Genomic DNA, 54,971 nt, shown 5'->3' with positions numbered 1-54,971 from the left:
CGGAGACCTCGGTCACCGTGGCCGTCTACGACAGCAGCGCCACCCTGCCCCGTGTGTTCCCCCGGGACCCCGGGCGCGTGGGCCGGCACGGTCTGGAGATCGTCCGGGCGCTGGCCCGTGACGTCGGTGTGGAACGGGTGCCGGTCGGCAAGTGCGTGCGTGCCGTGATCGCCCTCGACGGCTGACCGGCACCGGCGTCCCCCACCCGGTCAGGCGCAGCCGAGCTCGCCCAGCATGCCCTCGCGCAGACGGGCGATGATCCGCTTGATCAGACGGGACACGTGCATCTGCGAGCAGCCGAGACGCTCACCGATCTCCGCCTGGGTGGCCTCCTCGACGAAGCGCAGGTGGATGATCTCCCGGTCGCGCTCGCTGAGCTCCGCCATGAGCGGGGCGAGCGCGTGGAAGTCCTCGACGAGCCGCAGCCCTTCCTCCTCGACCCCGATGAAGTCGGCGAGGACCGATTCGCCGTTCTCCGGGCCGTCACCGGTGAGCGCGGCGTCCAGCGACGAGGAGTTGTAGCCGTTCGCGGCGATCTGTCCCTCGACGACCTGCCGCTCGGTGATGTTCATCAGCGTGGCCAGCTCGGCGACCGTGGGGTCGCGGTCCAGCCGGCTGGCGAGTTCCTCGCGGGCCTTGGCCAGCTCGACACGCAGCTCCTGGAGCCGGCGCGGCACGTGCACGGCCCACGTGGTGTCACGGAAGAAGCGCTTGATCTCACCGACGATGTACGGCAGCGCGAAGGAGGTGAACTCGACCTCACGTGCCAGTTCGAACCGGTCGATCGCCTTGATCAGGCCGATCATGCCGGTCTGCACGATGTCGTCCATGTCGTCGCCCCGGCCACGGAACCGGCCGGCCGCGAACCGTACGAGGGACATGTTCATCTCGATGAGGGTGTTGCGCGCGTACTGGTACTCGTGCGTGCCCTCCTCGAGCTCCGCCATGCGACGGAAGAACTGGCGGGACAGCTCCCTGGCGTCGCGCGGTGCGACGGTGCGCCCGTCCACCGCGTCCCGCCGGTGCCCGTTTCCGGTCCCGGCCTCGGTCTGCCCGTCGACTACCTGTGCCTGCGACCGGATCACGGCGGTCCTCATTGCCTCTCCCCACGAACGTCACGGCTGCTGCCATGTGCCTGAGCCTCGCGAGTACCCAGCTCACAGAGACCCATGCCCACCAGTTTTCGAGCAACTCGAAAACTGGTGCGCACGGGCCGGCTCGCCTGCGTCCCAGAGTACGCCCACGTACCCCGCCGGGCAGCCCGAGGCGGGGCCCGGGCCGCCTTCACTCAGGGCGGAACGCCGCTCCCTTCCCCTCCGGCCCCGAATTCCTAGGCTGGGGAAATGACCAATCCACTGGTGAACGACGCCCGCGTCATCCCCCTGCGACCGGCCCCGGCCGCGCCGGCCCCCGCCCCCAGAGAGCCCCTGTGGCGCGACCTCGTCGGCGACGTGCTGCGCAGGGAACGGCTCGCCCAGGAGCGGACGCTGAAGGACGTCGCCGACGAGGCCCGCATCTCCATGCCCTACCTGTCGGAAGTCGAGCGGGGCCGCAAGGAGGCCTCATCGGAGGTCCTCGCGGCCGCCGCACAGGCGCTCGGCCTCGGCCTCGGCGACCTGCTCTCCCGGGCCCACGGAGAGCTCGTCCGCGTCACCGCCCGGCGGGCCTCCGCACCCCGGGGCGTGTCCGGCTCCGCGCACAACGGACTGTGCCTGGCCGCCTGACCCGGGCCCGTCGCACCGCCCGGCGCCTCACACCGCGGTCAGGCGCCGGGTCAGCACCTCGTCGGCCAGGCCGTACGCCACGGCCTCCCGCGCGGTGAACACCTTGTCGCGGTCCATGTCCGCCCGCAGCGCCGCCACGTCGTGGTGCGTGTGCCGGGCCAGCACCTCCTCGACCTGGGCGCGGATCCGCACCATCTCCTTGGCCCGCAGCGACAGGTCGGACGCCGTGCCGCGCGCCCCGCCCGCGGCCGGCTGCCCGAGCAGCACGCGCGCGTGCTCCAGGACGAACCGCCGCCCCGGGTCCCCGCCGGCCAGCAGCACGGCCGCCGTCGAGGCCGCCTGCCCGACGCAGAAGGTCGACACCGGCGCCCGGATGAACGTCATCGTGTCGTAGATCGCCATGAGCGAGGTGAACGAGCCGCCGGGGGAGTTGATGTAGACCGCGATCTCGCTCTCCGGGGCCGCCGACTCCAGGTGCAGGAGCTGGGCGATGACGACGTTGGCGACACCGTCGTCGATCTCGGTCCCGAGGAAGATGATCCGCTCGGACAGCAGCCGGCTGAACACGTCGTAGGACCGCTCGCCCCGCGGCGTGCGCTCGACGACGTTCGGAATCGTGTACGTCCCCATCACTGCAGCCCCATCCTGCGCCGTGTCGCGGCCGGGCGGATGTCGTCCAGCGACTCCACCACCCGGTCGACCATCCCGTACTCCCGGGCCTGCTCGGCCGTGAACCAGCGGTCCCGGTCGCCGTCCCGGGAGATGGTCTCCGGGGTCTGTCCGGTGTGCTCGGCGGTGATCCGCTCGATGGTCCGCTTGGTGAACTCCAGGTTCTGCGCCTGGATCTCGATGTCGGCGGTGGTGCCCCCGATGCCGCCCGACGGCTGGTGCATCATGATGCGCGCGTTGGGCAGCGCGTAGCGCTTGCCCGGCGTGCCGACGCAGAGCAGGAACTGCCCCATGCTGGCCGCGAAGCCCATCGCCAGGGTGGAGACGTCGTTGGGGATCAGCCGCATCGTGTCGTAGATGGCCAGACCCGCGTGCACCGAGCCGCCGGGGCTGTTGACGTACAGGCTGATGTCGGTGCGCGGGTCCTCCGCGGAAAGGATGAGCAACTGCGCGCAGACCCGGTTCGCGGAGACCTCGTCGACCTGCGTGCCCAGCAGCACGATCCGCTGCGCCAGCAACTGGGCAGCGAGCTGGTCGTCGAACGCGGTGGGCGGGGTGTCGCCGTCCTCGGCCCGGGGCAGCGTGGCCGGCCACGGGCCGGCGGTGAGTGGGGACATCGGCGCTCCTGGTGGTCGCTCGTCGGCACGCGGCCGGGTGACCGCGTGTCACCCACTGTCGACCGGCCGGCGTGGTGAGCGGGGAGAACTCTGCCCGCGGCAGATTCGCCACGGGCAGAGCGCCCGCCCGCGACGGCGCACGCGGCGATGAGTTCCGCGGCGCCGGGGAGTCGACACCCGTGACAGCGTTCCCCCACCCGGGAGGTACTCATGACCACCGACGGATTCACCACGTGTCTCTGGTTCGACGGCCAGGCCGAGGAGGCGGCGAACTTCTACGTGTCGGTCTTCGAGAACGCCGGCCTCGGCGACGTCGTCCGGAACACCGGTGCCGCGCCCGGCGCCGAGGGCTCCGTGCTCACCGTCGAGTTCACGGCCAACGGCCAGAAGTTCGTCGCGCTGAACGGCGGACCCGAGTTCACGTTCAACGAGGCGATCTCCTTCCAGCTCGACTGCGCCGGCCAGGCGGAGATCGACCACTACTGGGAGAAGCTCGTCGAGGGCGGCGGCGAGCACGGCCCGTGCGGCTGGCTCAAGGACCGGTTCGGCGTCTCGTGGCAGGTCAACGCGGTGCGGCTGACCGAGATGATCAGCGACCCGGACCGGCGGAAGGCCGACCGCGCCATGAAGGCCATGATGTCGATGGGCAAGATCGACCTCGCCGCCCTGGAGGAGGCGTACGCGGGCGAGTGAGGCCGGCGACCGCGCGGGACCGACGACGCGCGCTCCCGCGCCGGGGCCCGTCCCGATGAGCCGGCCGCCGTCGGTTCTCGCACCCCGTGGTCAGTCCGTGCGCGCGTGCTCCCGGGAGATCACCCGGGTGATCTCCCTCGCGAACCGCAGGATCCCCGGCGACCGGACCGGGCACGGCTTCGGAGTGGACGTCGTGGGGGCCAGGCAGAAGTGCAGGTAGTCGTCGTCGCGGTGCAGGGCCGTCCGGTCGCCGCCGGGCTGCGTGCAGTAGTCCGGGTGGGCACGCTCGTAGGCGTCGCACGGCAGGTACTGCGCCCAGGTGTACCGCGCGCCCGCCGGGCTCACCGTCCGCCCCGCGTCGGCCACGAGGTCGCCGGAGCCGGCGGCCCGCCGCTCGTAGAGCGCGTTCACCCGGCGCACCCGGTCGGGGCTGATCGGGTCGGGGCCCTGCAGCACCCAGACGATCCGCGGCCCTGCGCCCCCGCCCGCCGAGCGGATCTGCTCGGTCAGGCGTCGCGCGTCGGCCGCGTACCGCTCGAGGTACCGCTCCTTCGAGGCGTCGTGGGTGAGCCCGTCCATGCACGGTGTGTAGTCCCAGGCATTGCCCCAGAACTGCAGCACCACGTAGTCGGGGCGCAGTTTCCGCACCAGCGCCGCCGCCTTGTCCGACGCCGGCACGAGGGACCGCCCGGCGGAGCCCTCCAGGTAGTCGCAGAGCGTGGTGCCCGAGTGGGGCGCGCTCGTGTAGCGGGCGTGCAGCCGTCCGCGCAGTTCCGTCCCGAGCACCTCCTGGTTCTCCATCGCCAGGGAGTCCCCGAGGTACAGCACCGTGGGCGGGTCCACGGCCGGGGCGGTCGCGGCGGGCCGCTGGTGGGTGGTGGACGACGGCCGGGCCGACGCGGGGGCCGGCGGCCCGGCCTCGGGCCCGGACGACGGGTCGGTGCACGCCCCGAGCAGCGTGGCGGCGAGCACCACGGACACGATCCACGTCCTGCGCATACGGCGGTTCCCCCGGCCGGCGAAACGGCTCCCCAGGCAAGCACAGCCGGGACCGCCGGGGAAGACGTGCCGCGTGCCGGCGGCCAGGCCGACGCCGCCGCCGCGACCGCCGCCCAGATCCGACGACGCCGCCGCGACCGCCGCCCGGATCCGACGACGCCGGCGAACCGCTGACGAAGCAGATGCGGGTCGGCGACTTCGGCCTCCTGCGCCTCGCCTGCGACCCCGGCGGGGTCCTCCTGCCGCTCCGAGCGGTTCCAGGACGGGCCGGACGTCCGGATCCACGACCCGGGGAAGCGCAGCGTGCTCGGCCGGACGCGGACGACGGACGGCTTCCCGCCCGGGGTGCCGCCGTACATCGACGTCCGCTTCACCGTCGCGGAACCGCGACGAGGCGGTGGCCCGGGCGGCCCGGCGCGGCGGTGTGCTGCGCTTCGGCCCGGTGGACACGCCGTCGGGGCGGTTCGCCGCGATCGGCGACCCCGAGAGCGCGAACGTTCCGTGATGACGTCACGGCGACCACGGGCGGGACGCCGAAGACGAGCGACGCCGACTGAGCGGGGCGGGGCTCCCCGCCCGCGCATGACATGATCGGGCGCATGCGTGAACGTGTTGTGGCCGCGTGCGACGGGGCTTCGAAGGGAAATCCCGGGCCCGCCGGCTGGGCCTGGGTGGTCGCCGACGCGTCCGGGAGGCCGGTCCGCTGGGAGGCGGGCGCGCTCGGCACGGCCACCAACAACATCGCCGAACTCACCGCCCTGGAGCGGCTGCTGGCGGCGACCGACCCCGCCGTGCCGCTCGAGGTGCGGATGGACTCGCAGTACGCCATGAAGGCCGTCACCACCTGGCTGCCCGGCTGGAAGCGCAACGGCTGGCGCACGGCGGCCGGCAAACCGGTCGCCAACCAGGAACTCGTCGTCCGCATCGACGGCCTCCTGCAGAACCGCTCGGTGGAGTTCCGCTACGTCCCGGCCCACCAGGTCGACGGCGACCGGCTCAACGACTTCGCCGACCGCGCGGCCAGCCAGGCGGCCACCGCCCAGCAGGACGCCGGCAGCGCGCTGGGCTCGCCCGAGCCGCCGGCCGCCCCGGACCGCCCGGCGGGCGGCGCCGCGAAGCGGGGCTCCGGCGGGGCCAGGGCGCCCCGGCAGCGCGGCGGCGGCACGTCGTCCCGCACCATCAAGGCGAAGTTCCCGGGCCGCTGCCCGTGCGGACGGTCCTACGCGGCCGGCGAGCCCATCGCCAAGAACGACCAGGGCTGGGGCCACCCCGAGTGCCGGACCGCCCAGAGCGTCTGAACGGGCACCGCGACGGCGGAGCCGCCCGCCGGCCGGGCGGCTCCGGATGACAGACTGACCTGCATGGACGAGCGCACATTCGACAGGTCGGGACAGCACGCCTCCGTGGTCGGTCTCGGCACATGGCAACTCGGGGCGGACTGGGGCGACGTCGACGACAAGGAAGCCCTCGCGGTGCTCGAGACGGCCGCCGAGTCGGGGGTCACCTTCTTCGACACCGCCGACGTCTACGGCGACGGACGCAGCGAGCAGACCATCGCCTCGTTCCTCAGCGGGCGGCCCGACCTGCACGTGCTGGTCGCCACCAAGATGGGCCGCCGGGTCGACCAGATCCCCGGGAACTACGTCCTGGACAACTTCCGCGCCTGGAACGACCGCTCGCGGCGCAACCTCGGCGTCGACCGCGTCGACCTGGTGCAGCTGCACTGCCCGCCGACCCCCGTCTACTCCACCGACGAGGTCTTCGACGCCCTCGACACCCTGGTGGAGGAGGAGCGCATCGCCGCCTACGGCGTCAGCGTCGAGACCTGCGCGGAGGCGCTGACCGCCATCGCCCGGCCGAACGTGGCGAGTGTGCAGATCATCCTCAACCCGTTCCGCATGAAGCCGCTGCGCGAGGTGCTCCCGGCCGCCCGCGAGGCGGGCGTCGGCATCATCGCCCGCGTCCCGCTCGCCTCCGGACTGCTGACGGGCAAGTACACCCGGGACACCGTCTTCGCCGAGAACGACCACCGTACCTACAACCGGCAGGGCGAGGCCTTCGACCAGGGCGAGACCTTCTCCGGCGTCGACTACGCGACCGGCGTCGAGGCCGCCGCCGAGTTCGCCGCGCTCGCCCCCGAGGGATACACCCCGGCCCAGCTGGCCCTGCGCTGGATCATCCAGCAGCCCGGCGTCACCACCGTCATCCCCGGCGCCCGCTCGCCGGAGCAGGCGCGTGCCAACGCGGCCGCCGCCCGGCTGCCGGAGCTGTCCGACGCGACGCTCACGGCGATCCGGGACCTGTACGACCGGCGGATCAAGGACCAGGTCGAATCCCGCTGGTAGCGGTGCGGATCACGGCTGGAGGAGCAGTTGCCTCTCCTGCTCCTGGTCGCCGGAGACGGCGCCCTCGTCGCGCGCCGCGAAGGACCGCGTGAGGGTGTCGCTCGCCCGCCGTACCGCCTCCGGGGTGCCCTGCACGGTGACGGTCACCGGCGACGACAGCGACCCGGCGTCCGCCTCCCCGGCGTCCCCGGTCCCCTCCCCGGTGAACGTCGCCACGCGGACCGTCGCGTGCTCCTCGGAGGGACGCTGGTCCGGCGCCCCGAAGGCGCCCTCCAGGGCCCGGACGACCGCTCGGGCGTCCTCGACGTTCCCGCCGCTGAGCGTCACGGTGAGCTGGGTGTCCGACATGCGTCCCCGACCTCCTGGCCTCGGTGTCATCGCCGTCGTCCGTGTAACCGTGCCCCACGCCCCCAAACCGGACCCGGCCTGGGAGGACGGCGGCTTTCGGGGAAGGCGGGGAGGTGAATTCACCGATACGCACGTACAAGGAGGCACCGTGTCGGACACGGAGCGGGGCGAGGTCAGGCGCCGGGGTCGCAACGAGACCGAGGACGAGAGAGCGGACCGGATGTGGACGGAGCTCATCCAGGAGGTCCGGGTCGCCCAGATGGGTGTGCAGATCCTCTTCGGTTTCCTGCTGACCGTCGTGTTCACACCGAAGTACGCGGACCTGTCCGACACCGACCGGACGATCTACATCACCACCGTCGTCCTCGGCGCCTGCGCCACCGGCGCGCTCATAGGCCCGGTCTCCCTGCACCGGCTCGTCTCCGGACGCCGCATCAAACCGCAGGCCGTGCGGTGGGCCTCCCGGCTCACCCTGCTCGGCCTGCTGCTCCTGCTCGCCACCACCAGTGCCTCGCTGCTGCTCATCCTGCGCGTGGCCACCCATGACGACTTCGTTCCCTACCTGGTGGCCGGCGTGGTGGGCTGGTACCTGCTGTGCTGGTTCGGCCTGCCGATGTGGACCCGGTACCGCCACACGACGCGGTGACGGCGAGGGCGCGCGAGGCCCCCGGCCCCGCGCGCCCCGCGGCTCAGCTCCCCGCGAGAACGTCCGCGAGGAAGTCGTCCACGTGGACCTCCTCGGTCCCCGGCGCGACCACCCGGCGGGTCTCGTGCAGGAACTCGCCGACCGCCTCGGCCCACGCGAACACCACCGCGTGGTGCCGGCCGCCGTCGGCGTGCGCCTCACCGAGGAACTCCATCCGCAGCTCCCTGCCCACCCCTCGCGACTCCGGGCGCAGCCGCACGTCCCCGATCCCCACGGGGCGCGTGAGACCGTCGGTGACCATCTCGCGGTCCAGCTGCCAGCGGGCGAGCACCCGGCCGTCGTGGCTGAAGACGACGGTGACGGCGAACGGGTCGGACGGGTCGTAGCTCAGGTGGGCGAGCACGGGGAAGCGGTCCGTGACGCCCGCCTGGAGCTCCACCACCAGGGTCTTGTGCACGAACGAGTTCACGAGAAGGCCTCCGGGAAGTCACCGACGTAAAGCCCTCTAGTACCCCGCATCCGCGTAAGATGCTCGGCCCGACGGGTGAAACATCGTGCCCCGGGCCGCTGCCGATGTCAGCCGAACGCGTCCCGCAGCGCCGGCAGCAGCGTCTTCTCCGACCAGTCCAGGTACTGCGGCTGCGACTCGCCGCCGATCTGCACGAGGGCGATCTCGGTGAAGCCCGCCTCGGCGTAGGGGCGGACGGCCTCGACGAAGTCCGCCGGGTCGCTGCCGCACGGGACGGACCCGGCGACGTCCTCCGGGCGGACGAACTGTGTCGCCATGGCGAAGGAGGCCGGGTGCGGCAGCTCGGAGTTCACCTTCCAGCCGTTGCCGAACCAGCGGAACTGGTCGTGGGCGCGTGCCACGGCCGCGTCCCGGTCGGGGTCGTAGCACACCGGCAGCTGCCCCACCCGCGGCTTGCCCTGCCCGCCGTGCCGGTCGAAGGCGTCGAGCAGCTCCGCCTCCGGCTCGGTGGCGATCACCAGGTCGGCGAGCCTGCCCGCCAGGGCGCACGACCGCTTCCCGGACACCGCGATGCCGATCGGCGGCGGCTCGTCCGGCACGTCCCACAGCCGGGCCGACTCGACGTCGAAGTGGGTGCCCCGGTGGTTCACGTGCCCGCCCCCGAACAGGGCGCGGATGATCTCCACCGCCTCCTCGAGCATCTCGTGCCGCACGTCCACGGACGGCCAGCCGCCGCCCACCACGTGCTCGTTGAGGTTCTCGCCCGAACCGAGCCCCAGCCGGAACCGGCCCTCGGACAGCAGCTGCACCGTCGCCGCCTTCTGCGCCACCACCGCCGGGTGGTAGCGGAACGTCGGGCAGGTCACGTACGTCATCAGCGGAATGCGCGAGGTGGCCTGCGCGGCGGCGCCCAGCACGCTCCAGGCGTACGGCGAGTGACCCTGCGACGCCAGCCACGGGAAGTAGTGGTCCGAGGTGACCGAGAAGTCGAAGCCCGCCTCCTCCGCCCGCACCACGTGCGCGACCAGCTCACGGGGCCCGGCCTGCTCGGTCATCATCGTGTATCCGATTCGCACCATGCCGCCCGGGTCCCCGGGCACGGCAGGGGAAAACGACGGATCACCCGCATGCCACCCGGGCAGGATGGCCCCATGACTGCCCACGCCCTGCCCGCCTCCACCCCCGCCGCCCAGGGAGTCGACGCGTCCGGCGTCCACGCCTTCCTCGACGCCCTCGAGGCGGCCCCCGGCATCGAGCCGCACAGCCTGATGATCCTGCGCCACGGCCGGCTCGTCGCCTCCGGCTGGTGGGCGCCGTACACCGAGCGGCGCCCGCACCTGCTGTACTCGCTCAGCAAGAGCTTCACCGCGACCGCCGCCGCTCTCGCCGAGGGCGAGGGACTGATCGACTTCGACGCCCCGGTGCTGTCGTACTTCCCGGAGTTCGAGGCCGACATCACCGACCCGCGCAGCCGGGCGATGCTGGTCCGGCACGTGGCGTCGATGGCCAGCGGCCACGAGGGCGAGACCGTCGACGCGGCCTTCGGCGCCGACCCCGCCGAGCCGGTGCGCGGGTTCCTGCTGCAGCCGCCGCAGCGCGACCCGGGCACCGTCTTCGCGTACAACCAGCCGTGCACGTACACGCTCGGCGCGATCGTGCAGCGGGTCACCGGGCAGACGCTCACCGACTATCTGCGCCCCCGGCTGTTCGACCCGCTGGGCATCGGCGCGACGGTGTGGCAGCGGGACCGCACCGGGCGTGAGATCGGCTTCAGCGGACTGCACGCCACGACCGACGCCGTCGCGCGCCTCGGCCAGCTCTATCTGGACGACGGGGTCCGGCAGGGCGAGCGGCTGCTGCCCGAGGGCTGGGTCGCCCGCGCCTCCCGCCCGCACCTACCGACCGCCGGCGCCATGGGGGAGGGGGACCGGCGGGACTGGGACCGCGGCTACGGACACCAGTTCTGGATCTCCCGGCACGGGTACCGTGGCGACGGGGCGTACGGGCAGTTCTGCCTCGTCCTGCCCGAGCACGACGCGGTGATCGCCGCGACGACGGCCACCGAGCAGATGCAGGAGTACCTCGACCTTGTCTGGCGGCACCTCCTGCCGGCCTTCCACGCCGCGCCGCTGCCCGGCCGGGGGGACGCGGACACCGCCCTGCGCGAGCGCCTCGACGGGCTCGCCCTGCCCCCGGCCGGCGGCGGCCCCCTGCCCACGCACGGAGCCGGTGACTGGGCGGGCGCCGAGTTCACCCCGGAGGGCGGGGTCTGCGCCGACCAGCCGAAACTGACCGCGGCCGAGGTCAGGGCGGATGCCGGCGGCTGGGTCCTGCGCCTCACGGAGGACGGCGAGCCGTTCGAGGCGCGGTTCGACGGACAGGGGTGGACCGTCACCGAGCAGCCCGTCCCGGTCGCCGTGAGCGGCGGCCCGGCCGGCGGCACCCTCACCGTGGACGTGGTGTTCCTGGAGACGCCGCACCGTCTGAGGGTCGTGTGCTCCCTGGCCGACCGTACCTTCCGGGCCCGCTGGCTCACCCGCCCGCTGAACGAGTGGCCGCTGGGCAGGCTGCGTGCCCCGCGCGGCTCAGCCCGTGCCCGGACGGAACGTCCGCAGGAAGGTCCGTAACGCCTCACGGCTCGCGGGTTCCTCCCAGCCGGCGGCGGGGGTCGTCCAGCGCAGTGAGAAGCCGCGTCCGCCGCCCAGGAGGAAGCCGCGGCCGAAGGTGCGCAGCCGGGTGCCGTCGCTCTCGGTGTACCACTCCATGTCGGCGGCCTCGCGTCCCTGGTAGGTCCTCGCCACGATCGCGCCGATGCGCTCGTAGCCGCCGGACCGCTCCAGCGGCGGCTCCACGTCGTCCCGCCACACGGCGACGGCGTCCGTCCCCACGCGCTCGCTGTAGGTGACCGCGAGGGTGCGCGGATCCCCCTCGGCGCCGAAGGTCACGCGGTAGGCCGGGCCGGAGGCGCGTGAGGTGTCCAGCCGCTCCCAGCCGTCGGGCAGCGCCACGGAGAAGCCCTCCGGGGCCCGGTAGGTCCGGTAGCCGGGCGGGAGGCCACCGGTGCCCGACGGGGACGGGGCGGGCGCCGGCGGAGCGGTGGAGGGCGGGGACGCGTCCCGGCCGCCCGGGGCACGCCCGCCGCCCGGCGCCCCGGAGACCGCCGGCGCGGATGCCGGAGGCACGGAACCCGCCGGAGGGGACGCCGACACGGGCGGGGCGCCGGCGGCGGAGCCGGAGCCCGAGCCGGGCAGTCCCCGCGTCGCGGCGAGCACCGCGACCGCCACCGTGACGACGGCCAGCGAGGTGCCGAGGAGCAGGGTCCTCCCGCTCCGGCCCCGGCCCGCACGGCGCAGACCCGCGGTGTACCCGCCGCGCAGCCGGGGGCGGGGCACGGGCGCATGGACGGCGACCGGGTCCTCGCGCAGGACCCGGGTGAGGGCCTCCCGGACCACCTGGCGGGTCAGCCGCTCCCGCGCGTCCTTGCGCAGCAGCCCCTGGACGACCCGGGTGAGCGGCCCCGACCGCACCGGGCTGCGCAGCGGCAGCCGGTCCACCCCCCTCAGCGTGGCCCCGGGCCCGCCGCGGTCCCGGAACGGCGGGCGCCCCTCGAGCATCGTGTAGAGGATCGCGCCGAGCGCCCACAGGTCCGCGGCGGGACCGATCCGCTGATCGCGGGCCTGCTCCGGGGAGGCGTACGACGGGGCGGTGAGCCGCGGCGCCGACGTGCTCCCGGCCAGGCCGTACCCGGTGACGACGATGGGACCGTCCTCGCGCAGGAACACCTGGCCCGGACTGAGTTCGCCGTGCGTGACGGCCTCGGCGTGCGCGGCGTCCAGCACGTCGAGCAGCTCCAGCGCGATGCGCGCGGCCCGCACGTGGTTGAAGGTGCCCTGCTCGGCGAGGACCGCGTCCAGGGGCGTGCCGTCGATCCAGGCGGTGACGGTCCACAGGACGTCGTCCTCGCCGATCGTGTCGATCACGGTGGCGATCCGGCCCGGACACAGCCGGGCCACGGTCTCCGTGGCCCGCTGGACGCGTGAGGGGGCGCGGCGGGCGGCCTCACCGGCGTCCGGCGGCAGTTCGGTACGGGTGACCAGGCAGGGGCGGCCCGTCTGCAGGTCGTCGGCGTACCAGCTGACGAGATTGGTCTCACGACGGGTGATCTCGACCAGCCGGTACCGGCCGCCCACCGGCTGGTCTGTGGAGACGTGCGCCCTGCCCATGGCCATCCCTCGTCGAACCGCTGGATCCCGCTGTCCCCAGTGGTACGGGGGAGCGGGCGGGGTCCGTTCAACGGAGGGATCAGCGAAGTCCGAAGTGCTCCGTCCAGGCGATCATGTCGCCGGTGGTGGCGTTGCCGCCGCAGACCACCAGACCGAGCCGGGCCCCCTCGCCGACCCGGTCCAGCACCCGCCGCGCGGCGGGCAGCAGACAGCCGGCGGCCGGCTCCGCCCACACCTTGGCGTGGTCCGCGAGCTCGAGGGAACCCCGCACCGCTTCCCGGTCCGGCACCACCAGCACCTCGGTGACCAGCTCCGAGACGTGCCGGTACGTGAGCCGGGACACCGCGGGGGCGCTGAGCGTGGAGACGATCGAGGTCAGCCCCACCGGCACCGGGCCGCCGGCCGCCAGCGCCTCGGACATCGCCTGCGCACCCTCGGTCTCCACACCCCAGACGCGCACCCCGGGCCGCAGCGCCGACAGCGCCGCCGCGACACCGGCGATCAGTCCGCCGCCCCCGATGCTCACCAGTACGTCCGTGAGTTCCCCGGCGTCCGCGGCGAACTCCAGCCCCACGGTCCCCTGGCCGGCGATCACCACCGGGTCGTCGAAGGGATGCACCAGGGTCAGCCCTTCCTGCTGGAGCCGCGTCATGAGGGCGAAGGCGCCGTCCATGTCGTCGGTCACGTGCACCGAGGCGCCCGCGGACTCCGCGATCTCCACGGCCCGGACGGGCGCCGAACGCGGCATCACCACCGTGGCCTTCACGTCCAGGGCGGCGGCCATGACCGCCAGCGCGATCCCGTGGTTGCCGCCGCTCACCGCCACGACCCCGGCGGCCCGCTCGGCCTCGCTCAGCGACAGCAGCTTGGCCGCCGCGCCCCGCACCTTGAACGAACCGGTGCGCTGCAGCAGCTCCAGCTTCGCCGTGACCGGGGCGCCCAGCAGCGCCGACAGCCCGGGGCTCGGCACGGTCGGCGTCCGCACCACGTGCCCGGCGATCCGCCCGGCCGCGGTCTCGATGTCGGTGATCCCGATCACGACTGCCACCCTTCCGGCGCGGGGCGGTGATCCGCGCCGTGATCCACCCTGACGCGCGGGGCGGCCGGGGTCAACGACGTTCAGTGCTGCTGGACCCTGTGCGGTGTCGCCTCGCTGGGCCGGACCACGACGTGTCCCTCCCCCCGCAGCATCAGCTGCACGGCCTCACCCGATCCGCCGCGCAGCATCGAGCCGAGCGACTGCGAACGGTGCAGCGAGGTGTCCAGGCCCGCGGTCCAGCCGACGATCGCGTCCGTGTCCACATAGACAGGGGACCGCGGCGAAACGGGGATGACCAGCGGGTTCCCGTCGCACACCAGCCCCAGTCTGCCGTGCCCGGTGAAGACGCTGTTGAACAGGCCGCCGCCGGTGATGCCGGCGCCCTTCACGGTCGCGATGCGGTACGACAGCGAGGAGTCGAAGCACAGGACGTTGCGGCCGTTGACGGTGAACTCGTCACCGGGGTCGACCTCGACGATGAAACAGTTCTGCGCCTCGTGGGCGAACCAGGCCTCGCCCCGACCGCGCACCGCCATGAGGGGAAGCCCCTCGCCGGTCACCGCGCGCTTGAGCATGCCGCCCACGCCCTGGCCCTTGCGCTCGAACCGGAGGTCGCCGCGATGGGCGACCATCGCGCCCTGACGGGCGAGCATCTCACCGTCGACCGCGTAGCGGACGCACTTGGCGTTCTCGATCGTCATGCCGGAGGCCGTGGCCGGCTGCACCATGTGCTGACTGGAAAACAGGTCACCCTTCATGGGCGCATCCTCGCCCGGACTCCGGCCCTCCGCCAGGATCACGTACGGCCGGCACAGGCGCTCGGCCGCCGGCCGCCGAAGAGCTGGGTCCAGTCCGTGCCCGACCGGCCGCCGTCGCCGACCCGGAGCACGGGCGTGGGCAGGGCGGTGAGCGGGGTGCCGGGATCGGCGGGGCCGACCGCGACCGTGACCCGGGGTGGCGCCGGCGCGCAGCGCCGTCCGGTCCACGGTGACCGTGTCACGACACGTGGAAGGGGCCGGGCACCTGGACGGACACGGCGCCGCCCGGGAGGACCGGATCGCCGCCGGGGACCAACTCGCCCTTCACGACGCCCTGATGAAGTCGTCGTGCATGCGGACCTGGCGGGGGGTGTGTCCGGTCGGTGACGGGCGGGAGGCGCGGGTTCCCGCGTCCGGACCCGGCCGCCCAGCGGGCCGGCGACACGGTCCGCCCGCGGGCCCTCGGGCCGGAAGCCGAGGTGCGGCCACGGCGGCGTCCACCCCTGCCTGCTCCCACGTCGGAGCCGTGCGGGGGCGTAGGGAAGACTGGACCCCGCGCACTGGACACGAGCACCGGGAGGAACCGCATGACGCGCCCGATCACGGCAGGGATCGACGGAACCGAGGAGAGCCTCGCCGCGCTGACCTGGGCGGCGAGGGAGGCGGTCCGCCGGGGACTGCCGCTCAGGGTGGTGCACGCCTGGCGGTTCGAGGCCGGCGACGCGGTCGACGTGGGGGACAGAGCCACCCAGGAGCGGTGGGTGCGCGACTCGGTCGGTGGGGCGGCGCGCACCGTCCGTGAGCGTCACCCGGAGCTGGACGTGACGACGGACGTCCTGGAGGGCGACGCCGTGGAGACGCTGACCGGGGTCGCCGCCGACGCGGAGATGCTTGTCCTCGGCTCGCGCGGGCACGGCCCGATCATGGGCTTCCTGGTCGGTTCGGTCGGCCAGCAGGTGATCGTCGGGGCGGGCCGGCCGGTCGTGTTCGTCCGGGCCGGGGACCGGCCGTCCAACGAGGTGGCCGGGCACGAGATCGTGGTCGGGCAGCAGGGCGACCCGGAGGACAGTGCCGCCGCGCTCGCCTTCGCCTTCGAGACCGCCTCCCGGCGCGGGGCGACCGTGCGTGCCGTGCGGGCCTGGACCCTGCCGCCGGTGTTCGCCTACAGCCCCGCCTCGCTCCAGCTCCTCGACGAGGCCGGAGGTCTGGAGCCGTACGAGCGGAAGGCCCTGGCGGCGGCGCTCGCGCCGTGGCGGGAGCGCTACCCCGGCGTGCATGTGGTCGAGCACGTGGAGATGGGCAGCGCCGGCCAGGTGCTGCTGTCGGTGGCGGGCACCGCCCAGCTGATGGTCGTCGGCCGCCGCGCCCGCCGCACGGCCGTGGGCGCCCGGATCGGCTCGGTGGCCCACGGAGTCCTGCACCACGCGGGCTGCCCCGTGGCCGTGGTGCCGCCGGCCTGATCCGGACGGCACCGCCCGCGGGTCACTCGTCGGTCGGCTGGAGCGTCTCGCGCGCCTTCGGCAGGATGTTCCTGATGTAGTCCTCGACGGCCGTGTCGAGGCCGATGTCGTGCTGGGCCCGCTCGGACAGGTACCAGCGGTGCTCCAGCAGCTCGTGGTAGATCTCCGCGGCGTCCACCGGTCCGCGCAGCTCCGGCGGCACGGACCGCACGGTGGGCCGGAAGACCTCGCGCACCCAGCGGTGGGCGAGGACCTCCGGGCGGGCGCCCAGGGGGTCGCCCGGCGCGTAGTCGTCCTGGCTGGCCATCCAGCTCTCCAGGTCGTTCAGCAGCCGCCGGGCCTGGTTCTCCTCGGCGTCCAGGCCGGTCAGCCGCAGCAGCTGCCGCTGGTGGTGGCCGGCGTCGACGACCTTGGGCACGAAGGTGACCGTGTCGCCGTGGGAGGCGTGCTCGATCTGCATCTCGGCCACGTCGAATCCTAGGTCGTTCAGACGGCGGATGCGGCGCTCGATGTAGTGGTACTTGCCCGCAGGGTAGACGGAGGTGCGGGTCAGCTCCTGCCACAGGCCCTGGTAGCGGGCGCAGATCTCGGTGCCGAAGTCGATCGGGTCGACGGAGGGGTGCAGCGCCCCGGAGGCCTCCAGGTCGAGCAGCTCGCCGCTGATGTTGACCCGCGCGAGGTCGAGGTCGTACTCGCGCTGGCCGACGCTCAGCTCCGGGTGCAGGTCGCCGGTCTCGGCGTCCACGAGGTAGGCCGCGTAGGCGCCCGCGTCCCGCCGGAACAGCGTGTTGGACAGCGAACAGTCGCCCCAGGCGAATCCGGCCAGGTGCAGCCGCACCAGCAGCACGGCGAGCGCGTCCATCAGCCGGTGCATGGTCGCCGGGCGCAGCGTCGTCTCGAACATCGACCGGTAGGGCATCGAACCGCCGAGGTGCCGGGTGATGAGGACGCTCTCCAGCGGCTCCCCGGCGGGGTCGGTGCGGCCGGTGACCACGGCGAGCGGGTCGACCGCCGGGATGCCGATCCGGTCCAGGTCGCGCAGCAGCTCGTACTCGCGCAGCGCGGGCCGCTGGGCGAGTTCCTTCACCGCGATCACCTCCTCGCCGGCGCGCGCGTAGCGCACCACGTGCCGGGAGATGCCGCGCGGCAGCGGCACCAGGTACCTCTCGGGCCACTCCTCCAGCGGCAGATGCCACGGCAGTTCCAACAGGAGCGCCGGGTGCTCCGGGTTGGTGGCGTTGATCTGCAGTGCCATGGCTGCGGTGTCCTCGTCTCGCGGGTGATCGTCACCTCACCCTATTGCGCACGCTCCCGGGCCAGCCGGGCTGCGTCCCGCACCGGCCCCCGGTGCAGCGGGCCGTGGCCGGGCAGCAGCAGGTCGCCGTCCAGCTCCGCGAGGACGTCCAGCGAGGCCAGGGCGGTGGCGCGCTCGTGGTGGAACATGTCGGTCAGCATCTGCGGTCCCCCGGTCCGCGAGGTGGGGTGACCGCTCACCAGGGCGTCGCCGGACACCACCACCCCGAGGCCGGGGAGATGGAAGGCGCAGTGCCCGGTGGTGTGGCCGGGCGTGTGCACGGGCACGGGCCCGCCGGGCAGGTCGAGCGGGCCCGGCCCCGGGAACGGCTCCGGCGCGGTGACCGCCACGTTCGCCGTGCCGCCGGTGCGCAGCGCGTGCGCCGCCCAGGGCAGCACGCCGGGCCGCCAGCCGTTGCGCAGCACCTGCCCGACGGTCACCTGGTGCAGGAAGTCGCGCCGGGCGTGCGGGACTTCGGCCGTGTGGGCGTACACGGGCGTGCCGTACGCGGCGCGCAGGTACTCGGCGGAGCCCAGGTGGTCGTTGTGGGCGTGGGTGATCAGCACGGCCGTCACGGCCTCCGGTGAACTCCCCACCTCGGCCAGGGAGGCGAGCAGCCCTTCGCGGTCACCGGGGTATCCGGTGTCGATCAGCGTGACGGCGTCCCCCTCGGTGAGGATCACCCAGTTGGTGTTCGCGCCGTGCACCAGACAGGTGCCGTCCGTGACGTGCCGCACTGTTGCCCGCATGACCGTCCCGCGTCCGAGTCGCCTGTGTCCGAGAGAAGGAAAGCAGATCACGGCGCGGGGCGGGCGGCGGGTCCGGGCGCGCGGGAAGACGGGTTCCCGGCCGGTCAGTTCACCCCGCGCGGGCGGAACTGGACGCTGATGCGCGGCCCGGCGGCACGGGTGCTCTTGGGTACGGAGTGCTCCCACGTGCGCTGGCACGAGCCGCCCATCACGATGAGGTCACCGTGCCCGAGCGGCCGGCGTACGGTGTCGCCGCCGCCCACGGGCCGCAGCAGCAGGTCCCGCGGCGCGCCCACGGAGAGGATGGCGACCATCGTGTCCTCGCGTGCGCCCCGGCCGATCCGGTCGCCGTGCCAGGCGACGCTGTCCCGGCCGTCGCGGTAGTAGCACAGCCCGGCCGTGGCGAACGGCTCGCCCAGCTCATCGGCGTAGTGCGCGCTCAGCGCCTCGCGCGCCTCGGCCAGCACCGGGTGCGGCAGCGGGTCGCCCACGCGGTAGGAGGACAGCAGCCGGGGCACGGCGACGACCTGGTCGTACATCTGGCGCCGTTCCGCCCGCCAGGGGACCTCCGCGGCCAGCACCTCGAAGAGGGCGTCGGAACCGCCGAGCCATCCCGGCAGGACGTCGATCCAGGCGTCCCGGCCCAGCTCGGTGCGGCGCAGCCCGTCGAGCGGGCCGAGTCGCAGCTCGTCGGCCTGGTCGAACAGGGATCCCTGGAGCGCCGGGGGGTGGTGCGTGCTCATGTGTCCAGCGTAGACCCTGATTCGAAAACATGTTCTAGATCGCGGGGTGAGGTTCGCTTCTCCCGGCCCTGTTCGATACACCGCTGTATCGGATACGTTCCTGTATCGCGGAGGAGGGCGGTCATGGCGGTGGACGGCACGGCGGGGCGCGTGACCAGGCGGCGCCTTCGTACGCGCGCCAGGCTGCTGGACGCCGCGTTCACCGTGTTCGCCGCCAAGGGCTTCGGGCACGTCTCGATCGAGGAGGTCTGCGAGGCCGCCGGCTACACCAGAGGCGCCTTCTACTCCAATTTCGCCGGTCTGGACGAGCTGTTCTTCGCCCTGTACGCGCAGCGCGCGGAGCTGATCGCGGAACAGGTGTCCGGCGCCCTCGCCCAGGACGGCCCCGACCTCGACGTCGCGGCCGCCGTCGACCGCGTCACCGACGTCCTGCTGCTCGACCGCGACTGGCTGCTCGTCAAGACCGACTTCCTGGTGCACGCCGCCCGCGACCCGGACGTCGCACGCGGTCTGCTGGAGCACCGGGCGCGGCTGCGGCGGGCCGTCGCCGGTCGGCTGGCCAGGGCCCGGGGACACACCGTGCTGCCCGCCGTGTTCGGCGACGCCGAGGACGCCGCGCACGCCGTGGTCGCCGCCTACGACGGCGTCACCACCCAACTGCTGCTGGACCGGGACGCCGAGGGCGCCCGGGCCTGGCTGAGACAACTGCTCACCGCGCTGCTCACCGCATGAAGGAAGGGACGGTCGCCATGGATGCCGACGTCATCGTCGTCGGAGCGGGCCTCGCGGGCCTGGTCGCGGCCCACGAGCTGACCGCCAGGGGCCGCAGGGTCGCCCTGGTCGACCAGGAGAACGCCGCCAACCTCGGCGGCCAGGCCTTCTGGTCCTTCGGCGGGCTGTTCCTGGTGGGCTCACCGGAGCAGCGGCGCCTGGGCATCAAGGACTCCTTCGACCTCGCCTGGAACGACTGGCAGGGCAGCGCGGGGTTCGACCGGCTCGACGACGAGGACACCTGGGCCGTGCGCTGGGCGCGGGCCTACGTCGAGTGGGCGGCGGGGGAGAAGCGGTCCTGGCTCGCCGGCCACGGCATCACGTTCCTGCCGACCGTCGGCTGGGCGGAGCGCGGCGACCTGCGCGCGGACGGCCACGGCAACACCGTGCCCCGCTTCCACATCGCCTGGGGCACCGGCACCGGCGTCGTCGAGCCGTTCGTCCGCTACGCCCGGCAGGCCTCCCGCGACGGGCTGCTGACGTTCCACCACCGTCACCGGGTCGACGAACTCGTCGTCGGGAACGGGAGCGCGCACGGGGTGCGCGGCACCGTGCTGGCCGAGGACGACTCGCCGCGCGGCGTCGCCTCCAGCCGCGAGGAGACCGGCGCGTTCGAGCTCACCGCCCAGGCCGTGATCGTCACCAGCGGCGGCATCGGCGCCGACCACGACATCGTCCGCCGGTACTGGCCCGAGCGGCTGGGCACCCCGCCGCGCGAGATGGTCACCGGCGTCCCCGCCTACGTCGACGGGCGCATGCTGGACATCAGCGCCCGCGCGGGTGTGCGGCTGGTCAACCGGGACCGCATGTGGCACTACACCGAGGGCCTGCGGAACTGGGACCCGGTCTGGCCGGGGCACGGCATCCGCATCCTGCCCGGACCGTCCTCCCTGTGGTTCGACGCCCTCGGCCGCAGGCTGCCCGAGCCCTGTCTGCCCGGCTACGACACCCTCGGCACGCTGAAGCACCTGCGCACCACCGGGGACCTCGCCGGCCACGACCACTCCTGGTTCATCCTCACCCAGAAGATCATCGAGAAGGAGTTCGCACTCTCGGGCTCCGAGCAGAACCCCGACATCACGGCGAAGGACCGCGCCGGATTCCTCCGCGAACGTGTGCTCGGCAAGGGTGCCCCCGGCCCCGTGGACGCCTTCCTGCGCAACGGCGCGGACTTCGTGACCGCCCTGACCGTCGAACAGCTCGTCGAGAAGATGAACGCCCTCACCGACGAGCCCCTCCTGGACGCGGCCGTCGTGCGGCGGCAGATCGAGGCCCGCGACCTGCAACTGGCCAACGCCTACAGCAAGGACGCCCAGATCCAGGGCATCCGCAACGCGCGCCGCTACATCGGCGACCGGCTGGGCCGGGTCGCCGCCCCGCACCGCATCCTCGACCCGGCGGCGGGCCCGCTGATCGGCGTCAAGCTGCACATCCTCACCCGCAAGACCCTCGGCGGCATCCAGACCGACCTGGACTCCCGCGCGCTCGGCGCCGACGGCCGGCCCGTCGAGGGGCTGTACGCGGCCGGCGAGGTGGCGGGCTTCGGCGGTGGCGGCGTCCACGGATACAACGCCCTGGAGGGCACCTTCCTCGGCGGCTGCCTCTTCTCGGGGCGGGCGGCGGGACGGGCGGCCGCCGGGCAGACCGCGTAGGCGGGGCGGTCCGCCCCTCAGCCGGCGAGGAGGCGGGCCAGCACCGCGGCGTGGCTGTGCCCGGTGTCCTTGGACGCGGTCAGCAGCGTCACCGGGCCCTTCGCGGCCAGTTCCCGTACGTGGTCCAGGAGTTCGGCCGCCTCAGGTGCGGCCAGCTCCGCCTCGTACCGCTCACGGAACTCCTCGTACGAGCCGCCGTCCGCGTGGTACCAGCGGCGCAGCTCCGTCGACGGCGTCAGCGCCTTGGGCCACTCGTCCACCTGTGCCGCCTCCTTGGCCAGACCCCGGGGCCACAGCCGGTCGACCAGGACACGGACGCCGTCGTCCGGCTCGGGCGCCTCATGGACACGGCGCACGCGCACGCTCATGGTCTGCCCCTTCCGGTCGTGTCCCGCGAGCCTACTGCGGTGCGCGGGGCCGGGCACGGCGAGTGCGCCGGCCGGATTCCCGCCCGCCGCGCGGGTACGTGGACCGCCTGGGAACGTGGTGGTCAGGGAGGTGGCTCATGGACGCGACGGACGATCTGCCGGTCCTCGGCACGCTCGCCGGTCTCACCGCGCTGGTCGAGCGCGACCGGGGGCTGTACGTCCGCTGGTCCCGGGGCCCGGCGGCCGATCTGCGCGCCGTGTCCAGCACCGACGAACTCACGGGCGTGGCCATGCCCGGCCTCTCCGCCAACCCGCTCGACGTCGAGGAGTGGTGGCGGGACCGGCCGGTGGACCTGTGGGTGGCGCGCAGACTGTACGACTACGAGCACCTGCCACGGGAGAAGGGACCCGGCATCCGGCCCTGGGCGCTCAAGGGCCGGGAGACGGGCCGGGGTCCCGACAACGAGCCGCTGGTCACCGACGTCCGCCCGCTGTGCTGGATCGGCCCCGGCGCGATCGAGGAGGCGCAGCGCCAAGTGGCCCGCCAGGGCAATCCCTGGGGGCCACTGCGCCGGACGGGCCGCTGAGCGCGGTGCGGGGCTCGCCGCGCTATCCGGACGAACGGCGGGCGGCGATGCGCCTCTTCAGCGCCCGCCGTTCCGTCTCGTTCGTGCCGCCCCACACTCCGATGGACTGCCCCGTCTCCAGCGCCCATTGCAGGCACTGCTCCTGCACGGGGCAGCGTCGGCACACCGCCTTGGCCTGTTCCGCCTGCATGAGGGCGGGTCCTGAGGTGCCGATCGGGAAGAAGAGGTCGGGATCCTCGGTCCTGCAGGCCGCAATGTTCCGCCAGTTGTCCATCGAAAGTCACCTGCGATCGGAGTCGGTACACATCCTTTCCGGATGTCTTGCTCCTCTTCGGGTCACCTGCCGGGCCGCGGTGAAACAAGGGACCGCGTGGGTGCGGTCACTGTTCGCGCAGCCCCCACGGCGAGCCGTAAGCGGTCAGCAGGTCCAGGAACGGACCCGCGGGGAACGCCTCGGGGCCGAGGACGCCCGTGCCCGACCAGGCGCCGGTGGCGAGCAGTTCGAGGGCGACGACGGGGTTGACGGCGGTCTGCCACACCACGGCCTGACAGCCGTACTCCGTCATGGACCACTGGTTGTCGACCACGTGGTAGAGGTACACCTCGCGCGGCGCCCCGTCCTTCACGCCCCGCACCCAGGTACCGGCGCAGGTCTTGCCGTGCATCCGCTCGCCGAGTGCGGCGGGGTCGGGCAGACAGGCCGCGACGACGTCCCGGGGGGAGACCCGCACCGGCCCGCCGGGACCGGGCACGGTCACCGGTTCGGTGCGGTCCAGGCCCAGCAGGTGCAGCGTCCTGAGCGTGTCGATGAACTCGCGGCCCAGGCCGTACTTGAAGGTGACCCGGCGCGCGTCGACCCAGCGCGGGACCAGCAGCACCTCCTCGTGCTCGACGTTCACGCACTCCACCGGGCCGATGCCCTCGGGAAAGTCGAACACCTCCGGCTCGCTGAACGGGGCGGTGGTGAACCAGCCGCGGTCCGCCTCGTAGACCACGGGCGGGTTGAGGCACTCCTCGATGGTGGTCCAGATGCTGAAGGACGGGGCGAAGTCATGACCGTCCACCGTGAGGTTCGCGCCGTCGCGGACGCCGATCTCCTCGATCACGTCGAACAGTTCGTCGGCGGCGTACCGGGCGAACACGTCCGACAGGCCGGGCTCCACGCCCATGCCGACCAGGGCCAGCGCACCGGCCTTCTCCCAGGCGCCGGCCTGCGCGAACTGCTCGTCGCCGAGCTTGACCCCGCACTCCTCGTACGGCCGTTCGGCGTGCGGCCGGGACAGGGACATCGCCATGTCGACATAGGTGGCGCCGGCGTCCCGCGCGGCACGGAACAGGGGCATCACGAAGCGCGGGTCCGTGGCATTGAGCAGGACGTCGCAGCGGTGCCGTTCGAGCAGCGCGCCGACCCCGTCCTCGTCCGCGGCGTCCACGCGCTCGGCACGGAAACGGGCACCGTCCGCGCCGAGCGCGGTGACCGCCGCCTCGGCCCGGGCCGGGTCGTGGTCGGCCACGACCATGTGCTCGAAGAACGGCCGTCGCGCCGCGATCCGGGTGACGGCGGTACCCACCCCGCCGGCTCCCACGAGCAGTACACGCATGACGGAGCACTCCCTTTCGTCGTCGTCGGTCCCCGTGGACCGATCCGTGTGCGGGGCCCCTGCCGGGAGATACAACGCCGCGCGGCGACGTAAGGTCAATGGCGTTGGCATAAGGCGGCGGGAGGAGACGGCGATGCCGAAACGCGTGGTCCCCGAGGAGCGGCGGCGGCGCCGCAGGCCGACCAGGAGCGGCCGGGTGCTGTCCGGGACGCTGATCGTCGAGACCGCGCTGCGGCTGCTGCACGAGCACGGCAGCGCGGGGCTGACGGCCCGGAGGCTGGGACTCGCCCTGGACTGCGACCCCAGCACCCTGTACCGCTACTTCCGCGGCATGGACGAGCTGACCCTCGCCATCGGGGACGCGCTGATCGGCCGGGCGCTGCGCGGCTGGCGCCCGACCGGGCAGTGGCGCGAGGACCTGCGGGCCATCGGACTGCGCATCCACGCCGCCTATCTGGCGCACCCGCAGGCGGCGGTCCTCACGGCGAGCCGGGTCTCCGGACGCGCGAACGAGCTCGCCGCCGACGAAGCGGTGCTGGAGGTCCTGCGCACGGCGGGCTTCGCCCTGCCGGACACGGTGCGTGTCTACCACGCGTTCATCGACACCACCCTGGCCTTCGCCGCACTCGACGCCGCGTCCCTGGCGCTGCCCGGAGCCGCGCGGCGCGCCGACGAGGACGTGTGGCGCTCGACCTACGCCCGCCTTCCCGCCGAGACCCATCCCCGTATCGCCGAGGCCGCCGCGCTCCTGGCCACCCGCATGGTCACCAGCGCCTATCCGACGGCCCTGGACATGCTCCTGGCCAGTGCCGGGAGCGCCCTGCCGGGCGGAGTCAGCGGTGCAGCGCCTCCGCCGCCGTCCGCGTGACCGCCTCGGTCACCGCCGCCAGGGCGGGGGAGTCCAGCTTCCACTGCTGCCAGTACAGGGGCGCGTCGACCTCGCGGTCCGGGGCGAACACCGTGAGGCGGCCGGCGCGGAGCAGGGGCTCCGCCTGGACATCCGGGACCATGCCCCAGCCGAGGCCGGCGGCGACCGCCTCGGCGAAACCCTCCGAGGTCGGTACGTAGTGCCGCCGTACGCCCGCCTGGGCGCGTCCGCGCGTGAGCCGGCGCACGAAGCCGTCCTGGAAGTCGTCCCGCCGGTCGAAGACGACCACCGGCGCCTCGGGCAGCACCTCCCGCAGCGGACCGGCGAGATGCTCCGCGGCGAACCGCGGGTGTGCCACGGGGAGGTAGCGCATCCGCCCCAGGTGCCGCACGGAGCAGCCCGGCACCGGGTCCGGTGACGAGGTCACCGCGGCCATCACGGTCCCCTCCCGCAACAGGGCCGCCGTGTGGGCCTCGTCCTCCCGGCGCAGTTCGAAGCAGAGCCGTGCCCGCGGCGGCAACCGGGTGAGGGCCCCGAGGAACCACGTCGCCAGCGAGTCCGCGTTGACCGCCACCGACACCCTGGTCGGCTCGCCGGCTCCGCTCAGCCCCAGCTCGGCGTACGCGTCGCGTTCCAGCCGGGCCACCTGGCGGGCCAGCCGCACCAGCACCTCGCCCGACTCGGTCGGCCGCACCGGCTTGGTGCGCAGCAGCAGCACCCGGCCCGTGCGCTGCTCCAGCGCCTTCACCCGCTGGCTCACCGCCGAGGGCGTCACGTGCAGCGCGGCGGCCGCGGCGTCGAAGGTTCCCTCGTCCACCACCGAGAGAAGGGTGCGCACCTGGTCCAGCGGAAGGTCTGTCGTCACGACGGCTAAGGGTACGTAAGAATCCTTAGCTGTACTGCACGCAAGGGGCACCGTAGCGTCCTGGGCATGACCAGCTCGCTCGCCACCGCCGCCGCCGGTTTCGGCACCGGCCTCTCCCTCATCGTCGCCATCGGCGCCCAGAACGCCTTCGTCCTGCGTCAGGGCATCCGCAGGGAGGCCGTGCTCGCCGTCGTCGGGATCTGCGCCCTGTCCGACGCGGCGCTCATCGCCCTGGGCGTCGGCGGCGTCGGAGCGGTGGTCGTGGCGTGGCCCGGGGCGCTGACGGCCGTCGGCTGGATCGGCGGCGCGTTCCTGCTCGGGTACGGCGCCCTGGCCGCCCGCCGGGTGTTCCGTCCGGGCGCCGCCGGGCTGCGGGCGGAGGGCGGGGCGGCGGGCTCCCGCCGCCGGGCCGTGCTCACCTGCCTCGCGATGACCTGGCTCAACCCGCACGTCTACCTCGACACGGTGTTCCTGCTGGGCTCGGTCGCGGCCGACCACGGCCCGCTGCGCTGGACCTTCGGTCTCGGCGCCGTGCTGGCCAGCCTCTGCTGGTTCGCCGCGCTCGGCTTCGGCGCCCGCCTGCTGAGCCGCTTCCTGGCCCGTCCGGCGGCCTGGCGCGTGCTCGACGGACTGGTCGCCGCCACCATGATCGTCCTCGGGGCGACGCTCGTCGCGGGGGCCTGAGGCCCCGGGCCTCAGGCCGCCCGGCTACACCACCCCGCGCCGGTTCATCGCGTACTGCTCCAGCAGCTTGCCGCGTGTGGTCTCCAGCCGGTGGGCGAGGATCTCGGCGACCTTGCGCACCAGCATCAGCCCCAGCCGGGGGTCCTCCTCGCACAGCCGGTGCACGGCCGCCGCGTCGAACTCGTAGGCGCGCACGGGGCTGAAGGCGACGGCGCCGAAGTCCCACCGGTACGGCGGGAACAGCCACGACCAGCCCAGCAGGTCACCCGCGCCGAGGCCGGCGACCGTGGCCCGGCGCAGATCGTCCACCCGCTGGTCCAGCGAGACCGCGCCGGAGCGGATCACCCAGAAGCGGTCGGCTGTCCCGCCCGCCTCGGAGATTCGGGTGTCCTCCGGGAAGGACACCTCGCGCGCCAACTCCATCAGGCGCGCGCGTTGTGGAGGGGGAAGGGCGGTCAGGAGTTTGATCGCTTTGGTCATGGCGCGGGGCTCCTCGCCGGGCAATCGGATCCGGTGCTTTCCCTACGTTCATTTCAGCCGCTGCCGCCGTTCGGGGCACCTCGGCGGCCGGGGAGACGTCCGCATCCGGCCGCCCGGCCCGCACGGGCATGAAAAAGCCCTGGCTGGACGGGGGAAGCCAGCCAGGGCCGTGAGCGGTGGTGTCCGGAGGACGGGGGGTCGACTCCGTCACCACGTATGAATGAACGATAAACCATTCAGAGGGCGGTCGGGTAATCGGGGCACGTGACCTGTTTCACCGTTCCCCGCCGGCACGCTCGTCCACGACCCGGACCGTGTCCAGGGCGGGATCCGACGGATCGGGCAGGTACATGCCCGCGGTCAGCCCCGTGCGCAGATAGCGCAGCACGGGTTCGGTGAGCCGTTCGCCCGGCAGGACGGCCGGGATCCCGGGCGGATACGGAGTGATCATCTCTGCGGCGATCCGCCCGGCTGCCCGCGCCACCGGAACGTCGTCGGTGGGGCCGAAGAACGCGTCCCGCGGCAGCATCGCCTGCTCCATCCGCAGCTCGCCCGGCCGCGGCACGTCCACCCGCGGCGCGGCGGGCAGGTTCCGGGCCGCCCGGCCCAGGTCCCGCAACGCCGACAGCAGCTCGCCCGCGGTCTCCCGGTCGTCGCCGTGGGTGATCTGCGCCCCGATCCGGCGGTGGTCGACCAGATGCGCGACGATGCCGCGGTTCCGGCGGAGCCAGTCCGCCGCCTGGTAACCCGTGACGCCGAGCTCCTCGACGTCGATGACGCAGGGCAGCGGGTCGAAGTCGTCCGCCAGCTCCGGGCCGCAGAAGTCGTCCCGGTCGTTGGCGTGCATCCCGTCGATCTCCTCGACCGCGGCGCGGACGTCGGCCGCGAGCTCCAGCGCCGCCCCCATCAGCTCCTTGCCGCGCAGGGCCATCTGCCGCCGCCAGCCGTCCAGCCCCGCGAAGATCAGCACCGACGGACTGGTCGTCCCCAGCAGGTCGGCCCGCATGCCCAGCAGTGCGGGCGTCACCAGATCGCCCCGCAGATGGAACACGGAGCCCTGCTCCAGGCCGCTGCCCATCTTGTGGATGCTGGTGACGCAGATGTCGGCGCCCGCGTCCATCGCCCAGGACGGAAGATCGGGGTGGAAGGGCAGGTGCGCGCCCCACGCCTCGTCCACGATCAGCGGAAGCGACCGCCGGTGGCACACCTCGGCGATCGCCTGCAGGCCGGCGGCGGCGCCGTACGGTGTCGGGCTGGTCACCAGCGCGCCGCGGGCGTCCGGGTGGGCCTCGAAGGCCCGGTCGAAGTCCACGGCCGACGGGGGGTGCGCGACGTGGCGTTCCGCGTCCCACCGCGGCTCCACCCACACCGGCTCGATCCCGGACAGGATCAGCCCCGACACCACCGACTTGTGCGCGTCGCGCCCGATCAGCAGCTTCTCGTGCGGGCCCGCGACCGACAGCATCGCCGCCTTGACCGACAGGGAGCTGCCGCACGTGCTGAAGAACGTGTGGTCGGCGTGCACCGCGTCGGCCATCAGCTCCTGGGCCCTCTGCAGTACCCGGCCCCGGGTGAGCCGGTCGTCGAGACCGCCCGTCGCCAGCACGTCGCCCAGGAACACGGAGTCCCCGAGCACCTCGCGCACCGCGGGATCCGCTCCCCGGGCCTGCTTGTGGCCCGGCGGGGTGAAGCTCAGCCGCCCCTCGCGGTGGTAGTCCTCCAGTGCTTCCAGAACCGGCGCCCGGCTGTGATCGACCGTCATGGGCCGCCGGGTTCCCGGACCGGCCGGTGCCATGCCGCGCGCCCCGGCCGCTCACCCCTCCGCCGTGTGCCTGCCCGGCGTCAGGATCTCCTCCAGCACCCGCACGACCACCCCGTAGGCCACGCCGCGCACCTCGGCGTCGCGCGCGGCGCCCGGATCGCCGGAGTCCTCCCGTGCCCGCTCGTCACCGCGCGCCCGCCAGGCCCGCTCCTCCTGAGCGGCCCAGGCCCTGGCCCGCTGGATGCGCCGCAGCAGTTCGTCCGAGTCCACCACATCGGTCATACGGCACCGCGTACCCCCGTGCGCCGGACGAATGACAGGGGAGCGGGATGTGGCCGGGAGGTTTGCCCGTACCGGGACAGGTGAGCCGAAAAAGGAAGTACGAGGCGTTCACCAGTGACCATGCGTGACCGAAGAGGAGCCGCGGTATGCCTGAGGAGAACATCATCGAACCCGTTTTCGAGCCGCCCGGCACGCGCCGCGCGGGGCCACCGCTCCCCTCCCGTCCGGCCGAGGTGCGCGAGGCCGTGACGCGGGCGGTGTCCGAACGCTGCCGCGCCACCCACACCGCCTGCGACACCGACGCCCTGGCGGACGCCCTGCTCGTCGCCTCCGAGCTGACCACCAACGCGATCCTCCACGGCGGGGGAGTGACCGACTTCCGGGTCGACGTCAGCGGGCCCGGGGTACGGCTGTCCGTGAGCGACCGCAGCGACGAGCTGCCCGTCGTGGTGCAGCGCACCGACCAGCGGGGACGCAGCCGTCCGGGCGGCCACGGCTGGCCCATCGTGTGCCGGCTGTCCAGGGACGTCCGGGTGTCCGACCTGCCCGCCGGAGGCAAGTGCATCACCGCGGTCGTGCCCCTGGCCTGAGCCTCCGGCGAATTCCGCCGAAGAAGCGGAGTTTGTTCCGCCGGGCTGGGGGCAATCGGAGGTTCGTGCTTCGGACCGGAGGCGCGCCAGCGGGATCGGTACGTCCGCTGAGGACCCTCCGGGTGTCCCGGCGGCGCCCGTCCCGCGGTAGTCCCCCTGCAACCACCGTTCGGGAGCGAAACCGCATGCTCATTGACACGTCCGCCCCTCGTCCCGGCTCCTCCGACGCGACGGCCGCCCCGCCGCGCCGGCGGCACGACGACGCCCCCGACACCGCCGCCCTCTTCGCGCGGCTCGCCTCCCTGGAGGAGGGCCCCGAGCGGGACGCGGTCCGCGACGAGCTCGCGACCGCGTGGCTGCCCATGGCCCACCGCATCGCGGGCCGCTTCCGTGACCGCGGCGAGTCCATCGAGGACCTGCGGCAGGTCGCCGCCCTCGGCCTGGTCAAGGCCATCGACCGGTTCGACCCGAGCCGGGGCGCCTTCGAGAGCTACGCCGTCCCCACCATCACCGGCGAGGTCAAGCGGCACTTCCGCGACCGGATGTGGGCCCTGCGCGTGCCCCGCCGCGTCCAGGAGCTGCGGAACAAGGTGCGGGTGGCACGGCGAGAGCTCACCCAGAACCCCGGCACACCGGAGCCGTCCATCGAGGACATCGCGGCCCACACCGGGCTGACCGAGGAAGAGGTCGGAGCCGGGATGGAGGCGCTGGAGAGCTTCAGCACGCTGTCGCTGGACGCCGAACTGTCCTCCGACGACGACGGCTACAGCCTCGCCGACACCCTCGGCGCCGCGGACACCTCGTACGACGTCGTGGTCGACCGCGAGTCCGCCAAGGAAGGGCTGCGCCGCCTGCCGGAGCGCGAGCGCGCCATCCTCTACATGCGTTTCTTCGAGGACATGACCCAGAGCCGCATCGCCGACCGCCTGGGAATCTCCCAGATGCACGTCTCCCGCCTCATCAGCCGCAGCTGCGCCCGGGTGCGCGCCGACGTGATGGGACAGCGGAAGGGCCCGCGCGGCACCGGCGGACACTCGGCGACGGCGTGAACCGCGCCCGCCCGGACCAGACTGCGAGAAAGCGAAACTCATGCTGAAGCCCCACCCCACCGTGCTGCGCCGCCTCGTCGAGGAGTACGAGGCCCTGATGGCCACCGGAACAGCGACCGGCGACGGACCCGTCGTCGCGGACCCGCGCGTCGGTGACCTGGCGTACACCCTGTGCGTGTCGACCGGCACCCGTGACGTGCGGACCGCGCTCGCCACCGCGCACCGCTGGCTTGCGGCCGAGGAGACGGACGTGCGGCAGGCCGCCCGTCCGGCCGCCGTATGACTCGCCGGGTGCGGGGAACCCGTCAGCGATGAGCGAATCCGAGATTCCCCCGGAAGGCCGGCCCGTGGACGTCTACCTCGACCTCCTGCGCGTACGGATGGACACCGAGGACTACCGGCTTCTGCTTCGTGTGGTGGAGCCGGTCCTCGAGGCGATCGACGAACACCGCCTCTCGGGTGTCGACCTCGCGCTGGACGGCGGCGACGAGGAACTGCCGCAGGAGGTCCGCGACGAGGCCGCCCTCGTCATCGCCACCGCCGTCACCGGCCGCCTGGACAACGAGGTGGTCGAGCTGGAGGTCGACGAGACCGGACCGGTCCGGGTGGTCACCGACGCGGCGACCGCGGCGGACCCGTCGCGACTGGGCGAGATCGCCGACCTCATCAGGGACCGCCACCGCCAGAACGAGGAGCTGCGCGGCATCGCCGAGGCCAGCGGCCTGCCGACGGACTTCTGATCCGCCCGTGCCGTCCGTCCGGTCGCGTCAGCGGCCGGACGCCGACACGGGTACCCGCAGCGGACGGGCGAGGCCGGCCACGGCCTCGTCGAGGCGTTCCAGGTGGCGCAGGACCCGGCCGGTGATGCGGCCGTAGCGGGTGGTGCCGTCGTCTCCCAGGAGGGACGCGATGCTCGGGCCCGTCTCGACGGGCCCGCCCTCGTGCCCGTCCTCGACGCGGGCCGCGATCGCCTTGATGTTGCGCACCGTGCGCCCCGCCGCTCCGCGCAGCCGGGGGTCCGCCGCGATCGAGGGATGGGTCGGCAGCAGCTCGGCGGTGGCCGCCAGCGACCGCGCGTGGTACGCGCAGGTCTCCAGCAGCGCCACCACATAGCGCGCGTTCGTCCGCCGGGCCCGCAACGGCGTGACCGGGTGGGTCAGGGGCTGGGTGGCGGAGCGCAGATCACCCAGCGCCTGGTCCAGCTCCCGCGCCTTGTCCAGCAGGTCGTCGGCGGACCCGCCGCTCAGCTGCCCCACGGCGGCCTCGGTGACGTCGCCGAGCCGTTCCAGTACGGTGACCAGCAGCTCGTTGGTGCGCCTGTCGGTGTTCACCGGCAGGACCAGTGCCGCCGCGACCACCCCGCAGGCCGCGCCCAGCGCCGTCTCCTCCAGACGCAGCACCAGCACCTCCCAGCTGTAGGTGTGCAGCAGGGTGTAGAGCAGCCCCAGCATCGCGGTCACGAAGAACGACATCAGCGTGTAGGACAGCGGTGCCGTGTAGAACATCAGGAAGATCAGCACCAGCACCAGCAGGAACGCCGCCGGAGTGTGGCCGCCCACCACGGCGGCCAGCGCGATGCCCGCGGCGACACCGAACACCGTGCCCAGGAGCCGCCGGTAGCCCTTGACCAGGATCTCGCCGGTCGAGGCCGTGTTGATGAAGACGATCCAGCAGGTCAGCACCGCCCAGTACCAGCGGTCCGTGGACAGCAGCTCGCCGCCGACGATGGCCAGCGTCGACCCCACGGCCACCTGCACGGCGGCGCGCGTGGTGGGCCGCTGCAGCCCCCTCTGCGGTTCCGCCTCCGCGGTCTCCTCACCGGCGATGGCGGCGTCCTCCGCGTCGAGCTCCTCCCGGGACATGGCCGTCGCCGGGCTGTCGTCCGACTCGTCCTGCGGACCGTCCAGGGCGACGCGCAGGCCCATCACGGCGCGGGCCGTCTCGCCGACGGCCCGGAACACGTCCTGCACGGCCGGCGAGGCGGGCGGCAGGTTCTCCTCGTCCCGGTAGGCGAGCAGCCGGTTGCGCATCCCGGCCACGGCCGTCCCCGCCGCCCCCGTCCACACCACCAGCGCGCGCAGCGCGAGCAGGTCCCGGCGCAGCCGGTCGGTGGCCTCCTCGGGTCCGGGCAGCCGGCCGACCTCCGGGGCGGGGGCACCGGGCAGATGCAGGGTGAGGGTGTCCGCCCGTTCGGCGCTGCGGGCGGACAGCAGCAGCAGACCGAGCCGCTCGGCGGCGATCTCGGCGTCCGCGATCCGGCGCTGCACCAGCCGCGCCGCCGACTCGTCGGGTGTGCCCTCCTCGAGCCGGGTCTGGATCATCAGGGCGGTCTCGTGCAGCCGGGCGTTGCCCACCCGCACCTCCTCCAGCGCCTTGTCCACGTCCCCGGGCCCGGCGTCGAGCAGCGCCAGCTGGGCGGAGACCAGCTGGGCCAGCCGGGCCCGGAAGGCCTGGCGCAGCCGCTCCAGCAGACCGGTGGGGGTCACCGGGACGACGGCGAACCGCACCAGCGCGCTGCTCGCGAACGCCACCGTCATGGCGGCCCACAGCCCCGGCAGCTGAGCCGCGGAGGCACCGACGAACAGGGACACGAAGTAGACCTGGAAGCCGATCAGCCCGAGTCCGGTCCCGCGGTCGCCGAACCGGCGGCCGTAGACCGCGCAGAAGATCAGGACGACGAAGAAGGCGTCCCCGACGACCGTCCGCTCACTGAGCACCGCCCCCAGCGACACCGACACCAGCGCGACCGGCAGCCCGAGCGCCAGAGTGACCGCCTGGGCGCCGCGCTGCCGCTCACGGATGGCGAAGGTGGCGACCATCGCGGTCATGGCCCCCGTCACCAGACGGGTGACACCGAACCCCAGTGAGGCGAGCACGGCCAGCGTCAACGCGATGGCCCCCACCGTCCGCAGCCCGGCCGTCAGCCGCAGCAGACCGGGGTCGGACGCCGCCAGGTGGTCCCGCAGCCGCGTCCGGCCCGGACGTCCCGCCGCTTTCACTCCGCCGTACCCTCCCCCGTCGCACACTCCGGGCCGGATCCCCGCGCCGCACGGCGCGGGCCGCCCCCCGTCCCGCGGGTCACCGAGCCGCCCGGCCCGCTTCCTCGACGTGCGCCCGGACCTGCTCCGGTGTCAGATAGGCGTCGAGGTACTCGAAGTCCCGCAGGTTGCCGGGCCGGTGCGCCTGGAACCCGGTCCGCACGAAGTCGTCACCGGCGACCGCGTTCAGCAGCCAGTCGGTCAGCACCCGGGTCTTGGCGACGTTGGTGCGCAGCGCCGACCAGTGGTAGCCGCGAGCCACCGCCTGGGCGGGCAGACCGTGCAGCTCGAAGCCGAGCGGCTTGGACACGGCGTCCTTGCCACCGAGATCCACCACGAGCCCGAGGTCCCTGTGGACGTACGGCCGCGTCGGCCGGCCCCGCAGGGTCGCGATGACGTTCTCGGCGACGTGCCGGCCCTGCCGGAGCGCGTGCTGCGCGGTCGGCGGGCACACGGCGCCGTCGCCCTTGGCGACGTCGGGCACGGCGGCCGAGTCGCCGAGCGCGAACACCCCGTCGTGGCCCGGCAGGCACATGTCCGCGTTGACCGCGAGCCGCCCCCGGACGGTCTCCGCGCCGAGCGTGGCGATGAGCGGACTGGCGACGACCCCGGCGGTCCAGATCAGCGTGCGGGTGGGCACCACCCGGCCGTCGGTGAAGGTGACCTCCTCGGCGCTCGCCTTCCCGACGGACACCCCCAGCGAGATCTCGATGCCGCGCCGGGTCAGGATCTCGTGCGCGCTGCGCCCGAGCTTCTCGCCGAGCTCCGGCATGAGCTTGGGCGCGATGTCGATCAGGTGCCACTTGATCAGGCCCGGGTCCAGCCGGGGGTAGCGCTTGACGGCGGCGTGCGTCAGCCGCTGGAGACAGGCGGCGGTCTCCGTGCCCGCGTAACCGCCGCCGACCACCACGAACTGCAGTCGCGAGGCCCGCTCGGCCGGGTCGTGACTGGCGTCGGCCAGGTCCAGCTGGGAGATGACGTGGTCGCGGAGGTAGGCGGCCTCGGCCAGCGACTTCAGTCCGAAGGCGTGGTCCGTCAGCCCCGGGATGTCGAAGGTGCGGGTGACACTGCCGGGGGCCAGCACGATGTAGTCGTAGGGCTGGTCGACGATCTCGCCGTTGACGCTGCGGATGACACAGACCTTGGCCCTCAGGTCCACGCCGATGGCCCCGCCCGGGATGATGCGGGTGCGGTACTTCTCGCTGCGGCGCAGGGAGAGCGCGACCGACTGCGGGGTCAGCACGCCGGAGGCGACCTGGGGGAGCAGGGGCAGATAGAGCTGGTAGGAGAACGGCGTCACCAGGGTGAGGTCGGCCTCGTCCGGGGCGAGCCTGCGCTCCAGCCGCCGTACGCACTCCACGCCGGCGAAGCCCGCGCCCACCACGAGAATCCTGGGTCGTGTCACGGTGTCCATCCCTTCCTGCGGATCCAGGCGCCCGCGCCGGACGTCGTGCCTGACGCGTGCCCCTGTTCAGCACCACGATGCCCTCACCGGCGAGGGAGTGCACCGGGAGGCCGCGGCGGGCCCAGCTGTCGCGCCTGCCTCAGCCGTGCAGATGGCACAGCAGCAGACACACGTCGTCGTCGCGCTCGGAGTCGCTCAGCAGCGGGTGGAGGATCCGGTCCGCCGACTCCTCCAGGTCAGCGTCCAGTTCGGCGGAACCGTACGCCCCGAGGGCCGTCGCGAGCCGTTCGATGCCCGGGTCGATGCCCCGGGCCCGCCGCTCGACCAGCCCGTCGGTGTAGAGGGCCAGCGTCGAACCGGGCGTCAGCCGCTCGGTGTGGTCGGCGATGTCCTGCTGCAGCGGAATGCCGAGCATCGCCCCCGGTTTGGCGTCCAGGACCCGGACCCGGCCGTCGGGCAGCCGCAGCACCGGCGGCGGATGCCCCGCCGCGGCCCAGGTCAGTGTGCGCTCGTCCGGATGGAACCGCGCGATGACCGCGGTGGCGAACAGGTCCGGCTGGAGATGCCGCAGGTAGCCGTGCAGCCGGGTCAGCAGCCGGCCCGGGCCGCCGCCGTCCACGGCGTAGGCGCGCAGCGCGGTACGCAGCTGGCTCATCATCACCGCGGCGTGCAGCCCGTGCCCGGTCACATCGCCGATGACGGTGATGAGGCTGCCGTCCCGCTGCCGGAACGCGTCGTACCAGTCGCCGCCGATGTTCAGCCCGTACGTGGCCGGCAGATAGCGCGCGGCCAGACTCAGCCCCGGCGTCGCCGGCAGGTCGGTCAGCAGGGCGCGCTGCAGCGTCTCGGCGATGTCCCGGTTGTGCTCGAAGCGGCGGGCGTTGTCCATGGCGATCCCGGCCCGCCGGGCGAGTTCGACCAGCATCACGGCGTCGTCAGGGTCCCAGCGCTCACCGGGGGGCGACAGCGTCAGCACTCCCAGTGGCGTGCGGCGTGCGGCCAGCGGGAGACACAGCACGGGCCGCGCCGGGTCGAGGGCCGACGGCGGCCGGTCGTCCACGCCGGGCAGGCCCCCGGGATGGTCGGCGGCGTACTGCGGACGTCCGGTCCGGGCCGCGAGGACCGCCGCACCCGGATGGGCGGTGGGCCGGTGCCGGTCGTCCTCGTGGTCGAACAGCCATACGTCGACGCTCGCGGCGTACCCCGGCACGAGCAGCTCCGGCAGCCGGCGCACGATCTCGTCGTGGTTCAGCGAGGCGCCCAGCGCGGCACTCGCGTCCGCCAGGAACCTCAGTCTGCGCCGTGCGTTCTCCGCCTCCTCACGCGCCCGGCGTTCGGCGGCGAACGCCTCCCGCTGCGCCCGGCCGGCCGCGTCCAGCTCGGCGTGCAGCGCCAGGACGCCCTGATTGGTCTGGTGCAGCTCCTCCCGGTGGAAGGCGACCAGGCCCTCCTGCTCGGCCAGCTTCTCCAGCAGCACGGCCGTGTCCTCGTCGGCGCCGAGCAACGCCTCCGCCAGACCGGCCGCGTCCTCCGTCCCCGGGCCCGCTTCGGCCGCCCGGCCCGGCTCGGGGCACGCGACGGTCACCGTCCACGGGGCGCGGCCGGCGGCGCCCGCGTCGGGGGAGGGCGTCACCACCGCGCGCAGGGCCGCCGGCCCGCCCGGTGTGTCCGGCCCCTCCAGGGTGAGCAGCCAGGCACCGCCCTTGGTCAGGCACTGCCGCAGGTGGCCGCTGAGCGCCGTGGCCAGCCGGGCGCGCTCCACGGTGGGCACCCCGTACGCCGCGGCCAGCCGCGCGACGGCGATGCGCGCGCGTGCCGCGTCCGTGACGCCGTCGATCCGCCAGGTGCGCGTCATGAGTGCTCCCGGGGGATCGGGGCCATCACGGCCACGGCGGTGTCGTCCCGCACCGGGCGTGCGGGACTGCCCGCGTCCCGCACGGTCACGGCGGCAGTCACCGCCGGATCGGCCGCCGGCCGCCCGGTGTCCGGGGGCGGCGTCCAGCGGCCGGGCAGCCCGTCCGTGTGGAGGATCAGCAGGCTGTCGGGCGACCAGGGCACCTCGTCCTCGCGCACCGTGTGCGGCCGGTGCACCCCGACGATGCCCGGCCGGGACAGCAGGGAACGCCAGCGGTCCCCCTCCCGCAGCCGGGCCGACACGTTGCCGATCCCGGCGAAGCGCAGCCGGCCCGTCCAGGTGTCCAGCTGGGCCACGGCGACGGCCGCGCCCCGCGTCCCCGCCAGGGCGGTGTGCAGCTTCCGCAGTATCTCGGCGGGCGGCAGCCGGGCCCAGTGACGCATTTCCCCGACCGCGGCGGACGACGCGCGGGCCGCCTCGATCCCGTGCCCGAGCCCGTCGGCCAGCATCAGCGTCGCCCGGTCGCCGGACCTGACCCAGGCCCAGGCGTCGCCCGAGTGGTCCGCACCGGCGAACGGGACGTTGACGCCGCCGGCGTGCACACCGAGGGACGGCGGGGAGCCGTCGCCCCCCTCGGCGTGGCCGGTGCCGGGGCCCACGCGGACCAGCGCCACGGTGCCCCGGCCGGGCACGCTGTGCAGGCCGAAGCCGTCGGCGAGACGACGGCACGTGCCGAGGCCCGCGCCGAGCGAGCCGGCCGAGGAGAACCCGTCGCGCAGCGCGCCCGCCACGTCCGCGATGCCCGGCCCGTGGTCGATCGCGGTGATCTGCACGGCCCGCTCCGGCCGGCCCTCCCGCGGCACGGGCGGGTCCACCACGTCGATGAGCACCTGACCCGCCTGCGCGTGCTTGACCAGATTGGTGGCGAGCTCGGTGGCCGCCAGCGACGCGGCGGCGGTGCGCTGCTCGTCCAGCCCGGCGAGGGCCGCGGCCTCCTCCGCCGCGACCCGGACGTCCCGCACCCGGGTCGGGTCCTGCACCGGCACGTCCCAGACGCGGGGCATCAGGCCTCCTCGCGCGGACGCGGCGGCCGGGAGACCCACGAGGTCACCCGCACCGTGGTCCCCGAACCGGGGACGCTCTCGACCACGAAGTCGTGCACGAGCCGCCGGGAGCCGCCCAGTCCCATGCCCAGCCCGCCGCCGGAGGTGTACCCGTCGCTGAGCGCCCGGTCGAGGTCGGGGATGCCCGGACCCGTGTCGCTGAAGGTGAGGCGCAGTCCGTCGGTCCCGCCGTCGGCGACGTGCGACGCCTCCATCAGACCGCCCCCGCCGTGCACCAGGGTGTTGCGCGCCAGCTCACTGGCGGCGGTCACCAGCTTCGTCTGGTCCACCAGGCCGAAACCGAGACGGGCGGCGGCCTGCCGCACGTGCTGACGCACCCACACCAGGTCCATGTCCGACCGGATGGGCAGGCGGGCCTCCACGCCCGCGTCGGTGTGCATCACGGGCTCTCCTCGCGCACGCCGCCGGCCCGCGACGGGACGATGGGCTGCGCGAGGAGCTCCATGGCCGCCTCGGTGGTGAGCGCGGTGCGCAGTCCCGGGAGCGTCAGGCCCAGTTCCACCAGGGTGATGGCGACCGCGGGCCGCATGCCGGCCACCACGGTCCGCGCGGCCAGCAACTCGGTCTGGGCGGCGATCTCGGCCAGCACCCTCCCGAGGAAGGAGTCGACCATCTCCACGCCGGAGATGTCGATGACCACCCCCGTGACCCGGCTCCGGGAGATGGTCTCGGAGAGGTCCTGCTGGAGCTGGTGGGCCATGCTGTCGTACAGGTCCCCCTGAAGAGTGACCAGCAGCACGTCCCCGAGCCTGAGGACCGGAACGTGTCCCGCGACCGGGCGGGAGAACCCCTCGCTCACCGGCGGCCCGCACCGTCGGGCGCCGCGTTCACGATGTTCGCCCCCAGCTCGTGCAGGCAGTACCCGAGGGCGTCGGCGAGGCTCGCCCGGGTCTTCACCGTGCCGAGGTCGAGGCCGAGGTGCACCATGGTCTGCGCGATCGCCGGACGGATGCCGGAGACCACGCACTCCGCTCCCATCAGACGGGCCGCCGCGACCGTCTTCATCAGGTGCTGCGCCACCAGCGAGTCGACCGTGGGCACACCCGTGATGTCGAGGATCGCGAACCGGGCGTGCTGGTCGACGACCGCCTCCAGCAGCGTCTCCATGACCACCTGGCTCCGGGCGCTGTCCAGCGTCCCGATGAGGGGGACCGCCACGATGCCGTCCCAGAGCTTGATCACCGGGGTCGCCACCTCGAGGAGCTGGAGCCGCTGGCGGTCGGTGAGCGCCTGCACCTCGCTCAGCGCCGTCTGCATCGCCACCAGACGCAGGGTGCCCATCAGCACGCTGAGCGCCGTCGTGCACTCCCGCACCCGCTCGGGCTCCTGCCCGTCCAGATCGGCGACCAGGAGGTTCTCCACCGGCGGGAGCAGCGCGGCCAGCTCGGCCGACACCTGGGTGGCGGACAGCCCCGCGCGGGAGCGGGCCGCCCCCATCCGCGCCAGCTGCTCGCGCACACCGGTGAAGCCCGCGGCGTCCGGGTCCTCGACCCGCTGGGTGTCCGCGACGTGGGCCAGCGCGTCGACGATCGCCTTGCCCGCCTCCACCGCCTCGTCGCGCGAGACCGTGAACACCGTACGGAACAGGGGCTCGTCCGCCCACCGCTGGGCGACCTGCTCGCTCCGGCGCCGCAGGAAGCCGCCGACCTCCTGGGCCGGCGTTCCGAGTGTTCCGCCCGTGTCGTGCTCCGGCACTTGGTGTCCTCTCCTCGTTCTTCGTCGTGTCGGGCCGAGCTCGTCTCGGGCACCGGGAAACTCGGTCGCCGTCAGGCCTCCGACGCCGGGCCCTGCGGCTGCGCGTCGACCCGCTCGAGGGCCTCGTCGACGCTCTCCGAGACCGGGACGGTGATGCTCACCCCCGTCAGGTCCAGGATGCGGCGCACGGCGGGGGTGGGGGAGATGATGTGCACGCTCCCCGGCAGCTCACGCGCCTCCTGGTACACGCGGAGGATGATGTTCATGCCGGACGAGTCCATGAAGGGCACCGCCGACAGGTCCAGCAGGAAGTGCCGGCGGCCGTGGTGGAGCTGGTTGGCCAGGTGGTGCTGGAACTCGGTCGCCGTGTCGACGTCCAAGTACCCCTCCACGGTGAGCAGGGCCACGTCCTCACGCGGCAGCGTCACCTCGACGGACAACGGGTCCTGGGCAATGTGCACGAGTACCTCCAACAAGGTGATCAATTTCAGTTCGCGCAGCCGCGCGTACCCCCGAATCGCCCACTCATGCCTCGCTCCGCGGACCGGTGCGAGGCGGCCGTGCTCACCCCACCCGGATCCCCACGATGCACGTGTCGTCGTCGGTGTCCGACCTGCTGTACGTGAGCAGGCGGTCGAGCCGCTGGTCGAGCGTGCCCGGAACCGTGGCCGCGGTGGACAGCAGATGGGTCAGGGACTCCTCCACGCTGAGGTCCCGGCGCTCGATCAGCCCGTCGGTGTACATCAGCAGATTGTCCCCGGCGGCCAGCTTCACCTCCGCCTCCTCGTACGACGCCTCCGGAACGGCACCGAGCAGCAGACCGCGCACCAGCGGCAGCGGGGCCGCCTCGGAACCCCGTACCAGCACCGGGGGCAGATGACCCGCGCGGGCCCACCTCAGGGTGCACGAGGCCGGGTCGTACAGGCCGCAGACCGCGGTGGCGGTGACCGCGCCCGTCAGATGGTGCGCCACGATGTTCAGCCACGACAGCAGCTGCCCGGGGCCCGCGCCGGTGATGGCGAGACCGCGCAGCGCGTTGCGCAGGACCACCATGCTGGTCGCCGCCTCTATGCCGTGACCGGCGACGTCGCCCACGCACAGCAGCACGAGGCCGGACGGCAGCACCACGGCGTCGTACCAGTCACCGCCCACCAGCTGCTCGGCCTCCGCGGGCCGGTAGCGGACGGCCACGTCGAGGTCCGGCACCTGCAGCGGCGCCTGGGCGGGCGGCATGATGGCGCGCTGCAGCTGCAGCGCCAGCCGGTCCCGCTCGCTGGCGTGCTGTTCGGTGTGCGCCAGCTGGTCGCGGGTCGCCGCCAGCGCCACCTCCGTCCAGTGCTGGGCGGAGATGTCCTGGTAGGCGCCGCGCGTGGTGAGCAGCCGTCCGTCGGTGTCGAGGACCGGCTCGGCGACGACCCGGATGTGCCGGGTCACCCCGTCGGGCCGCTGCAGCCGGAAAGCCGCCGAGGCCGGGCGCCGGTGGTGCAGCAGCGTGCGCAGGAAACGGCCGATGGTGACGGCGTCGTCCGGGTGGGCGTGCGCGGGCAGTTCCTCCAACGGCACCGGAGTGCTCGACTCCGGCCGCCCGTACAGGTCGAAGAGCTGTTCGTTCCAGGTGATCTCCCCGGTCAGCAGGTTCTCCTCGAAACCACCGATCCGGCCGAGTCGCTGTGCGTGCTGGAGCAGGCTCGCCAGGCGGGCCGTCTCGTCCTCGATGCGCCAGATGAACAGCAGGCCGGCGCCGTGCCGGGTGACACTGATGTCCGCGACCGCCGACAGCGGCACCTGGTCCACCAGCGCGGTCAGGTGCATGCGCCGGGCCCGGAACGGCTCACCCGTGGCATACACCCGCTCGATGCGCTGGAAGAGCTCGCTCTCCCCGGCGGCCATCGGGTACGCCTCCAGCAGCAGCGCGCCGCTGACCATGGCCCGCGGGCGGCCGGCCGGGTCCAGGAAGCGGCTGTTGACGTGCTGGATGCGGAAGTCCAGCAGGTTCCCGGAGGGGTCGAGGTGCGGCACGAGCACGAGGGCCGGGTCGTACAGCCCGTCGGCCAGGTCCATCAGCTCCGCGGCGTCCGGCAGCTCCTGCGGCTGCCGGGCCGGGCCGCTCGGTGGGGTGTACGTCTCCAGGGTGTGCGCGCACAGCTCGGCCAGGGCCTCCACCTGGCGGACGATCTGCGGCGGCTGCTCGGGCAGCGGAGCGGGCCAGACGATCTCCAGCACGCCGTACACGCGCCCTCCGGTGCCGGCGGGCACCGCCGCCCTGCCCCCGTCCGGGTAGTGGTGCCGGCCGACGCTGGGCAGGCCCCGCTCGGCCGCCGACCCGATCCACAGGCCGTCACGTTCCGCCAGGGCGCACCGGGCGACCGTCGCCACGTCCGGTGGCACGTAGTACCAGCGCGCGGCCTCGGCCGGGGAGAACCCGGCGCTGCCCGCCAGGTTGAGCGACCCGTCGGCACCGGCCGCCCAGATCGCCACGGCCACCGCGCCCAGTGGGCGCAGCGCCTGTTCGAGGAGGGACTCGGCCACGGCCTGGGTGTCGTCCGCGGCCAGGGCCCCGCTCTCGGCCGCCCGCAGCCGTACGGCGGCGGGCTCCGGCCCCGCCTGCTCGGCGGCCCGGGTGGCGGCCAGGAAGGCGTCCGTCACCTCCGACATCCGGTCCCGGGCGGCCTGGTTGATGACCTCGACCGCGAACTCCAGCTGGGTCGTCCCGGCCTGCTCCGTCAGCTCGGTGAGCTGGCGGGCCGCCTGCGCGGGACCGCACCCCAGCCGCTCGACCAGGATGCCCTTGGCGAGTTCGATCAGCGCCCGGCCCTCGGCCTCGGCCTGCGCCGCCCGCACCTCACGGCTGAGCCGCTCCACGGTGGCCGCGAGCCTGCCCACCGGCGAGTCGGCGGACACCCCCGCGGGCCCCGTCGGCGGGGGATCGAGCCGGACACGGGGCCGTGGCTCGTCGTGGTGCTCCCTGGTGTTCATGGCGCGCACGCTCCTCGGTGGCTGCGGGGCCCTGCGTCGGGGCTCATGCGGGCAGCCAGCGGCGGACGCAGGCGATCAGGGCCTGGGTGTCGACCGGCTTGGTGACGTAGTCGCTGGCCCCGGAGGCGAGACTCTTCTCCCGGTCCCCGGGCATCGCCTTGGCGGTGACGGCGATGATGGGCAGCTCGGCGTACTGCGGCATGGCGCGGATCTCGGCCGTGGCGGCGTAGCCGTCCAGCTCGGGCATCATCACGTCCATCAGCACCAGCGCCACCTCGGGGTTGTCCACGAGCCTCTCGATGCCCGCACGGCCGTTCTCCGCGTGCAGCACGCGGAAACCGTGCAGCTCCAGGATCCCGCTCAGCGCGAAGAGATTCCGCGCGTCGTCGTCGACGACCAGGATGGTCCGGCCCGAGAACGAGTCGTCCACGACGGTCTGCGGGGCCGGCCGGTGCGCCTCGTCGGTGCGCACCAGCGACAGCACGTCGCCGGGCTCCTCGGCGGACAGGTGCAGGGCGATGCGTTCGCGCAGCTCGTCGAGGCTGGACACGAACTCCAGGGCCGTGCCCTCGGCATGGGAGCGCACGTTCTCCTCGACCGCCGCGTCGGCCCGGTGTCCGCTGTGCACCAGTACCGGCACGCTCGCCAGGGCGGAGTCGCCGCGCATCGCCTCGAGGAACCGGGTGACCTCCGCCTCCATGCCGAGTTCCAGCACCACGCAGTGACACGGATCGGCGGCCAGCGCGCCGGCGGCCTCCTGGGCGCCGACGGCGGTGATGATGTCGACCGACGGCCGGGAGGTGCCGTCGCCCTGGGTGACGTCCTGGACCACGCTCTCCGCGACCAGGGTCAGCAGCCCCCGGGGCCGTTCCTCCACGACGAGCAGGCGCCTGGGGCGCTGCCCGGACCCGGTGCCGCCCGACTCGATCGCCGCCGGCCGGGACGACACGTCGGCCGCCACCTCGGCCGGACGCTGGTCGGCGGTCGCCGTGGGCCGCAGCAGGTCCTCGAAGTCCGGCCGGGCCACGGGGAGGAACAGCGTGAACGTACTGCCCTGGCCCGCGAGGCTGTCCACGGTGACCGCGCCGCCCAGCAGATGCGCGATCTCCCGGGTGATGGACAGCCCGAGCCCCGTGCCTCCGTACTTGCGGCTCGTCGTGCCGTCCGCCTGCTGGAACGCACCGAAGATCGACTCCAGGTGCTGTTCCTGGATGCCGACGCCGGTGTCCTGCACCCGGAAGGCCACCACGGGGCCGCCCCGCAGCACACCGCTGGGCACCTCGTCGTCCGGCGCGGGTTCGATCCGCAGCTCCACCCCGCCGCGCTCGGTGAACTTGACCGCGTTGGACAGCAGGTTGCGCAGCACCTGCCGCAGCCGGGAGTCGTCGGTGAGCAGGTCCGCCGGCGCTCCCGGGGCCGTCCTCACCGTGAAGTCCAGGCTCTTCTGCATGGTCATGGGCCGGAACGTGGCCTCGACGTACTCGACGAGGCGGCGCAGCTCCACCCGCTCGGGGGTGACGTCCATCTTCCCGGCCTCGACCTTGGACAGATCGAGGATGTCGTTGATCAGCTGCAGCAGGTCGGAGCCCGCCGAGTGGATGATCTGGGCGTACTCGACCTGCTTCGGGCTGAGGTTGCGCGAGGGGTTCTGGGCGAGCAGCTGGGCCAGGATCAGCAGGCTGTTCAGCGGGGTGCGCAGCTCGTGGCTCATGTTCGCCAGGAACTCCGACTTGTACTTCGAGGCCAGCGACAGCTGCTGGGCCCGCGCCTCCAGCTCCTGGCGGGCGTGCTCGATCTGCAGGTTCTTCGCCTCGATGTCGCGGTTCTGCGACGCCAGCAGAGCGGCCTTGTCCTCCAGTTCGGCGTTGGAGCGCTGCAGTTCCTCCTGCTGGGCCTGCAATTCCGCCGAGCGTTCCTGCAGTTCGGCGGTGAGCCGCTGCGACTCGGTCAGCAGCTCGTCGGTGCGGGCGTTGGCCACGATGGTGTTGACGTTGACGCCGATGGTCTCCATCAGCTGGACCAGGAAGTCCTGGTGGATCTGGGTGAACGGGGTCACCGACGCCAGCTCGATGACGCCCAGCACCTGGCCCTCGACCACGATGGGCAGCAGCACCAGCGCGCTCGGCACCACCTGGCCGAGCCCGGAGGAGATCGTCACGTAGTCCGGCGGCAGCTGGTCCACCGTGATCGTGCGGCGGCTGCGGGCGGCCTGGCCGACCAGGGTGCGGCCGAAGGGGAAGCGGGTGGGCCGGCCGTCGTCGTCGGGGTAGCCGTAGGAGCCGACGAGCCGCAGCTCCGGGCCGGTGCCACCCTCCTCGGCGAGATAGAAGGCGCCGTACTGGGCCGACACCAGCGGCACCAGCTCGTCCATGATCAGCTCGGCGACCACGGGCAGGTCGCGGTGTCCCTGCATCAGCCCGGAGACGCGGGCGAGGTTGGTCTTGAGCCAGTCCTGCTCCTGGTTGGCCCGGGTGGTCTCGCGCAGGGACTCCACCATCGCGTTGATGTTGTCCTTGAGTTCGGCGACCTCGCCGGAGGCCTCCACGGAGATCGAGCGCGTCAGATCGCCCTCGGCGACGGCGCTGGTGACCTGCGCGATCGCGCGGACCTGCCGGGTCAGGTTGCCCGCCAGCTCGTTGACGTTCTCGGTGAGCCGCTTCCAGGTGCCGGAGACGCCCTCGACCTCGGCCTGGCCGCCGAGGCGGCCTTCGGTGCCGACCTCGCGGGCGACGCGGGTGACCTCGTCGGCGAAGGCGGAGAGCTGGTCGACCATCGTGTTGATGGTGGTCTTGAGCTCGAGGATCTCCCCGCGCGCGTCGACGTCGATCTTCTTCGACAGGTCGCCCCTGGCCACGGCGGTCGTCACCAGCGCGATGTTGCGTACCTGGCCGGTGAGGTTGTTGGCCATGGAGTTGACGTTGTCGGTGAGGTCCTTCCAGGTGCCGGCGACGCCGGGCACATGGGCCTGGCCGCCGAGGCGTCCCTCGGTGCCGACCTCGCGGGCGACGCGGGTGACCTCGTCGGCGAAGGCCGACAGCGTGTCCACCATCGTGTTGATGACGTCGGCCAGCGCGGCGACCTCGCCCGCGGCCTCGACCCTGATCCGCTGCGACAGGTCGCCCCGGCCCACGGCGGACGCGACCTGGGCGATGGAGCGGACCTGACCGGTCAGGTTGGACGCCATCACGTTGACGTTGTCGGTGAGGTCCTTCCAGGTGCCGGAGACACCCCGCACCTGCGCCTGGCCGCCGAGGCGGCCTTCGGTGCCGACCTCGCGGGCGACGCGGGTGACCTCGTCGGCGAAGGCGGAGAGCTGGTCGACCATCGTGTTGATGGTGTTCTTGAGTTCGAGGATCTCGCCGCGGGCGTCCACGGTGATCTTCTGGGACAGGTCGCCCTTGGCGACGGCCGTCGCCACCAGCGCGATGTTGCGGACCTGGCCGGTGAGGTTGCCGGCCATGAAGTTCACCGAGTGGGTCAGATCGCGCCAGGTCCCCTTCACCCCCTGCACGTCGGCCTGGCCGCCGAGGCGTCCTTCGGTGCCGACCTCGCGGGCGACGCGGGTGACCTCGTCGGCGAAGGCGGAGAGCTGGTCGACCATCGTGTTGATGGTGTTCTTGAGTTCGAGGATCTCGCCGCGGGCGTCCACGGTGATCTTCTGGGACAGGTCGCCCTTGGCGACGGCCGTCGTCACCTGGGCCACGTTGCGGACCTGCGCGGTGAGGTTGCCCGCCATGGCGTTCACCGAGTCCGTCAGGTCGGCCCAGGTGCCCGAGACCCCCGGCACCTGCGCCTGGCCGCCCAGGGCCCCCTCGGTGCCGACCTCGCGGGCCACGCGGGTCACCTCGGAGGTGAACACCGACAACTGGTCCACCATGCCGTTGAAGACCTTGGCGATGTCACCCATGAGACCGTCCGCGTCGTCCGGCAGCCGGGTACCGAAGTCCCCGTCCCGTACCGCCGTCAGCCCCGCGAGAAGCCGCTTCAGCTCCTCGTCCCCCGGAGCCGTGTCGGTCCCCTCGGTGCTCTTGCTGGTCATGCGCACCCTCGTTCCGGCAGAGTCAGTGCGCGTTTCCGCAGTTCACGGATGTGCGCGATGAGAAATACGCCGCAGGCTAACCCAAACGACCGGTTGGGAACAAAGCGCGGGGGCGACCCCGGGAACGGTGCGGGAAATCCGCGGCGGACGTGCATGTCTTCCCTTATGAAGGGTACTCGGCCGCATTTTGCGGAGGCCGGGACGAGCGGCGCGACCGCCCCCGTCATCCGGCCCGTACCGTCCGAATGCACGGGCCCCGGAGGGGTATTGGCTGCTGTGAAGGCGGGCGTCGCCGCCCGCCGGCACGACAGACATCCACCGGGGAGGCATCGAGTAGTGCCCATCGACAGCATCTGGACGTACGCGCCGGGCCTGAGCGGCGTTCCGGAGCAGGACCTGACGGACTTCACCGTCGTCGCGAGCGACGGCACCATCGGCCACGTGGACCGGCAGGCCGACCACCATGGGATGCGGCACCTCGTCGTCGACACCGGTGTGTGGGTGTTCGGTCGCAGCGTCCTGGTCCCGGTCGGCCTCGTCACAGGGGTGCACCCGGGGGAGCGGCGGGTGACGGTGTCGTGCAGCCGGGCCGAGGTGAAGGCGGCGCCCCGGTTCCAGACGGACAGCGAGACCATGGACCCGGACTACCTCACCGCGGTCGGTGACTACTATCACAGGCTGCCGGCCCGGGAGGAGCCCGCGAGCTGAGGCCCGCCGCCGGGTGCGGCGGCCGGTCCCGCGGTCCGGGAGGGCGTGCTCACCAGGGCAGGAAGACGTGGATGTCCTTGCCATGGTCGCCCCTGACGACACTGACCTGATCGCACAGCGTGTGGATCAGGTGCCAGCCGATCCCGCCGCCCCCGCTGTTCGGATGGAAGGGCCGCGGGGCCGGCTCGGCGGTGCTGGTGTCGTGCATCACGACGTGCACCCCGTCGAACGTCCTGCGCAGACGCAGCTCGAAGGGGCCCGGAGCGTACTGGACCGCGTTGGCGGCCAGTTCCGTGACCACCAGGAGGATGTCGTCCCAGTGCTCAGGAGCCGACGGCGCCGACACGCGGGCCAGGTCGAAGAGGAACTCCTCCGCGACCATGCGTGCGTCCGTCACGTCGTGCAGCTCCCCCGGGAAGCTGGCGGTGCGGCTCCTGATCTCCTCGCCGGCCAGTGTCCTGTCCCCATGCCGCTCGGCTGCCATCTCGCCTTCCATGCCCCCGCACAGCGGGGCGGTCGTTCGCGTCCTGTGCGTCCTCCGATCTGCGGGTTCCCGTGACGGGGGAGCCTACGCGCCCGCATGCCCGGGAGCGGTGGGTGACAAACCCCTGACGCACCGAAGACGTCCCGGGCGTTCAGCGGAACACGTTGTCGGAGTCGTCCCAGCCCGAGGCGTCGTCCGGGGCCGGGGACCGCCCCGGACGGGTGCGCGACTGGTACATCGCGTCGATCTCCAGCGCGTAGCGCCGCACGATCTCGTCCCGGCGCAGCTTCATCGAGGGAGTCATGAGGCCGTTCGTCACGTCGAACGGCTCGGGCAGCACCCGGAACACCCGGATCGACTCCGAGCGCGACACGCTGCTGTTGGCCGCCGCGACCGCCCGCGCGATCTCCTCACGCAGCGCGTTCTCCTCACGCGCCTCCCGGGCGGGCGCGTCACCCGGCAGGGACAGCGCCGCCCGCCAGTCCGCCAGGAAATCCGGGTCCAGCGTGATCAGGGCCCCCACACACGGCCGGTTGTCGCCCACGACGACCGCCTGATGGACCAGCGGATGCATCCGCAGCCGCTGCTCCAGGGCAGCAGGAGCCACGCTCTTGCCGCTGCTCGTGACGATGATGTCCTTCTTGCGGCCGGTGATCGTGAGGTAGTCCTCGGAGTCCAGCCGCCCCAGATCTCCCGTGGCCAGCCAGCCGTCGCGCAGCGCGGCCCGGGTGGCGGCCCCGTCGCCCACGTAGCCCTGGAAGACCGAGGGCCCGCGCACCAGGATCTCCCCGTCCTCGGCCACCCGGATCCCGGTGCCCGGCAGCGCCTGGCCGACGGTGCCGGACCTCTCCCGCCCGAACGGCTGCATCGTCACCCCGCCGCTGGTCTCGGTGAGGCCGTAGCCGTCATGGACGTAGACGCCGATGCCCTCGTAGAAGAGGGAGAGGTCGCGGTTGAGCGGTGAGCCGCCGGAGGTGCCCCGCCGCACCCTGCCGCCGAGCGCCGCGCGCAGCTTGCGGTAGACGGTGCGCTCGTACAGGGCGTGCTGCAGCCGCAGGTCGAAGCCCGGCCCGGAGCCCTGCCCCAGCCGCTGCCGCTCCACCGCGGCGGCGAAGTCCCGGGCCGTGTCTGCGGCCCGCTCGAACAGCGCGCCGCGCCCGTGCTGATGTGCCGCGCGCAGGAAGTTCTTGTAGATCTTCTCCAGCAGGGACGGCACCGCGTACAGATAGGTGGGCCGGAAGGTGCGCAGGGCGGAGGACAGCGACTCCCCGCTGAGATCGGGTTCGTGCCCCATCAGCAGGCCCCCGCGGACGCACAGGCTCTGGATCATCAAGCCGTAGACGTGCGAGAACGGCAGAAAGGCCAGTACGGCACCCTGCTCCCCGGCCGGCGCCGCGGTGTGGCCCCATCCCTCCAGCAGGGTGTCGCAGACGTAGGCCAGCCCGCGGTGGCTCAGGGCACAGCCCATGGCACGGCCCGAGGTACCGGAGGTGTAGGCGATCACGGCCGTGGAGTCCGGCAGCACGATCCGGCGCATCGAGTCGACCGTGGCGAGGGGGATGAACTCGCCGCGCGCGGCGAGCTGGTCCAGCGCGCCCGAGTCGAGCTGCCACACGTGCCGCAGACGCGGCAGCGCGGCACACACCGACCCGACGGTCATCACGCTCTGCTCGTCCTCGACCAGCACGGCGACACAGCCCGAGTCCCGGAGGATCCACTCCACCTGCTCGCGGGACGAGGTCGGATAGATCGGGACGACCTCGGCGCCGACCGTCCACAGGGCGTGGCACAGGAGGGTCCACTCGTGACGGGTGCGCGCCATGATCGCCACCCTCGCGCCCAGGGAGATCCCGGACGCGATCAGTCCCTTGGCCAGGCCGACCACCTCGTCGCGGAACTCAACGGCGGTGATCTCCTCCCACACGGAGGACTGCGGACCGGCGCGGTGGGCGAGCATCGGCAGGGTCGGGTTCTCGTCCGCCGTCGCGAAGAGGCTGTCGGCGAGACCGCCGGCCAGGGGCGAGGCGGACGGGGGAGCGAGAGCGAGGTCGCGCATGCACTGCTCCTGACAGGTACGGGGTGTGACGCGGCCGGTGAGGACGGTCATCGGCGGTGCCTGAATGTAGTCCAGCAGGACCGCCCCCGCGCCGGGATCGCGACAAGTGTGTCCGCACTGATGACCTCGGCCGTTTCGGGGGACCCGGACCCCATGAGCTACGTCAACCCAGATCCCGAACCGGAACGCAGCACCGGCCTCGAACCGGGCGGCGGCGTCCCCCCGGGCGAGACCCCGCCCGCGGAGAGCAGCATGCCCGAGGCCGGTCCGCTCGAGACGCACAACCCGACCAAGGGCTGGGCCAAGGGACCCCTCGCCGCGATCCTCGTCCTGGTGATCCTGATCGCGGCGTTCTTCCTGGTCTACGCCCTGATCCTCATCCTCTGACCCCGCCCCCGTCCCTCACGCCTGGGTGTGCCGCACGCACTCCGTGACGACGTCCCTCAGGCTGCCCGTGCGCCGCATCAGGTCGCGCTGCACCTGGGCGCCGTTGCCGTCGCGCAGCAGCCGGGCGCAGCCCTCGCGTGCGCGCTCCAGGTCGCCGTGGTCCTCCAGGGCCTCGGCGGTGTGGTCCAGGAGCGTGCGCAGCACCGCCTCGGCGGGCATGCGCCGCATGGTCTCCGGGTGGAGCAGTTCGCCGGCCAGACCCGAGCGCGCCGCCTGCCAGGCGGCGAGCCGGAGCAGACTGACCCCGGGGTCCAGCGGCTCCCTGCCCGCCCGCCACTCGCGCGCCGCGGTCTCCACCAGTCCGCGGGCGAGCGTGGCGATCAGCCCCGCCGTCTCCGCGTGCAGACAGACGTCGGAGACCCGGATCTCCACCGTCGGATACCGCTGGGAGAGCCGTGCGTCGAAGTAGACCATGCCCTCGTCGAGGATGACGCCGGTGGCCACCATGTCGGCGACCTGACGGTGGTAGCGCTCGGGCGAGCCGAAGAGCTCCGTCGGGCCGGCGGACGGCCAGCGCTGCCAGACCCGGCTGCGGTAGCTGTTGTAGCCCGTCTCCTTGCCCTGCCAGAACGGCGAGTTCGCGCTGAGTGCCGCCAGCACCGGCAGCCAGGGACGCAGCCGGTCCACGACCGCGACACCCTCCTCGTCGGACTCCACGGACACATGGACGTGGCAGCCCATGACGAGCTGCTCCCGGGTCGCTATGCCGAACTGCTCCTCCATCCACTGGTAGCGGTGGTTGACACCGATGGACGGGCTCACCGGCAGCGGCGACGTGGCGAGCGCGGCGACGGTGCAGCCGATCTCCCCGGCGTGACCGGCGGCCTCCTTGCGGCAGCGGACGATCTCCGCGCGCAGGCTCTCCATGGACGACTGCGGATGCGTGGCGAACTCCAGCATCTGCTCGTGCAGTTCCTTCTCGAAGACGTCCTGCTCCGCGTCGTCCCGCTCGGCGCGGGCGAGCACCGCCGCGGACATCGCCCGCGGTTCGCCTGTCTCCGGATCGACCAGGAGGAGCTCCTCCTCCACTCCCACGGTGCGCACCTGATGTTCGCCCTTCTGTGACCTGCCGCGACGACGCCGAGTGGCCCTCGGCCGTACGGTCCCGGATGCCCCGCCCGGGCATCCGGACACCTGGCGCCGTCGCCGCGCCTCAGAGAGGGACCGGTGCCAGCCACACCGTCGCGAGCGGCGGGAGGGTGAGCCGCAGGCGGCCGTCCTCGGGCTTGACCGGGCCGGGCTGGGTGACACCTCCGCCGCCGTAGCGGGCGGCGTCGGTGTTGAGGACCTCCCGCCAGGCGATCACGTCGTCACCGGTGGCGAGCTCGTAGCCGTGCCGGACCACGGGGGAGAAGTTCGACACCGCGAGCAGCGGCCGGCCCTCCGCGTCGTGGCGCAGGAACGCGAAGACGTTGTCGTCCGCCGCGTCCACCGCGACCCACCGGAAGCCCGACGGGTCGGTGTCGCGCTGCCACAGTGCCGGCGTCTCCCGGTAGCGGGCGTTGAGATCGCGGACCAGGTCCCGCACCCCGCGGTGGTCGCCCGCGGAGTGGTACCCGTCGTCGAGCAGCCACCACTCCGGGCCCTGCTTCTCCGACCACTCGGCGCCCTGGGCGAACTCCTGCCCCATGAAAAGCAGTTGCTTGCCCGGGTGGGCCCACATGAACGCGAGGTAGGCGCGGAGGTTGGCGCGCCGCTGCCACCAGTCGCCGGGCATCTTCGACACCAGCGCCTGCTTGCCGTGCACCACCTCGTCGTGCGAGATGGGCAGCACGTAGTTCTCGCTGTAGGCGTACACCATCGCGAACGTCATCTCGTGGTGGTGGTACTTGCGGTGCACCGGCTCGTGGGAGACGTACTCCAGCGAGTCGTGCATCCAGCCCATGTTCCACTTCAGGCCGAATCCGAGCCCGCCGGTGTCGGTCGGCCGGGTCACCCCGCCCCACGCCGTGGACTCCTCGGCGATGGTCACCACGCCGGGGCAGCGCCGGTAGACGGTCGCGTTCATCTCCTGCAGGAACGCCATCGCCGCGAGGTCCTCCCGGCCGCCGTACGCGTTGGGCTCCCACCCGCCGTCCTCGCGCGAGTAGTCCAGGTAGAGCATGGAGGCCACCGCGTCCACCCGCAGTCCGTCGATGTGGAACTCCTGGCACCAGTACACGGCGTTCGCGACCAGGAAGTTGCGCACCTCGGTGCGGGCGAAGTCGAAGGTGTACGTCCCCCAGTCGGGGTGCTCCGCGCGCCGGGAGTCCCCGGGCTCGTACAGCGGTTCCCCGTCGAACCGGGCCAGCGCCCAGTCGTCCTTGGGGAAATGGGCGGGCACCCAGTCCATGATCACGCCGATGCCGGCCCGGTGCAGGGCGTCGACCAGGTACCGGAAGTCGTCCGGGCTCCCGAGGCGGGCCGTGGGCGCGTAGAAGCCGGTGACCTGGTAGCCCCACGACGGCCCGTAGGGGTGCTCGGCGACCGGCATGAGCTCCACGTGCGTGAAGCCGAGGTCCTTGACGTACGCGGGGAGCTGCTCGGCCAGCTGACGGTACGTCAGCCCAGGTCGCCAGGACGGCAGGTGCACCTCGTACACCGAGAACGGGGCTTCGTGCACGGGCGTTTCGGCCCGCCGTGCGAACCACTCGGCGTCGCCCCACTCGTAGTGCGAGGCCGTCACGACGGACGCCGTGTTCGGCGGCGCCTCCGTGCGCCGCGCCATCGGGTCGGCCTTGAGGAACCGGTGGCCGTGGCGCGAATGGATCTCGAACTTGTAGCGGGTGCCCTCGCCGACGCCCGGCAGGAACAGCTCCCACACCCCGGACGAGCCCAGCGAGCGCATCGGGAACGCGGTGCCGTCCCAGTGGGTGAAGTCGGCGGCGAGCCGGACCCCCAGGGCGTTGGGAGCCCACACCGTGAAGCGGGTGCCGGTGACGCCCTGGTGGGTCATGGGGTGCGCGCCGAGTGCCGTCCACAGCTCCTCGTGCCGGCCCTCGCCGATCAGGTGCAGGTCGAGCTCGCCGAGCGCGGGCAGGAACCGGTACGGGTCGTGCGTCTCCACCGGCTCGTCGCCCTCGTAGGCCACCGCCAGGGTGTACGCCGGGATCGCGTCCAGCGGCAGCACCGCGGAGAAGAGGCCGTCGCCCTCCGACACGAGCGGGCTGCGCTCGCCCGCGACGACCACGCTCACCTCACGCGCGAAGGGGCGCAGCGCCCGGAAGGCGATCCCGCCGGGCACCGGATGGGCACCGAGCAGCGCGTGCGGATCGTGGTGGGCACCCGCCAGCAGGCGTCCCCGGTCGGACGGGTCGAGGGCGGGTGCGGCCCCCGGGGCCGCGGGGGCGGCGGACGGGGCGGGCCCGGCCGATTCGGGAAGCGGGGTGTCGTGCAGGGCCACGGCTTCAGTCTCCTCTCACGGCGAGGCGCTCGATCGCCGCCATGGGTACGGGCAGCCAGTCGGGTCGGTGCCGGGCCTCGTACAGCACCTCGTACACGGCACGGTCCGTCTCGTAGGCGCGGAGCAGGCCGTGCTTCTTGCGCGGGTCCCAGCCGGCGCGGGCGGCGTAGCCCGCGCAGTAGGCCTCACGGCAGCGACGCGCCCACTCCGGGCGCCAGGGGCGGCGCTGCCGGGCGGCGTAGTCGAAGGAGCGCAGCATCCCGGCGATGTCCCGCACGGGGGAGTGGGCGCTGCGCCGTTCGGAGAGCGGCCGGGACGGCTCGCCCTCGAAGTCGATGACGAACCACTCGCGCCCCGCCCGCAGCACCTGCCCCAGGTGCAGGTCGCCGTGGATGCGCTGGGCGGGCGGCCCGGCGTCGCAGGTGGTCAGCGCGGCGAAGGCGGCCCGCAGCCCCGGCACGAACGGCTGGAGCGCGGGCACGGCGTGCGCCGCCGCGGTCAGCCGCTCGGTCATCGCCGCCGCCGTCCGCCCGTTCTCCCCGGGTGTGCCGACGGGGAACGCGGAGGCCAGCGCCAGATGAACGTCCGCCGTGGCCCGGCCGAGGGCGTGCGCCTGCGCGGTGAAGTCGTCACCGGAGGCGAGCGCGTCGAGGGCCAGCGTCCAGCCGTCCGAGGCGTTGCGCAGGTACGGCTGGAGCACACCGAGCGTCGCCTTGAACGGGTGCGTGGTGCGCAGCCAGGCCACCGGGGCGGGGACCCGGTGGCAGCCCTGGCGGGCCAGCGCCCCCGGCACCTCCAGATCCGGGTTGACCCCTGGCTGGATGCGCCGGAACAGCTTCAGGATGTACTCGTCGCCGTACACCAGCGAGGAGTTGGACTGCTCGGCGGTCACCAGGCGCGGCACCAGTCCGGCGGGCACCTGCTGGGACGCGTCGCACTCGAAGCGCAGGGGCCCCGCCGTGCCGGGGCGGCGCAGCCGCTCCAGGAGCAGTTGGGCGGCGCGCGGATCGTGGAGGGCGTCGTAGACCGTCAGCCCGGCCAGCCGCCCGTCGAGGACCCTGCCGATGAGCGCCTTGCCGAGCCGGGGCGAGGGGTGCTCCCGCACACCGAGCAGGAGCTGGTAGCAGTCACCGGCGGGGGTGGTGCCCCCGGGGGCGGGCACACCGCCGTGAGCGGCGTGCACCAGTACGTGCAGACAGCCCGGCAACAGCTCCGTCATCGACAGCACACCGAGATCGGTGACGGGCCGGTCCTTTCCGGCGAACCAGCGCTGCAGCGGCAGCCACTCGCGCAGCAGCCCGGTGAGCGACTCCATGGGCCCGGCGGGCGCGCTTCGCGGGCGCAGGAATGCGGTCTTCGTCATGGTGACGCCTCCTCTCGCCGGCACACGCTCACAGTCGTCGGCCGATGCGGGACGCGACTCGGGT

At 73.3% G+C, this 54,971-nt stretch carries 55 protein-coding genes (1 of these 55 running past the window's edge); 19 read left to right on the top strand and 36 right to left on the bottom strand.

Going from position 1 to position 54,971, the window contains the following annotated elements; all coding sequences use genetic code 11:
- Positions 1 to 185, top strand: partial view of an ATP-binding protein gene (locus tag BU52_RS26760; RefSeq protein WP_037938996.1) — the 3' end only. 268 nt of this gene lie to the left of the window's left edge; the window shows 185 of its 453 coding nt (coding positions 269–453); its start codon lies off the left edge, out of view; it ends in the stop codon at positions 183 to 185.
- A 24-nt stretch (positions 186 to 209) separates the two neighbouring features.
- On the opposite strand, the gene BU52_RS26755 is transcribed toward BU52_RS26760, so the two are convergent.
- Positions 210 to 1,097: an RNA polymerase sigma factor SigF gene (locus BU52_RS26755; RefSeq protein WP_037938993.1), complete on the bottom strand. Its 888-nt coding sequence runs from the start codon at positions 1,095 to 1,097 to the stop codon at positions 210 to 212.
- Positions 1,098 to 1,343: 246 nt separating this feature from the next.
- Between BU52_RS26755 and BU52_RS26750 the strand changes: the two genes are divergently transcribed.
- Complete coding sequence (locus BU52_RS26750) at positions 1,344 to 1,724, top strand: helix-turn-helix domain-containing protein (protein ID WP_037938990.1); 381 nt, start codon at positions 1,344 to 1,346, stop codon at positions 1,722 to 1,724.
- Positions 1,725 to 1,751: 27 nt separating this feature from the next.
- Here the strand turns inward: BU52_RS26750 and BU52_RS26745 are convergent, their stop codons facing one another.
- Together BU52_RS26745 and BU52_RS26740 are read right to left on the bottom strand one after the other, a co-directional pair.
- Entirely contained in the window at positions 1,752 to 2,354 is a 603-nt protein-coding gene (locus tag BU52_RS26745) for a ClpP family protease (RefSeq protein ID WP_037938988.1), read from the bottom strand.
- Positions 2,354 to 3,010 (bottom strand): ATP-dependent Clp protease proteolytic subunit, encoded by a 657-nt coding sequence (locus BU52_RS26740; protein ID WP_037938985.1) that lies wholly within the window; start codon positions 3,008 to 3,010, stop codon positions 2,354 to 2,356. Before BU52_RS26740 ends, BU52_RS26745 begins: the two co-directional genes overlap by 1 nt.
- A 210-nt stretch (positions 3,011 to 3,220) precedes the next feature.
- Between BU52_RS26740 and BU52_RS26735 the strand changes: the two genes are divergently transcribed.
- Positions 3,221 to 3,703, top strand: coding sequence for a VOC family protein (locus BU52_RS26735; RefSeq protein ID WP_037938982.1), 483 nt, complete (start codon positions 3,221 to 3,223; stop codon positions 3,701 to 3,703).
- Positions 3,704 to 3,793: 90 nt separating this feature from the next.
- Here the strand turns inward: BU52_RS26735 and BU52_RS26730 are convergent, their stop codons facing one another.
- Positions 3,794 to 4,702, bottom strand: a complete 909-nt coding sequence (locus BU52_RS26730) for an SGNH/GDSL hydrolase family protein (protein ID WP_037938976.1) — start codon at positions 4,700 to 4,702, stop codon at positions 3,794 to 3,796.
- A gap of 587 nt (positions 4,703 to 5,289) precedes the next feature.
- Here BU52_RS26730 and BU52_RS26720 point away from each other — a divergent pair.
- Positions 5,290 to 6,000, top strand: a complete 711-nt coding sequence (locus tag BU52_RS26720; protein ID WP_037938975.1) for a ribonuclease H family protein — start codon at positions 5,290 to 5,292, stop codon at positions 5,998 to 6,000.
- Positions 6,001 to 6,063: 63 nt separating this feature from the next.
- Positions 6,064 to 7,047: an aldo/keto reductase gene (locus BU52_RS26715; protein ID WP_037938974.1), complete on the top strand. Its 984-nt coding sequence runs from the start codon at positions 6,064 to 6,066 to the stop codon at positions 7,045 to 7,047.
- Between the two features lie 9 nt (positions 7,048 to 7,056).
- Here the strand turns inward: BU52_RS26715 and BU52_RS26710 are convergent, their stop codons facing one another.
- The gene (locus tag BU52_RS26710; protein WP_037938972.1) at positions 7,057 to 7,395 is read right to left on the bottom strand and encodes a hypothetical protein; all 339 of its coding nucleotides are present in this window, start codon (positions 7,393 to 7,395) and stop codon (positions 7,057 to 7,059) included.
- 148 nt (positions 7,396 to 7,543) lie between these two features.
- Between BU52_RS26710 and BU52_RS26705 the strand changes: the two genes are divergently transcribed.
- Complete coding sequence (locus BU52_RS26705; RefSeq protein WP_037938971.1) at positions 7,544 to 8,041, top strand: DUF6328 family protein; 498 nt, start codon at positions 7,544 to 7,546, stop codon at positions 8,039 to 8,041.
- A 43-nt stretch (positions 8,042 to 8,084) separates the two neighbouring features.
- Here the strand turns inward: BU52_RS26705 and BU52_RS26700 are convergent, their stop codons facing one another.
- Entirely contained in the window at positions 8,085 to 8,510 is a 426-nt protein-coding gene (locus BU52_RS26700; protein WP_037938969.1) for an SsgA family sporulation/cell division regulator, read from the bottom strand.
- Between the two features lie 107 nt (positions 8,511 to 8,617).
- Positions 8,618 to 9,589 carry an LLM class F420-dependent oxidoreductase gene (locus BU52_RS26695; RefSeq protein WP_037938968.1) on the bottom strand — a complete coding sequence of 324 codons (972 nt, stop codon included), beginning with the start codon at positions 9,587 to 9,589 and terminating at the stop codon, positions 8,618 to 8,620.
- Between the two features lie 72 nt (positions 9,590 to 9,661).
- Between BU52_RS26695 and BU52_RS26690 the strand changes: the two genes are divergently transcribed.
- A complete protein-coding gene (locus BU52_RS26690) occupies positions 9,662 to 11,137 on the top strand; it encodes a serine hydrolase domain-containing protein (RefSeq protein WP_037938967.1) in 1,476 nt (491 codons plus the stop codon).
- Here the strand turns inward: BU52_RS26690 and BU52_RS26685 are convergent.
- From BU52_RS26685 to BU52_RS36000, 4 genes are all read right to left on the bottom strand, one after another.
- The gene (locus BU52_RS26685; RefSeq protein ID WP_200881301.1) at positions 11,096 to 12,733 is read right to left on the bottom strand and encodes a protein kinase domain-containing protein; all 1,638 of its coding nucleotides are present in this window, start codon (positions 12,731 to 12,733) and stop codon (positions 11,096 to 11,098) included. The two genes, BU52_RS26690 and BU52_RS26685, sit on opposite strands and share 42 nt — an antisense overlap.
- Before the next feature lie 79 nt (positions 12,734 to 12,812).
- The gene (locus BU52_RS26680) at positions 12,813 to 13,772 is read right to left on the bottom strand and encodes a threonine/serine dehydratase (protein ID WP_037938964.1); all 960 of its coding nucleotides are present in this window, start codon (positions 13,770 to 13,772) and stop codon (positions 12,813 to 12,815) included.
- Positions 13,773 to 13,852: 80 nt separating this feature from the next.
- A complete protein-coding gene (locus tag BU52_RS26675) occupies positions 13,853 to 14,530 on the bottom strand; it encodes an AIM24 family protein (RefSeq protein ID WP_037938962.1) in 678 nt (225 codons plus the stop codon).
- Positions 14,531 to 14,568: 38 nt separating this feature from the next.
- The gene (locus BU52_RS36000) at positions 14,569 to 14,772 is read right to left on the bottom strand and encodes a hypothetical protein (protein WP_037938960.1); all 204 of its coding nucleotides are present in this window, start codon (positions 14,770 to 14,772) and stop codon (positions 14,569 to 14,571) included.
- A 345-nt stretch (positions 14,773 to 15,117) separates the two neighbouring features.
- On the opposite strand from BU52_RS36000, the gene BU52_RS26665 reads away from it, so the two are divergent.
- Entirely contained in the window at positions 15,118 to 15,990 is an 873-nt protein-coding gene (locus BU52_RS26665) for a universal stress protein (RefSeq protein ID WP_037938957.1), read from the top strand.
- A gap of 22 nt (positions 15,991 to 16,012) precedes the next feature.
- On the opposite strand, the gene BU52_RS26660 is transcribed toward BU52_RS26665, so the two are convergent.
- The 3 genes from BU52_RS26660 to BU52_RS26650 form a co-directional block, all read right to left on the bottom strand.
- Positions 16,013 to 17,245: a DUF4032 domain-containing protein gene (locus tag BU52_RS26660; RefSeq protein WP_037938954.1), complete on the bottom strand. Its 1,233-nt coding sequence runs from the start codon at positions 17,243 to 17,245 to the stop codon at positions 16,013 to 16,015.
- Positions 17,246 to 17,286: 41 nt separating this feature from the next.
- Entirely contained in the window at positions 17,287 to 18,033 is a 747-nt protein-coding gene (locus BU52_RS26655) for an MBL fold metallo-hydrolase (protein ID WP_037938952.1), read from the bottom strand.
- A gap of 104 nt (positions 18,034 to 18,137) precedes the next feature.
- Complete coding sequence (locus BU52_RS26650) at positions 18,138 to 18,776, bottom strand: alpha-ketoglutarate-dependent dioxygenase AlkB (protein WP_037938951.1); 639 nt, start codon at positions 18,774 to 18,776, stop codon at positions 18,138 to 18,140.
- Between the two features lie 123 nt (positions 18,777 to 18,899).
- On the opposite strand from BU52_RS26650, the gene BU52_RS26645 reads away from it, so the two are divergent.
- Positions 18,900 to 19,508 (top strand): TetR/AcrR family transcriptional regulator, encoded by a 609-nt coding sequence (locus BU52_RS26645; protein ID WP_037938950.1) that lies wholly within the window; start codon positions 18,900 to 18,902, stop codon positions 19,506 to 19,508.
- Positions 19,509 to 19,525: 17 nt separating this feature from the next.
- A complete protein-coding gene (locus BU52_RS26640) occupies positions 19,526 to 21,199 on the top strand; it encodes an FAD-binding dehydrogenase (protein ID WP_037938948.1) in 1,674 nt (557 codons plus the stop codon).
- Positions 21,200 to 21,216: 17 nt separating this feature from the next.
- Here BU52_RS26640 and BU52_RS26635 read toward each other — a convergent pair whose 3' ends face one another.
- Entirely contained in the window at positions 21,217 to 21,567 is a 351-nt protein-coding gene (locus tag BU52_RS26635) for a DUF488 domain-containing protein (protein ID WP_037938946.1), read from the bottom strand.
- Positions 21,568 to 21,704: 137 nt separating this feature from the next.
- Here BU52_RS26635 and BU52_RS26630 point away from each other — a divergent pair, with 137 nt between their 5' ends.
- Positions 21,705 to 22,154, top strand: a complete 450-nt coding sequence (locus tag BU52_RS26630) for a DUF6098 family protein (RefSeq protein WP_037938944.1) — start codon at positions 21,705 to 21,707, stop codon at positions 22,152 to 22,154.
- Positions 22,155 to 22,176: 22 nt separating this feature from the next.
- Here the strand turns inward: BU52_RS26630 and BU52_RS26625 are convergent, their stop codons facing one another.
- Together BU52_RS26625 and BU52_RS26620 are read right to left on the bottom strand one after the other, a co-directional pair.
- Entirely contained in the window at positions 22,177 to 22,428 is a 252-nt protein-coding gene (locus tag BU52_RS26625) for a WhiB family transcriptional regulator (RefSeq protein ID WP_037938941.1), read from the bottom strand.
- Between the two features lie 106 nt (positions 22,429 to 22,534).
- The gene (locus BU52_RS26620) at positions 22,535 to 23,755 is read right to left on the bottom strand and encodes a saccharopine dehydrogenase family protein (protein ID WP_037938940.1); all 1,221 of its coding nucleotides are present in this window, start codon (positions 23,753 to 23,755) and stop codon (positions 22,535 to 22,537) included.
- A gap of 133 nt (positions 23,756 to 23,888) precedes the next feature.
- Here BU52_RS26620 and BU52_RS26615 point away from each other — a divergent pair, with 133 nt between their 5' ends.
- Positions 23,889 to 24,623 carry a TetR/AcrR family transcriptional regulator gene (locus tag BU52_RS26615; RefSeq protein WP_037938938.1) on the top strand — a complete coding sequence of 245 codons (735 nt, stop codon included), beginning with the start codon at positions 23,889 to 23,891 and terminating at the stop codon, positions 24,621 to 24,623.
- On the opposite strand, the gene BU52_RS26610 is transcribed toward BU52_RS26615, so the two are convergent.
- On the bottom strand, positions 24,589 to 25,488 hold the full coding sequence (locus BU52_RS26610; protein ID WP_037938936.1) for a LysR family transcriptional regulator ArgP: 900 nt from the start codon (positions 25,486 to 25,488) through the stop codon (positions 24,589 to 24,591). The genes BU52_RS26615 and BU52_RS26610 overlap by 35 nt on opposite strands.
- A gap of 66 nt (positions 25,489 to 25,554) precedes the next feature.
- Here BU52_RS26610 and BU52_RS26605 point away from each other — a divergent pair, with 66 nt between their 5' ends.
- A complete protein-coding gene (locus tag BU52_RS26605; protein WP_037938935.1) occupies positions 25,555 to 26,172 on the top strand; it encodes a LysE/ArgO family amino acid transporter in 618 nt (205 codons plus the stop codon).
- 24 nt (positions 26,173 to 26,196) lie between these two features.
- Here the strand turns inward: BU52_RS26605 and BU52_RS26600 are convergent, their stop codons facing one another.
- From BU52_RS26600 to BU52_RS26590, 3 genes are all read right to left on the bottom strand, one after another.
- Positions 26,197 to 26,652, bottom strand: a complete 456-nt coding sequence (locus BU52_RS26600) for a cyclic nucleotide-binding domain-containing protein (protein WP_037938933.1) — start codon at positions 26,650 to 26,652, stop codon at positions 26,197 to 26,199.
- Between the two features lie 274 nt (positions 26,653 to 26,926).
- Positions 26,927 to 28,414 (bottom strand): aminotransferase class I/II-fold pyridoxal phosphate-dependent enzyme, encoded by a 1,488-nt coding sequence (locus tag BU52_RS37020; RefSeq protein WP_037938931.1) that lies wholly within the window; start codon positions 28,412 to 28,414, stop codon positions 26,927 to 26,929.
- Between the two features lie 51 nt (positions 28,415 to 28,465).
- A complete protein-coding gene (locus tag BU52_RS26590; protein WP_037938930.1) occupies positions 28,466 to 28,696 on the bottom strand; it encodes a hypothetical protein in 231 nt (76 codons plus the stop codon).
- Between the two features lie 146 nt (positions 28,697 to 28,842).
- On the opposite strand from BU52_RS26590, the gene BU52_RS26585 reads away from it, so the two are divergent.
- The 4 genes from BU52_RS26585 (at position 28,843) to BU52_RS26570 (ending at position 31,075) form a co-directional block, all read left to right on the top strand.
- Positions 28,843 to 29,286, top strand: a complete 444-nt coding sequence (locus tag BU52_RS26585) for an ATP-binding protein (RefSeq protein ID WP_037938927.1) — start codon at positions 28,843 to 28,845, stop codon at positions 29,284 to 29,286.
- Positions 29,287 to 29,471: 185 nt separating this feature from the next.
- Complete coding sequence (locus BU52_RS26580) at positions 29,472 to 30,335, top strand: SigB/SigF/SigG family RNA polymerase sigma factor (protein WP_037938926.1); 864 nt, start codon at positions 29,472 to 29,474, stop codon at positions 30,333 to 30,335.
- Between the two features lie 40 nt (positions 30,336 to 30,375).
- The gene (locus tag BU52_RS26575; protein ID WP_037938923.1) at positions 30,376 to 30,618 is read left to right on the top strand and encodes a DUF5133 domain-containing protein; all 243 of its coding nucleotides are present in this window, start codon (positions 30,376 to 30,378) and stop codon (positions 30,616 to 30,618) included.
- Positions 30,619 to 30,646: 28 nt separating this feature from the next.
- Complete coding sequence (locus BU52_RS26570; protein ID WP_037938918.1) at positions 30,647 to 31,075, top strand: hypothetical protein; 429 nt, start codon at positions 30,647 to 30,649, stop codon at positions 31,073 to 31,075.
- A 27-nt stretch (positions 31,076 to 31,102) separates the two neighbouring features.
- Here the strand turns inward: BU52_RS26570 and BU52_RS26565 are convergent, their stop codons facing one another.
- From BU52_RS26565 to BU52_RS26520, 10 genes are all read right to left on the bottom strand, one after another.
- Complete coding sequence (locus BU52_RS26565) at positions 31,103 to 33,334, bottom strand: FUSC family protein (RefSeq protein WP_037938916.1); 2,232 nt, start codon at positions 33,332 to 33,334, stop codon at positions 31,103 to 31,105.
- A 79-nt stretch (positions 33,335 to 33,413) separates the two neighbouring features.
- Complete coding sequence (locus BU52_RS26560) at positions 33,414 to 34,787, bottom strand: NAD(P)/FAD-dependent oxidoreductase (protein ID WP_037938914.1); 1,374 nt, start codon at positions 34,785 to 34,787, stop codon at positions 33,414 to 33,416.
- A 130-nt stretch (positions 34,788 to 34,917) separates the two neighbouring features.
- Complete coding sequence (locus BU52_RS26555) at positions 34,918 to 36,633, bottom strand: PP2C family protein-serine/threonine phosphatase (RefSeq protein ID WP_037938912.1); 1,716 nt, start codon at positions 36,631 to 36,633, stop codon at positions 34,918 to 34,920.
- Positions 36,630 to 37,697, bottom strand: coding sequence for an ATP-binding SpoIIE family protein phosphatase (locus BU52_RS26550; protein ID WP_037938910.1), 1,068 nt, complete (start codon positions 37,695 to 37,697; stop codon positions 36,630 to 36,632). The genes BU52_RS26555 and BU52_RS26550 overlap by 4 nt, the downstream gene beginning before the upstream one ends.
- Entirely contained in the window at positions 37,697 to 38,137 is a 441-nt protein-coding gene (locus BU52_RS26545) for an anti-sigma regulatory factor (protein ID WP_037938908.1), read from the bottom strand. The genes BU52_RS26550 and BU52_RS26545 overlap by 1 nt, the downstream gene beginning before the upstream one ends.
- Complete coding sequence (locus BU52_RS26540; RefSeq protein WP_037938906.1) at positions 38,137 to 38,556, bottom strand: STAS domain-containing protein; 420 nt, start codon at positions 38,554 to 38,556, stop codon at positions 38,137 to 38,139. Before BU52_RS26540 ends, BU52_RS26545 begins: the two co-directional genes overlap by 1 nt.
- Positions 38,553 to 39,452: an STAS domain-containing protein gene (locus BU52_RS26535; protein ID WP_037938905.1), complete on the bottom strand. Its 900-nt coding sequence runs from the start codon at positions 39,450 to 39,452 to the stop codon at positions 38,553 to 38,555. The genes BU52_RS26540 and BU52_RS26535 overlap by 4 nt, the downstream gene beginning before the upstream one ends.
- Positions 39,453 to 39,523: 71 nt before the next feature.
- Positions 39,524 to 39,913 (bottom strand): STAS domain-containing protein, encoded by a 390-nt coding sequence (locus tag BU52_RS26530; protein ID WP_037939072.1) that lies wholly within the window; start codon positions 39,911 to 39,913, stop codon positions 39,524 to 39,526.
- Positions 39,914 to 40,016: 103 nt separating this feature from the next.
- Entirely contained in the window at positions 40,017 to 42,428 is a 2,412-nt protein-coding gene (locus BU52_RS26525; RefSeq protein ID WP_037938902.1) for a SpoIIE family protein phosphatase, read from the bottom strand.
- Positions 42,429 to 42,471: 43 nt separating this feature from the next.
- Entirely contained in the window at positions 42,472 to 46,467 is a 3,996-nt protein-coding gene (locus BU52_RS26520) for a hybrid sensor histidine kinase/response regulator (RefSeq protein WP_037938900.1), read from the bottom strand.
- 336 nt (positions 46,468 to 46,803) lie between these two features.
- On the opposite strand from BU52_RS26520, the gene BU52_RS26515 reads away from it, so the two are divergent.
- Complete coding sequence (locus BU52_RS26515; RefSeq protein ID WP_037938898.1) at positions 46,804 to 47,175, top strand: hypothetical protein; 372 nt, start codon at positions 46,804 to 46,806, stop codon at positions 47,173 to 47,175.
- A 49-nt stretch (positions 47,176 to 47,224) separates the two neighbouring features.
- Here the strand turns inward: BU52_RS26515 and BU52_RS26510 are convergent, their stop codons facing one another.
- A complete protein-coding gene (locus BU52_RS26510; RefSeq protein ID WP_037939069.1) occupies positions 47,225 to 47,659 on the bottom strand; it encodes an ATP-binding protein in 435 nt (144 codons plus the stop codon).
- Between the two features lie 151 nt (positions 47,660 to 47,810).
- A complete protein-coding gene (locus BU52_RS26505; protein ID WP_037938896.1) occupies positions 47,811 to 49,715 on the bottom strand; it encodes an AMP-dependent synthetase/ligase in 1,905 nt (634 codons plus the stop codon).
- 153 nt (positions 49,716 to 49,868) lie between these two features.
- On the opposite strand from BU52_RS26505, the gene BU52_RS26500 reads away from it, so the two are divergent.
- Entirely contained in the window at positions 49,869 to 50,102 is a 234-nt protein-coding gene (locus BU52_RS26500) for a DUF6480 family protein (protein WP_037939067.1), read from the top strand.
- 15 nt (positions 50,103 to 50,117) lie between these two features.
- Here the strand turns inward: BU52_RS26500 and BU52_RS26495 are convergent, their stop codons facing one another.
- From BU52_RS26495 to BU52_RS26485, 3 genes are all read right to left on the bottom strand, one after another.
- Positions 50,118 to 51,206 carry a glutamate--cysteine ligase 2 gene (locus tag BU52_RS26495; RefSeq protein ID WP_037938894.1) on the bottom strand — a complete coding sequence of 363 codons (1,089 nt, stop codon included), beginning with the start codon at positions 51,204 to 51,206 and terminating at the stop codon, positions 50,118 to 50,120.
- 109 nt (positions 51,207 to 51,315) lie between these two features.
- The gene (glgB, locus tag BU52_RS26490) at positions 51,316 to 53,544 is read right to left on the bottom strand and encodes a 1,4-alpha-glucan branching enzyme (protein ID WP_037938891.1); all 2,229 of its coding nucleotides are present in this window, start codon (positions 53,542 to 53,544) and stop codon (positions 51,316 to 51,318) included.
- A gap of 4 nt (positions 53,545 to 53,548) precedes the next feature.
- The gene (locus BU52_RS26485; protein ID WP_037938889.1) at positions 53,549 to 54,907 is read right to left on the bottom strand and encodes a maltokinase N-terminal cap-like domain-containing protein; all 1,359 of its coding nucleotides are present in this window, start codon (positions 54,905 to 54,907) and stop codon (positions 53,549 to 53,551) included.
- Between the last annotated feature and the right edge of the window lie 64 nt (positions 54,908 to 54,971).

This window comes from Streptomyces toyocaensis (assembly GCF_000725125.1).
Lineage (GTDB): Bacteria > Actinomycetota > Actinomycetes > Streptomycetales > Streptomycetaceae > Streptomyces > Streptomyces toyocaensis.
The sequence above is the reverse complement of the archived record's forward strand: the minus strand, read 5'-3'. Positions and strand labels throughout refer to the sequence as shown.

Bases quoted from the DNA above. Each gene is read 5' to 3' on its own strand.
- BU52_RS26755 (WP_037938993.1), bottom strand. From the start codon at position 1,097: ATGAGGACCGCCGTGATCCGGTCGCAGGCACAGGTAGTCGACGGGCAG.
- BU52_RS26750 (WP_037938990.1), top strand. From the start codon at position 1,344: ATGACCAATCCACTGGTGAACGACGCCCGCGTCATCCCCCTGCGACCG.
- BU52_RS26745 (WP_037938988.1), bottom strand. From the start codon at position 2,354: ATGGGGACGTACACGATTCCGAACGTCGTCGAGCGCACGCCGCGGGGC.
- BU52_RS26740 (WP_037938985.1), bottom strand. From the start codon at position 3,010: ATGTCCCCACTCACCGCCGGCCCGTGGCCGGCCACGCTGCCCCGGGCC.
- BU52_RS26735 (WP_037938982.1), top strand. From the start codon at position 3,221: ATGACCACCGACGGATTCACCACGTGTCTCTGGTTCGACGGCCAGGCC.
- BU52_RS26730 (WP_037938976.1), bottom strand. From the start codon at position 4,702: ATGCGCAGGACGTGGATCGTGTCCGTGGTGCTCGCCGCCACGCTGCTC.
- BU52_RS26720 (WP_037938975.1), top strand. From the start codon at position 5,290: ATGATCGGGCGCATGCGTGAACGTGTTGTGGCCGCGTGCGACGGGGCT.
- BU52_RS26715 (WP_037938974.1), top strand. From the start codon at position 6,064: ATGGACGAGCGCACATTCGACAGGTCGGGACAGCACGCCTCCGTGGTC.
- BU52_RS26710 (WP_037938972.1), bottom strand. From the start codon at position 7,395: ATGTCGGACACCCAGCTCACCGTGACGCTCAGCGGCGGGAACGTCGAG.
- BU52_RS26695 (WP_037938968.1), bottom strand. From the start codon at position 9,589: ATGGTGCGAATCGGATACACGATGATGACCGAGCAGGCCGGGCCCCGT.
- BU52_RS26690 (WP_037938967.1), top strand. From the start codon at position 9,662: ATGACTGCCCACGCCCTGCCCGCCTCCACCCCCGCCGCCCAGGGAGTC.
- BU52_RS26685 (WP_200881301.1), bottom strand. From the start codon at position 12,733: ATGGGCAGGGCGCACGTCTCCACAGACCAGCCGGTGGGCGGCCGGTAC.
- BU52_RS26675 (WP_037938962.1), bottom strand. From the start codon at position 14,530: ATGAAGGGTGACCTGTTTTCCAGTCAGCACATGGTGCAGCCGGCCACG.
- BU52_RS26665 (WP_037938957.1), top strand. From the start codon at position 15,118: ATGACGCGCCCGATCACGGCAGGGATCGACGGAACCGAGGAGAGCCTC.
- BU52_RS26660 (WP_037938954.1), bottom strand. From the start codon at position 17,245: ATGGCACTGCAGATCAACGCCACCAACCCGGAGCACCCGGCGCTCCTG.
- BU52_RS26655 (WP_037938952.1), bottom strand. From the start codon at position 18,033: ATGCGGGCAACAGTGCGGCACGTCACGGACGGCACCTGTCTGGTGCAC.
- BU52_RS26650 (WP_037938951.1), bottom strand. From the start codon at position 18,776: ATGAGCACGCACCACCCCCCGGCGCTCCAGGGATCCCTGTTCGACCAG.
- BU52_RS26645 (WP_037938950.1), top strand. From the start codon at position 18,900: ATGGCGGTGGACGGCACGGCGGGGCGCGTGACCAGGCGGCGCCTTCGT.
- BU52_RS26640 (WP_037938948.1), top strand. From the start codon at position 19,526: ATGGATGCCGACGTCATCGTCGTCGGAGCGGGCCTCGCGGGCCTGGTC.
- BU52_RS26635 (WP_037938946.1), bottom strand. From the start codon at position 21,567: ATGAGCGTGCGCGTGCGCCGTGTCCATGAGGCGCCCGAGCCGGACGAC.
- BU52_RS26630 (WP_037938944.1), top strand. From the start codon at position 21,705: ATGGACGCGACGGACGATCTGCCGGTCCTCGGCACGCTCGCCGGTCTC.
- BU52_RS26625 (WP_037938941.1), bottom strand. From the start codon at position 22,428: ATGGACAACTGGCGGAACATTGCGGCCTGCAGGACCGAGGATCCCGAC.
- BU52_RS26620 (WP_037938940.1), bottom strand. From the start codon at position 23,755: ATGCGTGTACTGCTCGTGGGAGCCGGCGGGGTGGGTACCGCCGTCACC.
- BU52_RS26615 (WP_037938938.1), top strand. From the start codon at position 23,889: ATGCCGAAACGCGTGGTCCCCGAGGAGCGGCGGCGGCGCCGCAGGCCG.
- BU52_RS26605 (WP_037938935.1), top strand. From the start codon at position 25,555: ATGACCAGCTCGCTCGCCACCGCCGCCGCCGGTTTCGGCACCGGCCTC.
- BU52_RS26600 (WP_037938933.1), bottom strand. From the start codon at position 26,652: ATGACCAAAGCGATCAAACTCCTGACCGCCCTTCCCCCTCCACAACGC.
- BU52_RS37020 (WP_037938931.1), bottom strand. From the start codon at position 28,414: ATGACGGTCGATCACAGCCGGGCGCCGGTTCTGGAAGCACTGGAGGAC.
- BU52_RS26590 (WP_037938930.1), bottom strand. From the start codon at position 28,696: ATGACCGATGTGGTGGACTCGGACGAACTGCTGCGGCGCATCCAGCGG.
- BU52_RS26585 (WP_037938927.1), top strand. From the start codon at position 28,843: ATGCCTGAGGAGAACATCATCGAACCCGTTTTCGAGCCGCCCGGCACG.
- BU52_RS26580 (WP_037938926.1), top strand. From the start codon at position 29,472: ATGCTCATTGACACGTCCGCCCCTCGTCCCGGCTCCTCCGACGCGACG.
- BU52_RS26575 (WP_037938923.1), top strand. From the start codon at position 30,376: ATGCTGAAGCCCCACCCCACCGTGCTGCGCCGCCTCGTCGAGGAGTAC.
- BU52_RS26570 (WP_037938918.1), top strand. From the start codon at position 30,647: ATGAGCGAATCCGAGATTCCCCCGGAAGGCCGGCCCGTGGACGTCTAC.
- BU52_RS26560 (WP_037938914.1), bottom strand. From the start codon at position 34,787: ATGGACACCGTGACACGACCCAGGATTCTCGTGGTGGGCGCGGGCTTC.
- BU52_RS26555 (WP_037938912.1), bottom strand. From the start codon at position 36,633: ATGACGCGCACCTGGCGGATCGACGGCGTCACGGACGCGGCACGCGCG.
- BU52_RS26550 (WP_037938910.1), bottom strand. From the start codon at position 37,697: ATGCCCCGCGTCTGGGACGTGCCGGTGCAGGACCCGACCCGGGTGCGG.
- BU52_RS26545 (WP_037938908.1), bottom strand. From the start codon at position 38,137: ATGCACACCGACGCGGGCGTGGAGGCCCGCCTGCCCATCCGGTCGGAC.
- BU52_RS26525 (WP_037938902.1), bottom strand. From the start codon at position 42,428: ATGAACACCAGGGAGCACCACGACGAGCCACGGCCCCGTGTCCGGCTC.
- BU52_RS26520 (WP_037938900.1), bottom strand. From the start codon at position 46,467: ATGACCAGCAAGAGCACCGAGGGGACCGACACGGCTCCGGGGGACGAG.
- BU52_RS26510 (WP_037939069.1), bottom strand. From the start codon at position 47,659: ATGGCAGCCGAGCGGCATGGGGACAGGACACTGGCCGGCGAGGAGATC.
- BU52_RS26505 (WP_037938896.1), bottom strand. From the start codon at position 49,715: ATGCGCGACCTCGCTCTCGCTCCCCCGTCCGCCTCGCCCCTGGCCGGC.
- BU52_RS26500 (WP_037939067.1), top strand. From the start codon at position 49,869: ATGAGCTACGTCAACCCAGATCCCGAACCGGAACGCAGCACCGGCCTC.
- BU52_RS26485 (WP_037938889.1), bottom strand. From the start codon at position 54,907: ATGACGAAGACCGCATTCCTGCGCCCGCGAAGCGCGCCCGCCGGGCCC.